Consider the following 55,823-nt stretch of genomic DNA (forward strand, 5'->3'; position numbering starts at 1 on the left):
GCGAACTGGTCGATCCTGATGTGCCGGGCAATCGACTTGTTCTGGGGCAGCTGCGGCGGATCTTCCGGGTCGATCTCCCCGCTGCGGGCAAGCTCTTCCGCGCGCCGTGTGATCGGATAAGCATCCGGCTTCCACGCCGTGAAATGCGGTGCCGCGGCGATCGTATCGGAGATCACCGCCTCGATGAGCCCGCCGTCGCGCTTCTGGATGGAGGCGCAGAAGGACACAAAGCTTGATACTTCCTCCGGCAGCACCGGGTCTCCCCCGAAGGCGGCTTCGCTCGCGCCGACGACGGCGCTATCTACCATCGCCATGATCTGCGGTGACAGCAGCGCATTGGCTGCGGGGGTAATGGCGGCTTTCCGCCTGGATCTGGTCTTCGTCATGCAAAATCTCCTGGCGATCCGCACGGGGTCCCGCAACGCTGACCAGGTGCACGGGTGAACCCGTGCGCGATAGGCGCAACGCTTTCGGGATCCGGCGGCCGGATCGCGACAAATCAGGTGTTCAGGGAAATGCTCGGCCCGTCAGGTGGCCGAATGCGCGCAAAGCTTCGAGCTCGCCGCGCGCCTGGCACGGCAAGAAACCTGCGGACAGATGACGAAGGGTGTTTCCGCGGCAACGCGCGGCAGTCTAGTCTTGGCAATAGCCATGGCCTGTATCCTCACTGATACGGGTTTGTGGTCAGGCTGTCGTTGGTGTTGGCGCACCGGCGGCAGCCGCTTAGCTCTCAGCCCGCGCAAATCTTAGGCTGAGACATTTAAGGTAAGACGATCGCGAAATCCTGCAATGGGGAAACAAGCCGTCAATAGGTTTGATTGACGGCTTGGTTAACAACCCACTTTCACAAATAGGCTAGGCCCTCTGGACAGCTATCGCGGATCATTGCTTGGGGCGAGTTGTTCTTTTAGTTCCGCGAGTTCGGCTTCAAGCTCTTCGATACGAGCGTCGCGAGCTCGCAGCCGTGATGCGCGGATCTCTTCCAAGGCCTCGAGTTTCTTTCTGATTTTATCAGCCCACAGCCGTTTTTCTTGAGCCAGAATTGCAATCGCTTCGTGATGGCGTTCATCGAGGGCACGTGATTTCTCGTGAAGGGCGCGCTCAACACGAAAGCGCTTTGGACCAAACCGCATGTGGTTGAAATGCTGGCTGACCGCTCCGTGGAAATTGTCTTGGCACGCAGACATCGCAAGGCGGTATGACTTTTCGCCAGCATTGTGAATTTTTGAACGGATTTGCTTCCGCTCCTCCGAGTTCGAGACTTGCTCGGGGCGGAGCCTTGCGCGCATTTCCTGTCGGGTCTGTTCCCGAGCGTTATAGCCGGGATGGCAGGTCAGATCCAACTGGGATCCGACCTTGTGCGGGAGGACATAGAAGTGAAGATGCGGGTATTTTTCGTCTACATGCAGCACCACACTCGCAAGGGTTGAGCTGAAAGTGGACTGTAGCCAAGCTAGCGTTGCGTTGGTCCAGTTTCTCAAGGTGTCTGAGCACGTTGACGTCTGAACGTCCGACCAAGCAATCGGATATGAGACAACGCCTCCAAAGAGCACAATGCCATCGCTCCGAACTTTTCGACCAATCGGATCGGTGGCTGTGTCCGCCTGTGCTGTGGCCACCTCGCCGACTCTGATCGGATTGTCACCAAATAAGATCCTTGGATTTGCAGGTGTCGGGACATGGTTGGAAGCCCAGGGGAGCCGCATCCCTTCAGCAGTAATCCCGCTGACGTTCCGCCATGCAGGTTCGTTGCTCCTCGCCACACGTCGAAGGCCTTCGATGTGGATGAATTGACTGACGGACATTTGATCTTCCTCTCGTTTCGATGTGTCCGTCGACTAAAGATTCACACAAACAAGCAAGGAACAAACGAAATATCTCGCGGCCACATTCTAGTCGGTCTGTAGAATATGGCCGCAGTACAGTTGCTGCGGTGGAATATTTCTGGATACCGAGACAACGGCAGTCGTCGCAAGAGGCAGCTCATCTCGCTTTTGATGGAGCGTGGCAGGGCAAGCCACGAACCCGATTTCGGGGCACCTTGACAAGAAACGTATATGCATTTGTATTGTAAGCTCGTCGGGATGAGCGCTGTATTTTCAAGTGCTTGTTTAGGTGACGTTTTCGGGCGCTACGGGGGAGAATCCCTTCCTCTCCGCCACTCCCAGAATTTCCCATTACTCGATTGATGATATGACCTCTTTCGAGGGGGGGCTCCGCGTCTGTCCCATTTGGTCTTCCAGGTTCGCTTTGGAATTGGCTTGGGACAACTCCCATCTCACACATTTCAACTGCTTCGCCGCCTGGTGCCGTTCTTTGGTTGAAATGTCACGCAAAGGGAAAAGCGCACTGGATATTCGGAAAAGCACTGAAGGGGTAACGCTCTTCACCATCTCCCAGGCGACCGCTGCCACCTTTGATGACCTTTACATCGGGCAGACCTTCCTTTGCTTTATTCGCTCGGGGACAAAGAAGGTTCTTTGTCCTGTAAATGGCGAACTTCTGGCGAAAGAAGGAGACCTTATCCTCTTTCCGCCCGAGTCCTTTGTCAGCCTTGAAAACCGGCCGCTGCGCAATGCCGCCTATCAGGCCGACGGGGTCTATTTTGCGGATGAGCTGGTGGCCGAGGTCTTTCCCGAACCCGCTCGGAGCGCAAGGCCGACGGGCATTCACATTCTTGCTGCCGAGCAACAGGACAGCCGCCAGATACTGGCGCAGATCAGAGAGACGGTCCTGTGCGAGGATTTGCCCTCGCCAATCCGCCACCATCGCCTGCTGGAGCCACTGATCTGGCTGCGTCATCACGGCATGACGCTCGCCCTGCCGCAGGACAGCCTGCCCGTCAGCCAGGTGCGGCGGCTGTTGGAAACCGATCTCAGCCGCTCCTGGCGGATATCCGAGGTGGCTCGTCATTTTGCGATGAGTGAGGCGACCTTGCGCCGCTGGCTGGCCGGCTCTGGCCATGGGTTCGCGAAGATCCTGCACAATGCGCGTCTTGAACGCGGGCTGGGCCTGCTTCAGACGACGGATCTTTCCATCTCCCGGATAGCGCTTGAATGCGGCTTTGGAACGCCTTCGCATTTCAGCGATTCTTTCAGGAAACGTTTTGGAGTGGCGCCCAAATATATCCGCTCTGCGGAAGGGTGAGCGATTTTCGATAGTCTTTGAGCGTTCGTTGAAGGCATGAGGCGTGGGCCGTCTGTATCTCGGGGGCCTCCCGGAACAGAAGGAAAGGACCGGACATGCGTTTCATGATTGCTCTTGCCTGCGTGGGCGCGACCTTGTCGGCAGCGCCTGCCATGGCTCAGGATTTCACTCTTACCAGTACGTCGATCAGCGAAGGGGGGCCGCTTTCCAGCGATCAGGTGTTCAAGGGCTTTGGCTGCGATGGAGGGAACATGTCTCCTCAGTTGGCCTGGACCAACCCGCCTGAAGAGACAAAAAGTTTCGCGATCACGGCCTATGACCCGGATGCGCCGACCGGATCGGGATGGTGGCACTGGACCGTTGTGAACATTCCGGCGACCGTCAGCGAACTGCCCGCCGGCATCAGCGGTTCATTCGGAAATGACGCTCTCGAGTTGACGAATGATTTTGGGGCGCAGGGCTTTGGCGGCGCCTGTCCGCCGCCAGGTGAGGTGCATCGCTACATCTTCACGGTTCATGCCCTTGGCGTCGCGTCCCTGGATCTGCCTGCTCAGGCAAGCAATGCCCTGACGGGCTTCATGATCAACGCCAACGCCCTCGGGAAAGCGCATATCACCGCAGTGTATACGCGCTGACCAAAGAGGCGGCACCGGCAGCAGGCGGTGAGGCCTGAAGGGTGTGTTCATCCCAACTGAAAACCCGAAGGTGGTTGCGGCCAGGCAGCCACCGAGAGGCTTCAGGGATGAACACACCGCACACGATGGTCTGATCGCCCGCGCTCGAGCCGAGTCGGCACGGGGATCAGCGTGGATCGTGGGAGTGGACCTCCAGCGCCTCCAGAAAGCGGGAGACCATGTTGTAGGCGCCGATGGTTGCCGTCAGTTCCACCAGGGCGCGATCGTCGAAAGCGGCGCGGACTTCTGCGAACACCTCTGCGGGGACCTGAACATGCCGTGTCATGGCTTCGGCATAGGCCAGGGCCGCGCGTTGTTCGGCGGTAAACAGCGGGCTGTCCTGCCAGTTGGCAAGGGCGTCGATCTGCGCCTGACTTGCCCCTTCCGCAAGGGCGATGGGGATGTGTTGATCCGCCTCGTAGGGGGCCTTGTTGATCTGTGCGATACGCACGATCAGCAACTCGCGCAAACAGCCGTCCAGCCCGCTTTTCTGCCGGATCGCGGTCAGAAAGGCGAGCCACCCTTCGGCGACGGGAGGGCTGTGAATCAGCATCTGGTAAAGATGCAAAAGGCTGCCGCGCTCAGTGACGATGCGCTCCACCAGAGCGCGGGCTTCGGGCGCTTCCGGGTCGCCATAGGGGATACGGGCCATTGGGGTCTCCTGAGGAAACTTGCGAGCGAAAAGCGCGGTTTCAGCGGGTGGCGGCGGTCAGGCCACCGTCCACCACAAGTTCGGTGCCGGTGACATAGCGACTTTCGTCCGCAGCGAGGAAAAGCGCCGCGTGGGCAACATCCCAGGCGCTGCCCATGCGCGCCATGGGCACCTGCTGGTTCCGCGTGGCGACAAAGGCGTCATACTGTCCGGCGGCATATTTGTCGGCGAGCTGCGTCACCAGAGGCGTATGCATCAGCCCCGGCACCACGCAGTTCAGGCGCACCCCCTTGGAGGCATAGAGAACGGCCGTGGTCTTGGTCATCTGCATCAGGCCGGCCTTGCTTGCCGCATAGGCAACCTGCGGCTTGCCGATATAGCGCAGACCCGCGACAGAGGAGATGTTGACGATGGAGCCGCTGCCCTGCTTCTCCATCACCGGCAGGGCCGACTTGCAGGTCAGGTAGGCGCTCTTCAGGTTGACATCCAACTGGGCGTCCCAGGTCTCTTCATCCATGGTGGCGGGATCGCCGGGCTCGGAGCGGCCGACATTGTTGACCAGAACGTCGATCCAGCCGAACCGCGCCAGGCACGCCTCGATCAGGGCGGCGGTTTCCTCCGCGCGGGTCACATCGCAGGTGCCCACATGCATGGTGCCGTTTTCCTCGGCAACAATGCGGGCCGTTTCGGCGGCCGCTTCCGCATTGAGATCCACGCCGTAGACCTTTGCGCCCTGCCGGGCAAACAGAACGGAGATGGCCTTGCCATTGCCCCAGCCTGGGCCGCTCGACCCACAACCGGTAACGAGGGCGACCTTGCCATCCAGGCGGAAGGGGGGAGTGGCGATGTCGGTTTCGGATTTGTCCATGTGTCGTTCCTCGTCTCACGGTTTTCCGTGAGAGATTGCGCATATGTGCGCGGGGTAGGCGGGAAGGGTGATCCGGCTGGCGGAGAGGAGCCCTGTTCAGGTTTCGGGCAACTCCAGGTCCAGCACGGCGGCGCCGATGCATTTGCCGTGGGCATCCAGTGCCAGCGACTGGGTGACGCCGCCGGCCAGCGCATCGTGCAGAACGAAGTTCAAGGCCCCCAGGGCGGGGAGCTCGTACCGCTCGATCTCGCCGATCGACATGCCGGGAAAGCAGGTGCGGATCCGCTCTGCACTGACGTGCCGGGCCAGGTGCGGATAGTCTTCCAGCTTGTAGGCAATGACCGAGATGTTGGAGGTGTTCCCCTTGTCGCCGGTGCGGCTGTGGGCAAGTTCGCGCAGGCGCATCTACACCTCCATCATGTGAATCCGGGGCGAAACAAGCTGCTCCGGAATGAGGGTGGACAGCACACCGATGACCCGACGTGTCGAGCGCCACGCTCCTCCGCCACCGGAGGGGCCGTTGAGATAGAGAGCCTCGACCTCCCGACCGATGCGCTCGGCATCCGCCCGGCTGTCCGTGCGGGCCGCGAAGCGCATGCGCACCTCGCGCGGGGCGGGCGTATCGGGCTCCGGGCCGAGAATGGCATTGACGCCAATCAGTTCGCCGCGTGTCTCCCGGCACGGGATTCCAAGCAGGCGGACCCGTTCGGCGACGATATCGGCGGCAAGCTGTCCGCGCTCTCGGGCGCCGGGACCTGCGTAGGAAATCTGCCCCTCGCCAATCCATCCTTCCTGCACGCCAAGGGAGACCTTCAGCAGTCCTGTGCGGGGGTGGCCGGAGCCACCTGCAAGGCGGATGCGGTCGGGCCCATCCTCCATCATGGTCACGCCGGAAAAGTCGGCCACCACATCCGGCTGAAGGTAGCGGGCCGGGTCGTGCACCTCGTAGAGCAGCTGTTCGGTGCAGGTCGCGCGGGAGACCTCACCGCCGGTGTCCGGCAGCTTGGTGACGGCGAGGGTGCCGTCCTCGTCGATTTCGCCGATGGGCATGCCCAGGCGGGCCAGGTGGGGCGGGTCCTTGTAGCCGGGATCGGCGAAGTAGCCGCCGGTGACCTGAGCGCCGCATTCCAGCAGATGCCCGGCAACAATGCCCCGGCCAAGGCGCGGCCAGTCGTCCATTTGCCAGCCAAAGGCGTGAAGCGCTGGCCCCAGAAACAGGGCCGGGTCCGACGCGCGCCCGACAATGACGATGTCGGCTCCTTGCGCCAGGGCCTCGGCAATCGGGGCGGCTCCCATGTACGCGTTCGCCGAGACCAGCTTGTCCCGCACGCTGGCCACAGGCGCGCCGGTTTCCTCTATGAGGAAGTCACCGCTACAAACGGCCTCAAACACATCATCGCCGGTGACGGCTGCAATCCTGAGATCGGAGATGCCGCAGGACCGGGCCACGCGAGCCGTGGCTTTGGCCGCCGCCAGGGGATTGGCGGCGCCCATGTTGGTGACGATCTTCACTCCGTTCCGTTTGCAGGCCGGCAACACCGCCTGCATGCGCGCTTCCAGCAAGGGCTCGTAGCCGTGGTCCGGATTGTCGAGACGGGCGAGTTGGGCCAGCGCAATGGTGCGCTCGCCAAGGCACTCGAAGACCAGATAGTCCAGTTGGCCGCGTTCGGCGAGATCAACGGCAGGGTCGATCCGGTCACCGGAATAGCCGGCGCCCGTGCCTATCCGAATGCTCTTCATGGCTGGCGCTCCAGTGCCGGGCCGGCAGCGTCTTTCGAGGGCGGTTGCTTGCGCAGGAACGCCCAGGCAAGGATGGCAATGGCGATCAGCGGCGTGAGGGTGAAGGGCAGGACCGCCAGCACGATCACCGCGAGATAAATCACGCCGTCCAGCAGGCGCTTTCCGAACAGGGGCAGGCCGCTCAGCAGGGCCGGGATGGCCAGCACCAGAGCGCCGCCGGTCAGAACGGCATCCAGCACCGCCAGAGTTCCCCCGTTTCCGGTCATGCCCGGATAGATGAGGAACAGGAAGGGGACCAGATAGACCACGGCGGCAAGCCGCACGGCCTCCAGAGCCGCGGGCAGCCAGTTGGTCTGCGCAATGCCGGCCCCGACGAACACCGCGATGCAGACGGGCGGCGTCACCACCGAAAGGGTGGCGAAGTAGAACACGAACATCTGCGCGGAGAGCGGGTCCACCCCCACGGTCGTCATGGCTGGCGCCAGAACGGCCGCGACCAGAACATAGGCGGCGGTGGTGGGCAGCCCCATGCCCATGATGAGGCAGACCACGGCCACGATGATGGCAATGATGCCGACATTGTCTCCGGCAAGCTGCACGATGAGCGAGGAGATCACGACGCCCACGCCCGTGAGATTGATCATCGACACGAGGATCTGGGCGCCGGCCAGCAGCACGCCAATGATGACGAGGCCGCGTCCGGCATCGGCAAGCCCGGCGACAACATGGCTGGCCATCTCGCGCGGCGAGGTGCGGCCGATATTGGTGGCCACATAGGCCAGCAACAGCCCGAGAACGCCCCAGAAGGCGGCGGTGGTGACGGAGCGGCCGGTCAGAATGGCCAGCAGAAGTGCGCCGAGGGCCGCCACCACGGGCAGCGCGCGGCGCGGGGCAAAGATGGCGTTCCACGCCGGCAAGTCTTCTTCCGGTGCGGCCCGGAGGCCGCGTCGCAGCGAGACGATATGCACGGTGATGAAGACGGACAGGTAGAAGAGCAGGGCGGGAATGACCGCAGCGGCCATGACCGTGAAATAGGAGACCCCGAGGATTTCCGCCATCACGAAGGCGGCCGCGCCCATGATGGGCGGGGCAAGCTGGCCGCCGGTGGAGGCCACGGCTTCCACTGCCGCGGCGAAGGGCGCGGGGTAGCCAAGGCGGCGCATCATGGGAATGGTGAAATTGCCCGTGGTCGCGACATTGGCCACGGCGCTTCCGGAAATCATGCCGAACAGACCGGAGGCGATGGTCGCGACCTTGGCCGCGCCGCCGGGGCTACGCCCGCCAAGCCGCATGGCCAGATCCATGAAGGCCTGGCCGCCGCCGGTATGCAGCAGAAGGGCGCCAAACAGCACGAAGGCCGCGATCACCGTGGCCGCAACGCCGGTCAGCATCCCCCAGATGCCAAGGTCGCCAAGGAAAAGTGTTTCAGTGACAAAGGCGACGTCGAAGCCGCGATGGTTGAACGGTGCCGGCAGCAGGTGGCCGAACAGGGCATAGGCCAGTCCCATCGCCACCATGGCCGGAAAGATGATGCCGACGGCGCGGCGGCTGAGCTCCAGAACGGACAGGGTCAGCCCGGCGGTGAGGGCCATGTCGAGCGAACTGGCCCATGGCAGTTCGGTCATGATGCGATCGTAGTTCACCACGACATAGGTGCAGGCGGCCAGTGTGGCGGCGGCCAGCGCCAGATCGATCACCAGCCCCAGTGGACGCCAGCGGGTGCCGGCGCCCAGGGGGTAGAGGGTGAGGCCAAGACAGGTGACCAGCGCGAGAAAGATCGCGCGCTGGATCAGGCTTTCAAAGGGCCCCGCGCCCGCGGTCCAGAATACGAACACGCCAACGAGGACCGCGAGCGCGGCTGAAAGTTTCTTGAACATTGGCGGTCCCCATCACTTCTTCGGCTGAAGCTTCTGGGGCAGTTCGATGCCGTTTTCGCTGAACCAGCGTGCGGCGCCGGGGTGCAGCGAAACCGTGCCGTAGGTGGTGGTCAGCTCGGCGAGGTTCTCGCCCTTCAGGGAGGCGAGGGCGGCGACCTGGACGGTCTTGTCGGCCATTGCGGCCTTCACGATCTGATAGGCGGTTTCCTCGTTCAGGTTGGGGCTGGCGGCGACGGCCAGGCCAAAGCTCCAGGTCGAATATTCGGGAATATCCTGATCGGCGTTGGCCGGCACCTTCACCACGGAAATGTCCGGCATTTCCTGTTCCAGCTTGCTCGCCTGTTCGTCGGTGAGGGAGAGCACATTGATCGGGGTCATGGTGGAGATGTCGAGCGACGAGCTGTCGAGTTTCTTGCCGGCGCCGGATTTGACATAGCCGGTTACCCGGTTGTCCTTCACCATGTTGACGACGTCGGTGGTGGAGCCGCGTACATAGTCGGGCTGGATGCCAAGGGTCTTGAGGACCGCTTCGGCCGTTGCCTCGGTCGCGGAGCCTTTCAGGCCCGGGTTGAACCGGCGACCGTTCAGCTTGTCCATCGTGTCGATGCCGCTGTCCTTGCGCACGACAACGTTCTGGGGCGCCGGAGCATAGACCCACAGAAGCTGAATGTCGGTCGGGCGGCCCTTGAAGCCCTGCGTGCCACTCACGGCATGCTGGACGACATTGGTGGTGACAAGGCCGAAGTCGATCTGATTCCGCTCCATGCGGCGGATGTTGTCGAGCGTAGCGCCCGTTTCCACCACCGAGGCTTCGACGCCGTCAATCTGGTCGTTGATGATCTTTGCCAGGGCGACAAAGTATCCGTACTGGCTGGACGATGCAGACGTTGAGCCAATCAGGAGCTTCTCATTGGCGTGAGCTGCTGGAGCGGCAAGCAATATTGCGCCAGCCGCGAACAATGCGCGGATATTCATTCCGTTTCCTCCCGGGGGGCGAAGCGTGAGCTTCAGTCACCGCTTCGCGACTTTCGTTTCCTTCCTGCGGGCCGATCTTTGCCGACCCGGAGAAACTGTTGCACAAGGCGGCTGGTGTTTTAATTGAAAAGAAGTCATTTTTCATTGCATGAAACGCATCAATCCAGACCTTAAAGAGCTGCGCCTGTTCGTGACGTTGGCCGAAGCCGGAGGGTTTCGGGCCGCGAGCGAGATTATCGGCCTCAGTAGCCCGGCGCTCAGCCGTCAGATTGCCCAGCTCGAAGGGCGCCTGAAGACACGCCTGTTCGACAGGGACACGCGCAACGTCGAACTCACGCCGTCCGGCCGGGAACTGCTTGGGCTGGCCCGCCGGGTTCTCAATGAAGCGGCGAAGGCGCGGGACGAGTTCGATACGTTTCTCGCCGCGCGCCGGGGTAGTATTTCTCTCGCCTGTCTGCCGTCCGTTACGGCCGGGCTCATGCCGCCGATCCTGTCCCGCTTCGTCATCGACCGGCCTGATATCGATGTCCGGTTTCTGGATGCAGTGTGGGACGGCGGTGCCAGCGCGGTGCTCGACGGGCGGGCGGACCTTGGCTTGACCACGAATACGGCGGATGGCTCCGGTCGGCTGACCTTTCGCAAGCTGATCGAAGATCCCGTCTATGCGGTCGCGGCCCCGGGCGGGCCGCTGGATGAGCCGCGCGCCTTTCTCTGGGAAGAGATTCTGGCCATGCCGTTTGTGACCATGGCGCCGGGCACGACGGTGCGAGATCACATCCGGGCGGCGGTGACCCAGATCGGAGCCGTGTTTCGCCCGCGCTTTGAAGTGTCACATCTGGCGTCGGTGGGGGCGCTGGTGCGGCAGGGGCTGGGGGTGACGGCCCTGCCACGGCTGACCTTGCCGGTGATTGGCGGGTCGTCGCTGGTCGTGCGTCCTCTCAAGGCGCCGACCATCGTGCGGCAGATCGGCCTTCTGCATCTGCCGGGACGCAGCCTGTCGCCCGCGGCGCAGGCGCTGACCGATGCGATCGTCGAGTATTGCAGCCGGCACACCCAGGAGGACCTTCTGGAGCTTCCTGATCCGACTTAAGGGCCGGAGCCAACCGGATGATTGGGGGCAGGCGCAGGAGGCAGCACGAGGCTTCCTGCCTGCGTCGCCTCCCTGTTTCCGGGGCCTTCGTCCGAGTTCACGCGGGCTGTCTTGAAAGGTGGGCGAATGTCTCGTTACAACGTGCGGCGAATAGGTGGATGTCCTCGTCGGTGACGATCAGCGGCGGCAGGACGCGGGTCACATTGTCGCTCGCCGCGATGGTCAGGATCCGGGCGTGGGTACGCAGGGCCTCGACGACCTCCGGCGCGGAGCGGGTGGTCTGGAGCCCGAGCATCAGGCCGTGCCCGCGCACCTGGACAATGAAATCCGGGTAGCGAGCGGCCATCTCTTCGAGCCGGCTCCGCAGCAAGGCTCCCTTGCTCCGAATGTCGGCGAGAAAGGGGGCCTCCATTACGATGTCAAGAACGGCATTGGCAACTGCTCCGGCCAGCGGATTGCCTCCAAAGGTCGACCCGTGCGCACCGGGCATCATGCCGCAGGCCGCGGCCCGGGTGGCAAGACAGGCGCTGATCGGGAAACCGCCGCCAAGACCTTTCGCCAGGCTCATGATGTCTGGGGCGATGCCGGCTTGCTGATGCGCGAAGAGGGTGCCGGTGCGGCCGATGCCACATTGGATTTCGTCGAAGATCAGCAAAAGGCCATGTGCGTCGCAGAGTTCGCGGAGTTGGCGCAGGAAGCGGTGGCTGACGGGCCGCAAGCCGCCTTCGCCCTGAATGGGCTCGATCATGATGGCGGCGGTCTGCGGCCCGACGCAGGCGCGCACGGCAGCGATGTCTTCAAGCGGACATTGATCGAAGCCGTCGACCGTGGGGCCGAAGCCATTGAGATACTTGCGGTTGCCGCCGGCTGCCATCGTAGCGAGCGTCCGTCCATGGAAGGCGCCCTGAAAGGTAAGAATGCGCCAGCGTTCAGGACGGTCATGGGCATCGTGATGACGGCGCGCGATCTTGATCGCGCATTCGTTTGCCTCGGCGCCAGAGTTTGCGAAAAAGGCAAGATCGGCAAAGCTGGCAGCCGTCAGGCGTTCGGCCAGCCGTTCTGTTTCGGCGATCCGATAGGCATTGGACAAGTGCCACAGCTTGCGGCTCTGGCGCTCCAGGGCGTCGAGCAGATGCGGATGCGAATACCCGAGCGCATTGACGGCAATCCCTGCGCCAAAATCGAGATACCGTTCACCATTGGCGGTAAAGAGCCAGACGCCTTCGCCATGCTCGAACACCATGGGGGCCGGCTGGAACACCGGAAGAAGAGCGCTGGTCATACCGTGTTGTCCTGATGGTGCGGCAGCGGGGAACGTGTTGCGAGACATGGGGCGAGTTGCCTGTCCCGGATGTTGTTCGTTCTGGTGTGACGTGTCACTTGGTGGCTCCTTCGCTGAGGTTTCCAGTGCTGGACTCGCGCTGCGGCCAAGTGCCATTCAGCGCAAGATGGGCGACAAAGCCGATGACCAACCCCCAGAAGGCTCCGCCGATCCCGAACAGGGTGATGTTCGCAGCCGACGCAAGGAAGGTGATCAGCGCCGCCTCACGGGAGGCCGGATCCGCCATGGCGCCGGCGAGGCTTCCGCCGATGGTTCCAAGCAGCGCCAGGCCGGCCAGCGTTGTGATGAAAGTTGCCGGAAACGCCATGAAGACGGCGGCGAGCGTCACGCCGAAAACACCGACCAACACGTAGAAGACGCCCGCCGCAATGCCAGCGATCCAACGTTTTGACGGGTCTTCGTGGGCTTCGGGCCCCGTGGCAATGGCGGCTGTGATCGCCGCGAGGTTGAAGGCATGGGAGCCGAATGGCGCCATGAGGAGGGAGCCAAGCGCGGTTACGGTGACGATCGGGTTGGCGCTCGTCCGGAAGCCGTCGTTCCGAAGGACGAGCATTCCGGGCATGTATTGGCCTGTCAGGGTGATGAGAAACAGAGGGAGGGCGACTGAAAGCAGCGCATTCAGCGAGAATTCCGGCATGGTGAAAACCGGGGTGGCGAATTCCAGCCGCAGTTCCGACAGGTCGACCTGCCCTTGCAGGAACAGAAACGCAAGCCCGAGAACGAGGATGCCGACAACGGCATACCGGGCGGAGAAACGCTTCAGACCGACATAGGCGGCGATCAGAAATCCGACCAGAAGGGGATCGGCGTTGGCCCCGCCAAAGGCTCCGATGCCGAATTGCAGCAGGATACCGGCGAGCAGGCCCGAGGCGATGCCGAATGGAATGAGCCGGATGACCCGCTCGAAATATCCCGAGAGGCCGAGGATCACGAAGGCCACAGCCGAAACCATGTAGGCTCCGATGGCCTGCGCATAGGACGTCGTGGCCAGGGCGGTGACAAGAAAGGCGGCTGCCGGCGTCGACCAGGCGGTGATGATCGGCTCGCGGAAATGCCAGCTCAGGATAAGCCCCGTCAAGCCAACGCCAATCGAGATTGACCAGACCCAGGAGGCTGTCAGCCTTGGATCAAGGCCCGCAACCTGCGCTGCCTGGAAAACCAGGATGAAGGTACCGCCATAGTTGACGATGACGGAGATCAGACCCGCGATGATCGGGGGCGGGAGGTCGGTCAGGCGAAGGGGAGAAGAGGGGGCACGGGGCGAGGTCATCCTGAAGGGCTCCTGAAGTCCGGGCGTGGGGTAACGGGGGGAGGCGACACGGGGACAATGAGGGCCCGCAAGCGACGTTGACTTTTAGGCGCTCAATGGCCTGATATGCCCATCCAATTTTCCTCTTGGGGGCAGACCATTTGTTCAGACATTCCCAACTTGAGACTGTCCAGGCATGGCTTGCGCATCCCGCTCATGCGGCGATGCCGCTTCACGCGCGGATCCAGCGGGCGGTTCGACAATTGATCCTCGATGGCGTGCTGGGGCCGGGGAAGTCGCTGCCTGCCTCGCGCGCGCTCGCCAAATCGCTCGGCGTTTCGCGCGATACGGTGGAGGCGGCCTACGCCCAGCTTCACGCCGAAGGCTTTATTGTCCGGCGTGTCGGTAGTGGCAGTTTCGTCGCCGAGATGACCGAGTTCTTGTCCGGCCACCGGCGCTCCAAGCGCGATGCTCTCCTGCGCAACCAGGCTCCGAACCTTAGCAAACGCGGCAGCGCCGTGTTCCAAAGCGGCGGTGTGCGCGAGATGTCGCTGCCGCGCCCCTTCGCGCATGGGGTGCCGGACACGCGCAGTTTTCCGCTACCGCTATGGGAGCGATTGGAGCGACAGGTGCTGAAAGAGACCGGCACGCAGGCGTTGCTACATGGCGATCCGCAGGGAGCCGAGCCGTTGCGCCGCGCCATCGCAGATTATGTGAACCTCGAACGCGGCGCGCGTGCCACTGCTGATCGCGTGCTGGTGCTGACCAGTTCGCAACAGGCCATGACGCTATGCGCGAACATGCTTCTCGATTCTGGCGAGCGGATATTCATCGAAGACCCAGCCTACTACGGTGCGCGCAAAGCGTTCGATGCGGCCGGTCTTGAATGTATTCCAATTCATGTCGACGATCAGGGGATCATCGTCGACCCGATCCTGGATGAACCGCGCCGTGCCAAAGCCATCTTCCTCACGCCTTCGCACCAGTTCCCGACGGGTGCGACTCTGGCGCTGGATCGCCGGTTGGCGCTGATCGAATGGGCGGCCCGGCATCAGGCGTGGATCATCGAGGATGATTATGACAGCGAGTTTCATTATGCGGGCAAACCCACCGCCTGCGTGCAGGGCCTCGATCCCCATGACCGGACCATCTACATTGGCACGTTCACCAAATCCCTCTTTCCGGGGTTGCGGATCGGTTACGTTGTGTTGCCGCCGCAGTTGGTGAAACCGATGACGGTCGCCCGCACACTGCTCGACGGACATACGGCTGCCATGGCACAGTTGACGCTCGCCCGTTTCATGGAGGGCGGGCACTTCGGAGCGCATGTTCGTACCATGCGCGGCATCTATGCGCAGCGGCTCGATGTGCTGTCCGGGCTGGTCCGCAAGCACCTTTCCGATTTTGTCGAGCCCCGTGTCCCTATCGGCGGCTTGCAAATGCCGTGCGTGCTGACCTGTGAAATCTCCGAGCGTGTGGCTATCGATGCCGCGCGACGTGTCGGCGTCGAACTGTTGGGCCTGTCGGCGCTTCATGCCGCCGGTGACGGCAAGGCCGGTTTTCTGATGGGGTTTGCCGCCTACACGCCGGCGGAGCTTGAGAGTGCTGTTCGGAAGCTGGCGAACGCGCTCCAGACGGTGAAAAGAACGTAGTTTATGGATGTTGCCAGACGGGTGCCAGCTTTGCGGGACGAAGCGGGCACCCAGCGCCATGACACAGATCTTGCCCTAGAATTCGATCACTACTGACGCAGCGCTACGCCGTCCCTCGCCTTGGTAGACAGCCTCGATATTGTTGCCATCCGGATCGAGCACGAAGGCCGCGTAGTATCCTGGGTGATAGGTTCTCACTCCGGGCGCGCCATTATCGCGACCGCCGTGTGCCAACGCCGCACTGTAGAAAGCGTCCACCGTGGCACGATCCTTGGCCTGAAAAGCTAGGTGGTGTCGGCCGGTTAACTCACCCAAAGCTGTCGGGCTTTCCGCCGAGGACACGACGAGTTCGTCGGCCAGGAAGTAGCCATTGTCCGTGCTGACAACTGGTATATCCAGCACGGACATGACTGCCGTGTAAAAGTCTTGGCTCGCCTTGAGATCGCGCACCACAAGCTGGATGTGGTCAATAAGGCGTCCTCGATGCAGGCGGTTGGTTTCCATGGTCACTCCTGGTGAAAGGGGGATTGAGGGGGGCCTAGGGCCGGATAACCTGTAAGGGGCCTTTCTGAGGTTTGCCATGCATGAGAAATGGTCTGGATGCATCCCCTGAAATGGATGGAAATATCAGGCCAATCTCATGCTAGGGACCGGCAGGTCGCGCACCGCATCATGCTCATGTGGTGAGCCAATCCCTGTCGGAACCTGAAGGAGACCCGCGATGGTAGCATCGACAGCAGTAGTCCTGAACCAGCCCCTTGCAGAAGGACGCGTCGGAAGCGTCAACCTGTCGGGCGGTGACAGCGCGGTGTTTGCGGCCATTGCCGAGGAGCGGGACCGCCAGCGCCATTGCATCGAACTGATTGCCTCGGAGAATTTCGTCAGCCCCGCGGTTCTCGAAGCGCAGGGTTCGATTCTCACCAACAAATATGCCGAAGGCTATCCGCATCGGCGCTATTATGGCGGCTGCGCCAGTGTCGATGTGGTTGAAGACCTCGCCATCGAGCGGCTGAACCAGCTGTTCGGCAGTGCCTTTGCCAATGTGCAGCCGCATTCGGGCAGTCAGGCCAATCAGGCGGCGTTCCTTGCGCTGCTGACGCCGGGCGATACGATCCTCGGTCTCGACCTCAAGGCTGGCGGCCATCTGACGCACGGGGCTGCCGTCAACCTGTCAGGCCGATGGTTCAACATCGCCAGCTATGGCGTGGACCCTGACAGCCATCTGATTGACATGGACCAGGTGGCCGAACTTGCGCGAACGCATCGCCCCAGACTGTTGATCGCAGGCGGATCGGCCTATCCTCGCACGCTGGATTTTGCCCGCTTCCGCCAGATCGCCGACGAGGTGGGGGCGATCCTGATGGTCGATATGGCGCATTTCGCAGGGCTGGTCGCCGGCGATGTGTATCCATCGCCAGTCCCCTTTGCCGATGTCGTCACCTCGACCACGCACAAGACGTTGCGCGGGCCGCGCGGCGGGTTCGTCCTCACCAATGACGCCGGAATTGCGAAGAAGATCAACTCGGCCGTCTTTCCCGGCCTGCAAGGTGGCCCGCTCATGCACGTTATCGCGGCAAAGGCCGTGGCGTTCGGTGAGGCGCTGGACCCCTCATTCAAGACCTACTCGCGGCGTGTCATCGAGAACTGCAGCATTCTGGCGCAAACGCTCGCCAATGGAGGATTGGCGATTACCAGCGGTGGCACCGACTGCCATCTGGCGGTTGTCGATCTGCGTCCGCTGGGCATCACTGGCAACATCGCCGAAAAGGCGCTGGAATCGGTAGGCATCACCCTCAACAAGAATGCGATCCCGAACGATCCCGAAAAGCCCATGGTGACATCGGGCATCCGGGTCGGAAGTGCGGCAGGAACGTCGCGTGGCTTTGGTGTGCAAGAGTATCGGCAAATCGCCGCGCTGATCCTCGATACGCTGCACGCTGTGCGTGGCGGAACACTCGATGCCGAGCGCGACCGGATCAACGGGCTTGTGCGTGACCTCGTCGGCCGCTTTCCGCTGCCCTACTGAGCGCGCCATGATGCGGGAGCTTGCTCTGACATGACAGCATCGTTGAACGTCGATCTTTCTTCGGAAGACGTAGCGCGCTTCGGGAACGATCCTGCCCGCACCTTTTCCGCCAACCTGCAAAATGTGCAGGAACGCATCGCGGCGACCTGTCGCCGATGTGGCCGCCAGCCTGAGGATATACGGCTTCTACCCGTCACCAAGACGGTTCCTGCTCATATCCTGCGTTTCGCTTTCGCAGCCGGCCTCTCGGAGTTCGGGGAAAATAAGCTACAGGAGGCGCGCGACAAGCAGGCAGCGCTTGCCGATCTTGCGATCCATTGGAACATCATCGGCCATCTCCAGACCAACAAGGTGAAATACCTTGTCCGCTTCGCATCGGAGTTCCACGCGCTTGACAGCTTCCGGCTGGCAGAGGAACTGAACCATCGTCTCGATGCGCAAGGGCGCGATCTTGATGTGTTCGTGCAAGTGAATACTTCTGGCGAGGCCAGCAAATACGGCTTGCACCCTGGCGAGCTGATGTCTTTCGTGGAACGCTTGCCGGAATATCCGCGTCTGAAACCTCGTGGCCTGATGACGCTGGCGATCTTTAGCGCGGATACCGAACGTGTACGGACCTGCTTCAGCCTGCTGCGCGCTCTGCGGGATCGGGCCGTCGCCGTTCATCCTGGTTTAATGCTGCTATCCATGGGCATGTCGGGGGATTATGAGACGGCCATTGAAGAGGGGGCGGATGTCGTTCGTGTCGGCCAGGCCATATTCGGCCCACGTCCGACTGATGATGCCTCCTACTGGCCCGGCTTCGTTTCATAGCGAATGACCGCATGATCGCCCCACCTGCCACGATACCGATCCGTCCTGAACGATGCCCATGACCTCGTGGTCGAGCTGGTGGTCCCCGAAGTATGAATGCATCTACCTGTGCGCTTGGGGAACCGGCTCGCAGGCCAAGGCCGGGCGTTGGTCAATGGAGCGCCTTCTACAATCACCAGCGGCGAGCATGTTTGCGCGATGACGGCGCTCTGGTTGCAGGCGAGGGGGCAGCCGGCGGCATCGTCCAGCTGCAGGGCCGTTTTCGTGCTGCAGCTGGATATTTCGTGGCGGAGCGCATGTTGTTTTTGGGTGCGAAGGTTGTAGCGAATAGAGCTTGGCCTGGTTGGGCATTTCTCGAGAACCCGGTGGAGCCGATGGAGAGTTTCCAAAGTCCTTCGCACGGTTTTTCCGATGGCATTGATGGTCGCCAATCAGCGATGTTTGAAGTTCGGCTTTCTTTTCTCGCTGAATGCGTTCATGCCTTCCTGCCGGTCCTCGGTCGCGAAGGTGGCATAGAGCAAACGGCGCTCCAGATGGATACCTTCGGCCAGGTGAGTCTCGTAGGCCTTGTTGATGGCTTCCTTGGCGATCATGACGATTGGCCGGGAGCTGCGGGCGATGCGCGCGGCCATGTCAAGCGCCGTATCGACCTGCGCCCCATCGGCAACAACGCGTGCGACCAGCCCTGCCTCCCGGGCTTCGTTGGCGGTCAGCGCCCGGCCGGTCAGGATCATGTCCATGGCAAGCGCCTTGCCGACCACCCGGGTCAGCCGCTGGGTGCCTCCGGCGCCGGGGATGATGCCGATCATCGTTTCCGGCAGGGCAAAGCGCGCGGATTCGGCGGCAACGATGATGTCGCACATCATGGCCAGTTCGCAGCCGCCGCCAACGGCGTGGCCCGATACCGCGGCAATCGTGGGTTTTCTGGCCGAGGCGATACGCTCCCAATTGGCGGTAATGAATTGCTCGGAAAAGACGTCGATGAAGGTCTTGTCCTTGATTTCCTTGATGTCTGCGCCTGCAGCGAAGGCCTTGTCCGATCCGGTCAACACGATCGCGCCAACGTTGGTATCCGCTTCCATCGTCTCGACGGCGTGCGAAAGCTCTCGTGTCAGTTGGTCGCTCAAGGCATTCAGAGCCTCGGGGCGGTTCAGGGCGATGAGCCCAACGCCGTCTTCGACCTGGGTGAGGAGGGTGTGGTAGGTCATGTGGCCGGCCTCGCGATGTCGATGATGATCTTGCCCAGGCGATCCGGAGCTTCGAGCCGGTCGAAGGCTGCGGGTACCTCGGTGAGCGGAAACACGGAATCGATCGGTGGAACAAAGGCGCCAGAGGCAAAGGCTTTGATCAATCGTCGGAACTCCTCGAAACTGCCCATCGTCGAGCCGTGAACCGACAACTGCCGGACGAAGAGACGTTGGATGTCTGCGGACGGATGCGCGCCAGTGGTCGCTCCGCAGGTCACAAGATGCCCCCCGCGCGCCGCCGATCTGAGCGAGGCGGCCCAGGTTCTCTCGCCGACATTGTCGATCACGAGATCGGCGCCGTCGCCGCCGGTCAGCCTCAGTACCGTTTTCGCGACATCCTCGGTGCCGTAGTCGATAACCTCGCCCCCGAGCTGACGGAAGTGATCCAGCTTTTCCCGGCCTGATGTGGACACGATCACCCGCGCACCAGCCATCCGGGCCAGTTGCATCGCCGCATAGGACACGCCGCCGCCGGCCCCTTGCACCAGCACGACTTGCCCAGGGCCAACGGGGGCCTTCCCGAATACCATGCGCCAGGCTGTAAGATACGCGACCCCGAGCGCGGCGGCGCCGTGAATATCGGCGTCTTGCGGCAAGGCCATGAGCGACGTCATCGGAGCCACTATTTCTTCTGCGAAGGTGCCGTCGCGGTGTTCGCCGAAAATGCGGGCGGAGGTGCACAGCGGCTGGTCGCCGTCCAGGCAATGCCGGCATCTCCCGCAAAACTCGTAAGGGTAGAAAATGACCCGGTCGCCGGTCGACATCCCGCATCCATCGGGGGCGTCGAGAATCTCTCCGACACCGTCGACGCCCATGGTCTGCGGTAGCGTGTGCGTGATCCCCGCGCCGGACTCTCGCATGTAGAGGTCGACGCGATTCACCGATGCCGCCAGCATCCGGACCCGCGCCATGCCGGGCAAGAGCGGCGGCGGTGCGATCTGCGCGAGGACAACGCCGGTTTTTCCGCGCGCGTTCAGGCGAATTGCTTGCATGTGATCCCCTCCCAGTCATCGCCCTCAAAGGCAACATATTGACGTTTATGGCGTCGCTGGCCTGACAAGATCAGCTCAAGACAGGCATTTTTTCCGCTTGGTATAGCCAGGAAGGCTATTGCTCAAAAAAATAAACGTCAATATGTTGTCTTAAAAAGGAGGATACTATGCCACTCGATCCAGATACCCGAGACCAGTTGATTGAAACCGTTGCCCGCTTTGTGGATGAGCGTCTGATCCCGCGCGAGTCAGAGGTTGCCGACAGCGACGCAATGCCGTCCGATGTTGTGCAGGAGATGCGCGAGATGGGGCTGTTCGGCCTCTCGATTCCGGAAGAGTACGGGGGGCTCGGCTTGTCGACCGAGGAGGAAGTGCTGGTCATGCTGGAGACCAGCCGTGCCGCACCGGCTTTCCGATCGTATTTTGCAACCAATGTGGGAATCGGCAGCCAGGGTATTGCGATTGACGGGACGCCCGAGCAGAGGGCGAAGTACCTGCCACGGCTTGCGACGGGCGAGTTGATCGGCTCCTTCGCCCTGACCGAACCGGATGTCGGGTCTGATGCCAGCAACGTCAAGACAACCGCGCGGCGCGAGGGGGACGTCTATGTCCTGAATGGCACCAAGCGCTACATTACCAATGCGCCGCATGCCGGGCTGTTTACGGTCATGGCGCGCACTGATCCCGAGACACGGGGTGCGCGCGGCGTGAGCGCATTCGCGGTCGAGGCGGGGGTGCCGGGTCTGTCTCTGGGGAAGCCTGAGCGCAAGATGGGTCAGCAAGGGGCACATGTCTGCGATGTCGTCTTTGACAACTGCCAGGTTCCGGCGGATGCGGTGATCGGCGGGATTGAAGGGCAGGGGTTCAAGACGGCGATGAAGGTGCTGGACAAGGGGCGTCTCAGCATCGCGGCGGCCTGCACTGGTCTTGGCGATCGAATCCTGGGCGACATGGTCGCCTATGCTGTCGAGCGAAGGCAGTTCGGACAGGCGATTGCCGAATTTCAGCTGTTGCAGGGGATGTTCGCCGACAGCAAGGCGGATATCGAGGCGGCGCGAGCGCTGGTTCTGGATGCCGCCCGCCGCCGGGATGCCGGCGAGAATGTCTCGATGGCGGCCGCCTGCGCCAAAATGTTCGCCTCCGAAATGGTTGGGCGTGTGGCTGACCGCAACGTGCAGGTGCATGGCGGTGCGGGCTATATCAAGGATTACCAGGCCGAGCAGCTTTTCCGCGATGCCCGGTTGTATCGGATCTACGAAGGCACGACCCAGATTCAGCAGACAATCATTGCAAGGCAGTTGGTTTCCGAGGCCCGCGAGAAGCTGGGGCTCTGAGGAAGCCGTACCCGGGGCGGCTCAGCCGCCCTGGGTGTTGTCCACGTCGTGCATGTTCTCTCGCATTCGATCAAGATAATGCAGGGCGTGTATGAGGTCGTTGTTGGACAGGTCTTTCATCGCGCCATCATAGAATCCGGCGATATCGGCCTGCATCTCTTCCCAGCGTTTCCACCCATCTGGCGTGAGCCGGATCAGGCGTGACCGGCTGTCTACCTTGCTCTTCTTTCGCTCGATCAGTCCCCGGTCCTCCATCCTTGAGAGGACGCCCGTCAGATTCTGCCGACTGACCATCAGCAGCGATGCGAGCTGGTGGACGGCAATGCCCTCAGCCCAACGCTCGCGCACGAGTGCGCCGATGATGGCCCATTGCTGAGTGGTGACGTCGTGGGCTTCGAGTGCCTTGGTGCCCGTCTTGTTGAGCAGGTTGGCGCACTGATAGAGCCGGAATGCGAGGCGGTTCATCAGCTGCGCCCGCAAGGCGGCACTTGTGTCAATATCTTGTTTCATATGTTTACCTTCGCGATTTTTAGGAGAAGCGTCAAGCTTGCGCGGGTCGTTGCCGAGAAAATTATAGCAATATATTGACAGATATTTGAGCCCTGCCATACGCTTTGGGAAATTGTGGTGCGAATCGAACGGAGCAGGTTGCGGTGGGAACCCTTGGGCGAGCCGCGGAGACTGCTGTTCGAGGCAGAGTTCAGGAGGATGGGGTGAGGAACCTTAAAGGCAAAGTAGTTGTCGTAACTGGCGGGGGTGGCGGCATAGGCTCCGCGACTTGCTTCAGGTTCGCGGAAGAGGGTGCGCGCGTCGTGGTCTGCGATATCAATGCGGAGGCCGCGCAGGCGGTCGTGGACCGTATTGTGGCAGATGGGGGGGAGGCCGCGTCGGTTTCAGCCGACCTGACCGATTTCGAGGCGACGCAAGCCGCGGTCACGACCATCGAGGAGGAATTCGGCCCGATCGACGTTCTGGTGAACAACGCGGGCTGGGACCTGTTTACACCGTTCCTCAAGTCAGGTCCGGACTTCTGGTCGAAGATCATCGACATCAACCTGCGGTCTGTCCTGAACATCACGCATCCGGTCCTGGAACGCATGAGCGAACGTGGCGCAGGCCGCGTGGTTTCGATCGCGTCCGATGCCGCCCGCGTCGGCTCCTCCGGCGAAAGTGTCTATGCCGCCTGCAAAGCCGGGGTGATCGCGCTCTCCAAGACCTTGGCGCGTGAGCATGCTCGCAAGGGGATTACCTTCAACTGCGTGTGTCCCGGCGTGACCGAGACCGTCATGCTGGATAATTTCATGGAAGCCGCGGGCGACAAGGAGAAGCTGCGCGAGGCTTTTCGCCGGGCGGTTCCGCTGGGCCGCCTTGGCCAGCCGGACGACCTTCCCGGTGCAATCCTTTTCTTTGCCTCCGACGATGCCGCCTTCATCACCGGCCAGGTGATTTCGGTGTCCGGCGGCCTGACCATGCATGGGTGAGACAATGGCCTACGAGGACATCCTTTACGACGTCAGGGACGGTGTGGCGCACATCACCATCAACCGCGCGGACAGGTACAACGCCTTTCGCGGTCAGACCTGCGAAGAGTTGATCGACGCGTTCAACCGTGCAGGGTGGGACAAGTCCATTGGTGTGATCGTCCTCTCGGGGGCGGGCGAAAAAGCGTTCTGCACAGGCGGCGACCAGTCGGCCCACGAAGGGCAGTATGACGGACGCGGCACCATTGGCCTGCCCATGGAAGATCTGCATTCGATCATGCGCGATGTGCCCAAGCCGGTCATTGCCAAGGTGCAGGGCTTTGCCATCGGTGGCGGAAACGTGCTGGCCACGGTCTGCGATCTGACCATCGCGGGGGACCGCGCTCAGTTCGGCCAGGTCGGCCCGAAGGTCGGCTCGGTCGACCCTGGATACGGTACGGCGTTTCTTGCCCGCGTCGTGGGGGAGAAGAAAGCCCGAGAGATCTGGTACATGTGCCGTCGTTACTCGGCGCAGGAAGCGCTGGCGATGGGGCTCGTAAACAAGGTCGTCCCGCACGAAGAGCTGGACGCCGAAGTGGACCGCTGGTGCGCCGAGATCATGGAAAAGTCGCCCACGGCCATCGCGCTCGCCAAGCGCAGCTTCAACATGGACACCGAGCACCAGCGCGGTATCGCCGGTCTCGGGATGCTGGGGCTCTCACTCTACTACGACACCGACGAAAGCAAGGAGGGCGGGGTCGCGTTCAAGGAAAAGCGCAAGCCCGATTTCCGCAAGTTTTCCTAAGTCCGGCCAAAGATCAAACCCTGGGGAGGAGAATGATATGGCTACCAAGACGAGAACTGGTGTTTCTGCGCTTGCTCTGGCAGCGGTGCTTACAAGTGCGGCTGCCGCCGAAGGCAATACGGTCAAGATCGGCTATGTGACCGGTCTGAGCGGCGCCTGCTCGAGCATCTCGGAAGACGGCTTGAATGGCACCAAGCTTGCGGTCGAAGAACTGAACGCCAAGGGGGGGATTCTCGGTCGCCAGATCGAGTTGATCGTGCGTGACAGTCAGACCAAGCCCGACGAAGGCGGCAAGCAGGCACGAGAACTGGTCGCTTCCGAAGGCGTGGATGTGCTCACGGGTGTCTGCTCGTCGTCGGTCCTTCTGGCCGTCGAGGCCGTGGCCGCCGAAGCGGGCGTTCCGCACTACGCGATCATCGGCTCGACCCAGAAGGCGAACATCGAGGCGTTCCAGCCGAACTTCTGGCAGATCCAGCCGAACGCGACCATGGAGGCTTTTGCGGCTGCGGCCTACGTTGCCAAGAAGGCCGAATGGAAGCGTATCCAGCCGATGGGCTACGACTACGAGTGGGGCCATACCTCGGTTGAAGCCTTCACCGAGCACCTGAAGGAACTGCGTCCGGACATCGAAATCACCGATCCGATTTTCGTCAAGCTGGGCGACAACAACATGGGCCCTTACATCGCGCCCGCGCTGTCGACCAAACCTGACGCAATCTATGCGGCGATCTTTGGCGGCGGCCTGGTGAACCTGATCAAGCAGGGGCAAGGGTTCGGCCTGTTCGAGCGTTCAAACCTTGTGACATTGACGACGGTCGATGCATTGCAGTCCATGGGCAGTACGATGCCCAAGACCGGTGTGTATGGGATCGCCCGTGCGCCCTTCTTCGCATTGCCGCCATCCGAGGAGCTTCCCGGCTTCATCGAGAGCTACCGCGCTGCCTACAACGAATATCCGACCGATTGGGCAGTGAATGGCTACGACGGCATCATGATCTACGCAGCCGCAGTCGAGGCCGCCGGTTCGACGGGCATGGATGCGCTGATGCCCAAGATCTATGGCGGCACCTTTGATGGCTTGCGGGGTGCGGGGCTGACCGTGCGCGCCTTCGATGGCCAGATGAGCGCGCCTGCCTATGTCGGCGCCATTGCGTTCGGTTCGGAATTCCCGTTCCCCACCCTGACGGATGTCGACATCGTTCCTGGTGAAACCCTGATGTGGAGCGAGGACAAGATCCAGGCGCTCCGCGGCGCAGCCAACTAGGGAGCGGCGCCCCCGCCACCCTCCAAGGTTGGCGGGGGCGCAATCAGATATGATCTGGGTCCAACTTGTGAACGGGCTGATGGAGGGCATGATGCTCTTCCTCATCGCCTCCGGTCTGACGCTGATCTTCGGCGTCTCGAGAATCGTGAACTTCGCCCATGGATCGCTTTACATGTTGGGCGCGTTCTTCACCTATGCGCTGGTGCCGTTGATCGCGCCAGGCACTGTCGGCGGTTTCTTCGCCTCTGTTCTGCTGGCCGGTCTTGGAGTTGCAGCGATCGGCTTGATCTTTGAGGTCATCGCACTGCGCCGTGTCTACGGCGCGCCGGAACTCATGCAACTGATCATCACCGTCGCGCTGGTTCTGATCATCCGCGACGTGGTGCGCTGGATCTGGGGGCCGAACAGCTTGTCGGTTCCCATGCCCGACGCATTCATGGGGGCCCTGCTGATCGGCGACAATTACTTCCCGATCTTTCCCTTTGTGATCTTTGGTGCCGGGCTGGCGGTCATGCTGGTGATGGTTGGGGTGATACGTTTTACCCGTGCGGGCATCCTGCTACGCGCAGGGACGGACGATCGCGGCATGGCCGCTCTTCTCGGCGTCAACGAAAAGCTGATCTTCTCCTCGGTCTTCGCAGTTGGTGCGCTGCTGGCGGGCATCGCCGGCGGATTGGCGGCCCCTTATGGCGACGTCAATTATCTGCTGGATACGACGGTGATCGTGACGGCCTTCATCGTGGTCGTGATCGGGGGGCTGGGGAACCTGTATGGGGCCTTTGCCGCGGCAATGCTCGTGGGCATCACGAAGGCCCTGGGCATCCTCTATTTCCCGCGCCTGTCCATGGTTCTGATCTTTCTCATCATGGCTGCTGTGCTTCTGGCCCGGTCGCTCGGACGCCAGGGAGGGCCTTCGCGATGAACGTTCTGCCGAAAATGACACCGCTGCGCTGGGGCATCGCAGGTGCGCTCATCGTCCTGCTGGAGCTGGTCAACCGGCTTGCGGGAGTGGGGATGTCTCTGGTGCTGACCGAGATGCTGATCCTGGCGCTCTTCGCCTCGTCGCTGAACCTTCTGATGAGCTACGGCCATATGGTCAGCTTTGGGCATGCCGCCTATTTCGGATTGGGCGCATATGGCTTCACCCTGGCGGTGGCGCGGTTCGATGTACCGGTGGAGCTGGCCGTTTTCATCGGCCCAATCGTCGCCGGGCTTGGAGGTCTTGTGTTCGGCGCACTTTGCGTGCGCCTGACCGAGATCTACTTTGCCATGCTGACGCTGGCCTGCGCACAGATCACCTTTACCGTTCTGTTTCAATGGTATGACTTCACCGGCGGAGATACCGGGATCACCGGTTTCATGAATCCGCGCTTCGGTCTCACCGAGCAGAACTTCATGACACTGGTTCTGGTGGTTCTGGTCCTGTGTCTTTTTGCAATGGCCTGGATCGTGAAATCTCCGCTGGGCCTGTCGATCCGCTCGGTCGGCCAGGACCGCTGGCGAGCCGAGGCGCTCGGCCTTGCCCCGCGCCGGGTGCAATTGACGGTCTTCGTGATTGCGTCGGTCTTTGCCGGGATCGCGGGGACCCTGTTCGCGGTTTTTCAAGGCAGCGCCTTTCCCGACTACGCGGGGCTGGGCTTTACGCTCGACGCCCTGATCATGGTCGTTCTGGGGGGGCTCAACAGTTTTTGGGGCGGCCTGGTGGGGGCGGTGATCCTGGTGCAGCTTGAGCACTGGGTGCTCATGGTCACCTCTCATTGGGAATTGATGCTGGGCCTGGCCGTTCTGGTGTTGGTGCTGGTCCTGCCGCAAGGCGTGGTGTCGGTTGCCGGTCGTCTTTCAAACATGCTTGGTCTTGGGAGGAAGAAATGAAGGAGCACTCCCTTCTGAGCGTGCGCGGTGTCCGCAAGACTTTCGGTCAGTTTGTTGCCCTGAACAACGTCGATTTCGACCTGCCTGCGGGCGAAAAGCACGCGCTGATCGGGCCAAATGGCGCGGGCAAGTCCACTTTCATTGCGTGCATCGCCGGTCAGCTCCCCGGCGTTGAAGGCACGGTCCTGTTCAAAGGCGAGGAGGTTACCGCAGCGGCACCCGTGGACCTTGCGCGGCGGGGCATCGGCCGGACGTTCCAGATTTCCCGTGCTTTTCTTGACATGAGCGCGATGGAAAACATGACCTCCGCCTTTGTCATCGCAAATGGCGCTTGGGCCAGTCTCCGGCGCTCGGTTCTTGCCAATGCTGAGGACAGTGCGCGCTCAATGCTGGAAACCGTCGGTCTCGGCGATCATGCGGGAAGCCGAGTTGCCGATCTCAGCCTTGGCGACCGCAAGCGGCTGGAATTCGGCATGGCGCTGGCGAACGATCCGGACCTGCTGCTGCTCGATGAACCGACAGCCGGGATGTCGATCAAGGAGCGCCATCACCTGATGGACCTCGTCGCCGCACGCATTGATGAAACCGGCAAGACGCTTCTGTTCGTCGAGCATGACATCGATGTGGTGCTCAAGATCGCGACGCGCGTGACCGTGATGGTGCGCGGCGCGGTTCTGGCCGCCGGGACGCCCGCCGAAATCGCCGAGAATGAAGAGGTTCAGGCGGTTTACCTGGGGGGGCACCACTGATGCTGAGTTTGAAAGATGTCCATGCGTCTTATGGCAAGGCCGAAGCGCTGCATGGAATCGACCTTGCGATCACCCCCGGCGAGGTGGTCTGCCTGATCGGTCGCAACGGCGTCGGCAAGTCATCGACGATGAGGTCCATTGTCCAGGACCAGATCTCTGTGCGCGGTGGTGCGGTGGAGTTCGAGGGGCAGTCGCTTGTCGGGATGCGCCCGCATGACGTCATCCGTCTGGGGGTCGGGTATGTCCCGGAAGACCGGCGTGTGTTTGCATCGCTGTCGGTTCTGGAAAACCTGAAAGTGCCGCGCCCTGTCAGGGATGTCTCCCGGCGGACCTGGTCGCTGGACCAGGTCTTTGAGCTGTTCCCTCAGCTTTATGACTATCGCCATCGGACCGCCGGGGTGATGTCGGGTGGGGAACAGCAGATGCTCTCCATTGCCCGCTCCCTTTTGACCCAGCCCAAGTTGCTGCTGCTTGACGAGCCGCATGAAGGCCTTGCCCCCAAGGTGGCGGAGGAAGTGGTCGACGCCATCGTCGCCCTGAAAGCCGAAGGTGTGTCGATGATGATTTCGGAGCAGGCGTTGCACACGATCCGGCGCTGCGCCGACCGCGTCTACGTCGTCGATCGCGGGGTGACGGTCTGGAACGGGACCGTGGATGATTTCTACGCCAATCCGGAAATTACCCGGAAATACCTGATGGTTCAGTAAGAGGAGGCCTCCCGTGAAGCGCACGATTTTTGACTCCGAGGAACTGGACTTGATCCGGGATCTGACCCGAAGGTTTGCGCAGGATCGCGTGGCCACCGGATATCAGCGGCGGGAAAATGCGGGCCGGATGGATATGGCGCTGGTCCGCGAAATGGGCGAACTCGGGCTCATTGCGCCTGAATTGCCCGAGGCGTTCGGCGGCATGGGAGCGGACTTTCTCTATTCCGGCGTCATCATCGAGGAAATTGCCAGGGCAGATTTTACTTTCGCCTATGTCTCGCTTCTGGCCTCGCTCACTGGCCAGATCCTGAATGCGTTTGCCCGGCCAGAGGTGGCTCGCGCCTGGCTGCCGGGGCTGACGGCGGGCGAGCATATGCTGGCCATTGCCCTGACCGAACCCAAGGGCGGGTCGGACGCGGCCAATTTGGGCCTGCGGATGGAGCGGGATGGAGACCACTACGTCATCAACGGTGAAAAGACCTCGATCTCCGCCAATCAATGCGCCAAGGGCGTCGTTACTTTCGCCCGGACGGGAAAGCCAGAGGACGGGGCGCGGGGTGTGTCCGCCATCCTGATCCCGCTCGACCTGCCGGGGATCACGACGTCGAAATTCGCGAACATGGGCCAGAACCAGATCGGACATGGCTCCATCTGGTTCGACAACGTCCGCGTCCCGGCCGACTACCTGTTGGGCGAAGAGGGCAAGGGCTTCATCCAGGTGATGCAGGGGTTCGATTTCTCGCGCTCGCTGATCGGGCTGCAATGCCTTGGGACCGCCCGGCAGTCGTTGGACGAGACCTGGGCTTATATCGGTGAACGGCGTGCTTTCAGCAAACCGCTGGCTGCGTTTCAGGGGGTGACCCATCAGCTTGCCGATTTCGACACCAGGGTCGAGGCGGCACGGCTTATGTCGATGAACGCGCTCTGGCTCAAGGATCGTGACCTGCCGCACACCGCTGAGGCGGCGATGACCAAATGGTGGCCGCCGCTTCTGGCCTATGAAGCGATCCACGCCTGCCTGCTGATCCATGGCCATGCCGGCTATGCCGAGGATCTGCCGTTCCAGCAGCGCCTGCGCGATGTGCTTGGCCTCCAGATCGGCGACGGCACGGCGCACATCATGAAAAACATCATCGCCCGAGAACGGGTCGGGAAGGACGCAGTGCGCGCCTGAGGCGTCTGCTGCAGCTGGGAGGAGGAACCACCATGGAATTCGATGCTGTTCTGATCGAGCCCCGCCGTGTTCAGTTGGAAGCGGATGGCTTTTGGCCAGGCAAGACGGTGGAGGGCTGTTTCGATGCGTGCCTCGCAAGGTCTCCCGATGACCTGGCGGTGACGTCCGTCAGTGTGACAGAGGGAACTCGGCGGGACCTGACTTGGGCAGAGCTCGATCTGGCCGCGGATCGGGTTGCGGTTGGCCTGCGCAAGTTGGGCGTGGGGCGCAAGGACGTCGTCACCTGCCAACTGCCCAACGGCTGGCAATTCGTTGCCCTCTACCTGGGGTGCTCGCGCATTGGCGCCGTGTTCAACCCGGTGATGCATATCTTCCGCGAGCGCGAATTGTCCTTCATGCTGGCGCATGGCGAAGCCAAGGTCTTCGTCGTCCCGAAGCTGTTCAACAAGTTCGACCATGAGAGGATGGCCGAAGGCTTGAAACCCGATCTGCCGCATCTGGAGCATATCGTGGTTCTGGGCGGCGGAGGCAGCAACAGCTTCGAGGCGCTTCTGGGAAACCCCGATTTCGATTCGGAACGGGACAGCATCGGGCGAGAGGCCTGCCTGGGGCCGAACGAGGTCGTCGAATTGATCTATACCTCCGGAACGACGGGCGAACCCAAGGGGGTCATGCATACGCCCAACACGATCCTGTCCAATCTCGTGCCCTTGTCCGAACGCCTGAGAATGGGACGTGCTGATGTGCTTCTGATGGCCTCGCCGATGGCGCATCAGACCGGCTTTGCCTATGGCCTGATCCTGCCGGTCATGCTTGGCGCTCGCATGGTTCTGATGGACAAGTGGGACAAGGGTGTCGCTGCCAATCTGGTCGAAAAGGAGGGTGTCACCTGGACCATGGCCTCGACGCCGTTCCTGATCGACCTGACCAATGCGGTGGAGGAGGGCGGTGCCGATTCAGCGTCGCTGCGCATCTTCTTGTGCGCGGGCACGGTGATCCCCGGGCCGGTGGTGGAGCGTGCGCAAAACGTGTTGGGCGCGCGTGTGATTTCTGCCTGGGGCATGACAGAGAACGGGGCCGTCACGACGGTCAGGCTCGAGGATCCCGACGATCAGTCGGCCATCTCCGATGGTTGCCCGTTGCCGGGGGTCGAAATTCAGATTCGCGATGCGGAGGGCAAACCTGTGGGAGCGGATGTGGAAGGGGACATCTTTCTCCGCGCCTGCTCCATCTTTGGCGGCTATCTCAAGCGGCCGCATCTGAACGCCATGGATGAAGACCATTGGTTCGAAACAGGCGATCGGGGCCGTGTCGATGCAAAGGGCTATGTCAGGATCACCGGCCGCTCAAAGGACATCATCATTCGGGGCGCCGAGAATATCCCGGTCGTCGAGGTCGAGGCGGAGCTTTATAAACACCCGGCTGTCGCGACCGTTGCAGTCGTCGGTGCTCCGGACGAACGGCTCGGCGAACGCGCCTGCGCCTTTGTCATCCCGAAGTCGGGACAATCGCTCGGCTTCGAAGAGATGCAGGAATTTCTGCAGGATCGCGGTCTGACCAAGCTCTACTGGCCCGAACGGCTGGAACTGCGCGACGCGCTGCCGATGACGGCGTCGGGCAAGATCCAGAAATTCGCGCTGCGCGGTGAACTCCGCAAGGAAGCGGGGCTGGAATGAGCTTCAGAGGGTAGGTTGCAGCTGTAGGCGGCGCAGCCGGGCCCATGGGGTTGTGCGGTCATCGACCGATTGGTTCCGGGTGGCATGTCGGGACTGGCGTTGATGGATATGTCCAGTCGTCGCCTGGACGGGTCGATCTTCCGGCTTGCCGGTGCAGGCTGGTTGGTGACCTGTTTCAGGCCGCTCCGAATCTCATCGAGAAGCGCGAAGGGGAGTGACGGCTTGCGAACCATCGTGGGGCCGGCTGCCACTTCCACATCAGGCTTTGGCAGGGGAGGCGATCATGGGGATCTTCAACCGCGCGAGCGAGGGGCAGCGGACAAAACCGGTGTCGGTCGATGTCGAGCGAGGGGCGCTGGTCTTCTTCGCAAGAACAATCCAGGAGACGAACCCGGTTCACTTCGACCCGCAGGCCGCACGGGCTGCCGGATACGCGGATGTCATTGCGCCCGCCACATATGGTGCCGTTCTGCTCATGGCGGCAGCACAGGAAGACGGCAGGGACGCCCACGCGCTGATCGGGGCGGACCTGCGCTATCTGCTGCATGGAACGGAAAGCTATGAATACCACGCGCCGATCATTGCCGGAGAGACGGTGCACGTGTCGACCAAGGTTGAAAGGTTCTGGGAGGCCCGCAATGGAAGGCTCGAATTTGCAAGTCTGAGGACTGCAATATCCCATGTGGATCGCGGTGATCTGGTCACGGCACAGCGCGTGCTGATCCATCAATTGCGATGAGGAAAGTTGCCGGGACGATCATGTTGAAACACATCACTGCGCAGATCGGGGATGAATTGCCACAAGTGGTTTTCGGGCCTGTCGATCGCACGATGCTCGCGCTCTATGCCGGGGCTTCCCGGGATCACAATCCAATCCACATCGATATTGACTACGCCAGGAATGCCGGCCGGCCAGACGTTTTCGCGCATGGGATGCTATCCATGGCGCAGATCGGCCGCGTGGTGACGAACTGGGCTGGCTTGGGCAACCTGCGAGAGTTCTCCACCCGCTTCACCGCCGTGACGCCGGTCGGAGCGCTCGTGACATGCCGGGGCAGGGTCGTGGCCCGGCTGGAGCAGAAAGGCGAGCCGCTCCTCAAGATTGAATTGTCGGCAACCATCGACGACGGCACGGTCACGCTGATCGGAGACGCGCTGGTTTCCATCGGCGAAGCTTGTGGTCGATAGAGATGCGCACGCCCAGGCGCGGCAGACCTTGCCGCGTAGGCGTTGGGGGCTCGCCTCCCTGACCGGTGTGCGCCATTCCTGCTGACGCCGAACCGGCGGCGCGTTTCGGCTACTCGGAGCGAGGGGCCAGAGGCAGGGGGCCGGCGGTGCGCACACAGGCCGCGACGAGCGCGCGTACGAGTGCGTCTTCCTCTTCGGAGCCCTGTTCGCAGCCGGAGGGCTCGCTCAGGGGGCCCAGCAGGGTTTCGACAATCGCGCCGACGATGCAGATGGAGGTGATGCGCGGATCCTGGCCGACCAGCTCTCCGGCGGCGATGCCTTCGCTGAGAACCTCTTCGATCAGCGCCTGATACGGCGCGCGAAACCGGCGCCGGTCGGCGTCAAGCTCCGGTCCGACAGGCTCGACCAGCAGAGCGCGCGCCAGTGTGCGGCCCTGCAGAGCGCGCCGGGCAAAGGTTTCCACCATGCCGGCCAGCCGCTCCGGGGCGGTGCCCGGAACCTGTGCCGCTTGCGCGAAGGCGGCGATTTCATGCCGGGATGCCTTTTGAAAGACCTCCTGGAACAGGACGGCCTTTGAGGGGAAGTGCCGGTAGATGCTGCCGGTCGAAATCCCGGCGGCCCGGGCAATGTCGGGAACGCCGGTGCCGGCATAACCGGCGGCGGCGACAAGGCGCCGGGCGGCATCGGCGATCTGGGCGCGTGTCGCGTCGATGCGTTGCTGCATCCTGGGCGTGCGTCGGTAGGCCATAACAATTGAACCGTGTTTCATTTCTTTGTAGCATCCCCCTTATAGCAGGCCCTGCCCGGGGGAGGGCACCGGGCCGATGCTTGCGGCGGGAGGTGGACATGCGACACGAAACGCAGGTGGAGACCCTGAGGCAGCTGCTCGCTCTGCGGGGGGAGGATCGCTATCAGGACATGCTGGGGCAGGTGGCGCGGATGCCGGTGAGCAACTACACGGATGAAGCGATCTTCGAGGCGGAGATGGCGACCGTCTTCCGGGACTGTCCGACCGTGGCCGGCCATGCCAGCCATGTGCGCGAGCCGGGGGCCTGCCTGGTCAGTGACTGGGACCGGTTTCCCTTTGTCGTCGTGCGCGACGGAGAGGGCCGCCTGCGGGCTTTCCTCAACCGCTGTCGCCATCGCGGCGCACGGCTGGTGACCCAAGATGCAGGGGCACGGAAGATAAAGGCCTTTGTCTGTCCGTTCCATGGCTGGGTCTATGGCCTCGATGGCGCCCTGCGCGGCATCACCCGGGAGCACAATTTTCCCTGCCTCGACAAAAGCCGGTACGGGCTTGTCGAGCTTCCGGTGGCCGAAGCGGGCGGGTTGATCTGGGTGCATCCGACCCCGGGCGCGGCGATCGATCTTGCGGATTATCTCGGGCCGCTCGCGGCCGACTTCGAGCATTTCGACGTCGACGGGCATGTCAGCTACCGCAAGAGCATTCTTGTGAAGAATGCCAACTGGAAGCTGCTGCTGAAGACTTATCTGGAAGGCTATCACGTTCCCTTCCTGCACCGCACGACGATTGCTCCCGCCTTCCGCAAGGGGGTGCTGGCGCATGCGCTGCACGGTCCGCATATCCGGATCGCGGCGGCACGCAGCAATATTCTCGATGTACAGGAGAAGGACCCGGAGAGGTGGCGGGTGCTGGACTACGCGTCGGTCTACTACACCTTGTTTCCCAACACGTTTTTCATCATGCACCCGGACTACGTGTCCTTGAACAAGTTCTATCCGGAAGGGCCGGACCGCACCATCTGGACCCATGAACTGCTCTACCGCAAGGAGTTGTTTCAGGGGGAAAAGGGGCAGGAGGCGCTCGCCAAACGGTTCGCTTACACCAATGACGTGGTGTTCGATCGCGAGGACTTCGCCGTTGCCGAAGATGTGCAGAAGGGGTTCGGCGTCTCCGGCGACCCCTGGCACACCATCGGACTGGAAGAGGGGTTGCTGGCGATCTTCCAGCAAAGCGTCGACCGGGGCATCGGACGGGACACGGTGGAGTTTCTGGCCGGCGATACCTGGCGCCAGGCTGTATGATGCAGGGAGGGGGAATGAGATGAACAAGGCCATGGATGCGGACGCTCTCAAGGCTTTCGCGCAGCAGGTGTTCGATGCGCAGCCTTTCAGCCGCTACATCGGCGCGCGCCTGACCGGGGCGGCGCCGGGATATGCCGAACTGAGCCTCGTGGTGTCCGACAATCTGAAACAGCAGCACGGGTTCGTGCATGGCGGTGTCATCAGCTACCTGGCGGACAATGCGATCACCTTCGCCGGCGGGCTGGCGATGGGCGGCAACGCGCTGACCTCGGAATTCAAGATCAACTATCTGAAGCCGGGGCGCGGCCATGAACTGGTCGCGCGGGCGCGTGCCCGGAGCACGGGCCGGCGGCAGGCGGTCTGCCAATGCGAGGTCTTCTCAATTGTCGAGGGAGAGGAAATCCTCTGTGCCCTGGCCCAGGGCACGATCGTCGCGGCCGCGGACTGAGCCTCAGGCAGGAGCGGGAGGCGTGCGCCGTTGGGCCCGCCTTGGCGTGTCCGTCACTCTGGCACGGGGGCGGTCTGCTCGGGGCGCAGATTGCGCAAGCTGGCGAACTCGCTCTCCGTTTGGGGCAGATAGCGCGCGACGTCGGTCACCGAGGCCTCGATGTGCTGTTCGATCAGCGCCGCGCAGCGGTCGATGTCGCCCTTGATGGCGCTGTCGAAAATCTCGGCGTGTTCCTTGCGCACGTCGCGTTGCTTGAGGTTCTTCATCAGGGCCAGCCGCAGGTAGCGGTTGCTGTGTTCGTGCAGCTGGTGACGGAAACCGGTGAGCCAGGCGTTGTCGCAGTTGCGCACCAGGCAGTCGTGGAAGTCCGAATTGCGGCGATGCCACTCGGCGGCCAGCGTCATGTCGCCTTGGGTGAAGATCCGGTCCTCGACCAGTTTCAGCTTGTGATAGGCGGCGAAGAGGTCCCCCTCCCAATCGTCGTCGCGGTTGGCCAGCGAGACGCGCAAGGCGCCGGTCTCGACGATCTTGCGCGCCTGGCTGATGTTGCGGAAATCCTCATGACTGAGTTCGCGGACCTGAAAGCCGCGCTGGCGCTCGGATGTGACGAGCGTGTCGGTCATGAGGCGTGACAGGGCCTCGCGCATGGTCGCGGTGGACACGTCAAACTCGCGGCGCAGGTTGTCCACGTGCAGGCGGTCGCCGGGCATCAGCTCGAAATTCAGGATCCGCCGCTTCAGTTCTTCCTGAACCGACTCGATTGCGGTGCGTTTTTTCGTCGTTGGCGTGTCCGCGCTCGCTTCGCTCATCGTCCGCCCCTTTGCATCCTGTGATGGTTTTTACCGGGTTTCCAGCGTTGTATCAACGGCTTGTGTGATATGTAAACGACTATCAAAACGAAAAACGTTTTTAAATTTGACAAAACGGTTTTGCGGCGGCAGCGTTTGGGCAAGCGGGCGAGGGATGCCTGCGCATGGGAGAAAACAATGCTGCAAGCTACGGCTCTGGCGGAGCATCGTCTGTTCATCGACGGTGCCTATGTCCCCGCCACGACAGGCCGCATGTTCGACAAGAGGTCGCCGGTCACGGGTGAGGTGATCGGCCGGGTCCATGAGGCCGGGCGCGAGGACGTGGACCGCGCGGTCCACGCCGCGAAGGCGGCCCTGAACGGCCCGTGGGGCACGATGACCGTGCAGGAACGGGCCACATTGCTTCAGGACCTGTCGCGGGCGATCGCCGAACGATCCGACGAGTTTCTGGAAGCGGAGGTTGCCGACACCGGCAAGCCGAAAAGCCTGGCGCGGGTGATCGACATTCCACGCGGCGCGGCGAATTTCGCGACCTTCGCCGATATGATCAAGAACCTTGGCGGCGAGTTCTTCCGCACCGATACGCCGGATGGATCGCACGCCGTCAACTACGGGCACTATCGCCCGAAAGGGGTGATCGGCGTCATCTCCCCGTGGAACCTGCCGCTCTTGCTGATGACCTGGAAGGTCGGGCCGGCGCTTGCCTGCGGCAACACGGTGGTGGTCAAGCCGTCGGAGGAAACCCCGCACACCACGACGCTGCTCGGCGAGGTGATGAACTCCGTCGGCATTCCGCACGGGGTCTACAATGTGGTGCACGGCTTTGGTCCGGATAGCGCCGGCGAATTCCTGACCCAGCATCCGCTGGTGGATGGCATCACCTTCACCGGCGAGACCCGCACGGGCGAGGCGATCATGCGCCAGGCCGCCAAGGGTCTGCGCGATGTCTCCTTCGAGCTGGGCGGCAAGAACGCCGGCATCGTCTTTGCCGATGCGGATCTCGACAAGGCGGTCGAAGGGACGATGCGGTCGGTCTTCGCCAATTGCGGCCAGGTCTGCCTTGGCACCGAGCGGGTCTATGTGGAGCGGCCGGTGTTCGAGGAGTTCGTCGCACGGCTGAAGGCGGGGGCGGAAAGCCTCGTTCTCGGCGGGCCGGACGATGCCAATGTGGGCATGGGACCGCTGATCTCCGCTGAGCATCGCGACAAGGTGCTGTCCTATTACAAGCTGGCGGAGGAGGAAGGCGCAACGGTGGTCACCGGTGGCGGCGTGCCGACCTTCGGCGACGCGCGGGACAACGGATGTTTCGTGCAGCCGACGATCTGGACCGGCTTGCCGGAAACCAGCCGCGTGGTGCGCGAGGAGGTGTTCGGCCCCTGCTGCCACATCGCCCCGTTCGACACGGAAGACGAGGCCATCGCGCTCGCCAATGACACGGACTACGGGCTTGCCTCGGCGATCTGGACGGAAAACGTCTCGCGCACGCATCGCGTCGCGCCACGGATCGAGGTCGGTCTGGTCTGGGTGAATTCCTGGTTCCTGCGCGACCTGCGAACCGCCTTCGGTGGCTCCAAGCAGTCGGGTATTGGCCGGGAGGGCGGCGAGCACTCGCTCGAGTTCTACACCGAGCGCTCCAACATCTGCGTGAAAATCTGACGGGATCCCCATGCTGACGGAAACACAAGAAACCGTGGCCAGCGCTCTGCTGGCCGCCGCGCGGGACTGCGCGCCCATCGACCCCGTTGCTCCGGCGCTTGGGCCGGATGCCACGCTCGATGACGCCTATGCGGTACAGAACCGCATCACCGAAAAAGGACTGGCTGCAGGCCGCCGGCTCGTGGGGCGCAAGATCGGTCTCACCTCGACGGCGGTGCAGGCGCAACTGGGTGTCGATCAGCCGGATTACGGAATGCTGTTCGCCGACATGGAATATGTCGACGGCCAGGACATTCCGATGGCCGGGCTGATCCAGCCGAAGGTCGAAGCGGAAATCGCCTTCGTTCTCGATCGCGATCTTGCCGCGCCTGACACGACGCTCAGCGAGCTGACGCGGGCGATCGACCACGCGGTGCCCGCGCTGGAGATCGTCGACAGCCGCATCTGCGACTGGAAGATCGGCATTCTCGATACGGTGGCGGACAACGCCTCTTCCGGGCTTTTTGTTCTGGGCACGCGCCCGGTGCGGCTTGCCGATCTCGACCTTGAGCTGTGCGGCATGGTGCTGGAACAGACCGGCCAACCGGTGAGCTTCGGCGCGGGCGCCGCCTGCATGGGCAATCCACTGGTCGCCGCGCTCTGGCTGGTGCGCAAGATGGCGGCGGTCGGCCGTCCGCTGAAGGCGGGCGAGGTCATCCTGTCTGGCGCCCTCGGGCCGATGGTTCCCGCGCGTGCGGGCGAGGCCTTCCGCGCCTCCATCGCCGGCCTTGGCAGCGTGGCAACCCGTTTCACCCATCCGGAGACAGTCTGATGAAGCACAAGGTTGCGATCATCGGCTCGGGCAATATCGGCACCGACCTGATGATGAAGATCCTCAAGGGATCGGATGAGTTGGAAATGGCGGCGATGGTCGGCATCGATCCGGACAGCGACGGGCTGAAGCGCGCGCGCGATCTGGGTGTCGCCACCACCCATGAGGGGCTTGAGGGCCTGCGGGCCTTGCCGGGCTACGCCGATATCTCAGTGGTCATGGATGCCACCTCGGCCAAGGCGCATCAGGCGCATCACCCGGTGCTCGTCGCCGACGGCAAGCAGGTGATCGACCTCACGCCGGCAGCCATCGGCCCCTTTGTGGTGCCGCCGGTGAACCTTGAGGATCACCGCGAGGCAACGGCCCTCAACATGGTGACCTGCGGCGGGCAGGCGACCATTCCGATGGTCCATGCCGTCGCGCGGGCCTGCGACCGGCTGATCTATGCCGAAATCGTGGCTTCGGTCTCCTCGCGTTCGGCGGGACCGGGCACCCGGGCGAACATCGACGAGTTCACCCAGACCACGGCGCGGGCCATCGAGAAGGTCGGCGGTGCGGAGCGCGGCAAGGCGATCATCATTCTCAATCCGGCCGAGCCGCCGATGCTGATGCGCGACAGCGTCTTCACCCTGAGCGAAGGCGGCGACGAAGCGGCGATCCGCGACAGCGTGCAGCGCATGGCCGAGGCGGTTCGCAGCTACGTGCCCGGCTATCGGTTGAAACAGGATGTGCAGTTCGAGCGCATCTCCGACGCCGCACCGCTCAACGTGCCGGGCATCGGCAAGGTCTCCGGGCTCAAGACGTCGATCTTCATCGAGGTCGAAGGCGCGGCAGACTATTTCCCTGCCTATGCCGGCAATCTCGACATCATGACCTCGGCGGCCAAGGCGGCGGCCGAAAGCTGGGCACGCGCCCGGCAGGGGGAGGCTGCCTGACATGGCCATTACCAACAAGGACCGGCTTTACATCCAGGATGTGAGCTTGCGCGACGGAATGCACGCGCTGCGCCATCAGGCAAGCCTGGAGGATGTTCAGAAGATCGCGGGCGCGCTCGATGCCGCCGGGGTGGATGCGCTGGAAGTGACCCACGGGGACGGGCTGTCCGGCTCCTCCTTCACCTACGGGTTCGGCAGTCATTCCGACCTCGACTGGATCTCTGCGGCGGCGGATGTGGTGAAAAATGCCCGGATCACCGTTCTTCTGGTTCCGGGCATTGGCCTTGCCGACGATCTGAAGGCCGCCTACGGGGCGGGGGCACGCTCGGTGCGGGTCGCGACCCATTGCACCGAGGCGGATGTGTCGCGCCAGCATATCCGGGTCGCGCGCGATCTTGGCTATGACACGGCCTGCTTCCTGATGATGGCGCATATGACCGATCCCGCGTCGCTGCTGGAGCAGGCGAAGCTGATGGAAAGCTACGGCGCGGAATGCGTCTATGTGGTCGACAGTTCCGGCGCGATGCTGCCGGAGGATGTGACCGCGCGGGTGACGGCGCTGCGCGAGGGCCTGCGCCCGGAGACGGAAGTCGGCATTCACACCCATGAGAACCTGCATCACGGCGTCGCCAATGCCGTGGCCGGCATCCGCGCGGGCGCGGTGCGGGTGGATGGCTCGCTCGCCGGCCTTGGCGCCGGCGCCGGCAATGCCCCGATCGAAGCGCTGGTCGCGGTGCTCGACCGGCTGGGCTTTGCAACCGGGTGCGATTTCGCCCGCCTGTCGGCCGCAGCGGACGATCTCGTCCGGCCTCTGATGGACCGTCCGGTGCGCGTCGACCGGGAGAGCCTGATGCTCGGCTATGCCGGCGTCTACTCCTCCTTCCTGCGCCATGCGGAGAAGACCTCGGCGGATTACGGCATTCCGACCTCGGACATTCTCGTCGAACTGGGCAAACGCAAGATGATTGGCGGGCAGGAGGACATGATCGTCGATGTGGCGCTCGACCTTGCCGCCGGAAAGGTCACCCAATGAGCAACGATCTCGTTTCCATCGCCGAACGGCTGGATCAGGCCATTCTGACAGCCACGGCAACCCCGCAACTGCCGAAGGGCTCGGAAATCGACGCGCCCACGGGCTACGCGGTCCAGGCCCATGGCATCGAATTGCGCAAGGCGCGGGGCGAACGTGTCATCGGCGTGAAGATGGGCCTGACCAGCCGCGCCAAGATGGAGCAGGTCGGCGTCGATGAGGTGACCTGGGGACGGCTGACCGACGCCATGCGCCGGGAGGAGGGTGGCACGCTTGCCCGCACCGACTTCATCCATCCGCGGGCCGAACCCGAGGTGGCCTTCATCCTGGGGCGCCGGTTGACGGGCGAGGTCAGCCTGGCCGAGGCCGCGCTGGCGGTGGAAGCCCTTGCGCCGGCGGTCGAGATCATCGACTCGCGTTACGAGAACTTCCGCTTCGCGCTCGGGGATGTCGTTGCCGACAATTCCTCATCGGCGGCCTTCTTCCTTGGTCCCCGCGCCAAGCCGGACACCGACATCGCCAATCTGGGGATCGTGTTGAGCATCGACGGCGCTCCGCGCGAAATCGGCTCCTCCGCCGCCATTCTCGGCCACCCGCTGCGGGCGCTCGTTGCCGCTGCGCGGATGACGGCGCGGGCCGGTCATGTGCTGGAGCCCGGCGACATCGTGCTCGCCGGGGCGGCGACGGCGGCGGTGCCGTTGCAGGTCGGAATGCAGGTCGAGGCGCGCATCCAGCATCTGGGGCGCGTCGGCTTCTCAGTCGTCTGACGCAACAGAGGGAGGAAGATCGTGCCACTTGTCGAAGTCACGATGATCGAGGGGCGTACACCGGAGCAGAAATCCGCGCTCATCACCGAAGTCACGGATGCGGTGGAGCGGACGGTGTCGGCACCGCGCCACACAATCCGCGTCGCAATCCGGGAGTTGCCGGCCGAGAACTGGGCGATTGGCGGGCGTTCCATCGCCGAAATCCGCGCTGAAAGCCAGGACACGGACCGGGGTTGACCTTATCCAAGGGAGGAAAGTCACAATGAAACGCATTCTGTTGGGCGCGCTTGGCGCCATGGCCCTCATGGGCGGCACGGTTGCCGGGGCGCAGGAGAAGGCCGAGTTCAACTTCTCGCACGATCTGCCGATGCAGCATCCGCTGCATTCCAAGGGCTTCAAGGTCTGGGGAGACTCCATCACCGCGGCGACGGATGGGGCGCTGACCTTCAACTTCTATCCCGCCGGCCAGCTCGGCAAAGCGAAGGACGAGTATGACATCGCCCGCTTCGGGATTGCCGATTTCGTCTGGGCCAATCCCGGCCATACGCCGGGCCGCTTCCCCATCGCGGCGCTGGGCGAGCTGCCCTTCTTCATCAGCGATGGCGCCGGTGGCACCCGGGCCATCAACGAGTGGTACCAGGCCTATGCCGACAAGGAGATGCGCGACGTCAAGCTGTGCATGATCCATCTGCACGATCCCGGCACGCTGCACACCACGCGGGAAGTGCGTCAGCCCTCGGATCTGGAGGGGCTGGCCATTCGTCCGCCCAACGGCACCATCGGCCGGCTGATGCAGGCCAACGGAGCGTCCTCGATCCAGGTCGGCCCGTCGGAGGCCCGCGAGGTTCTGGAGCGTGGCGCCGCCGATGGCATCGCCTTCCCCTGGCGCTCGATCTACATCTTCGGCATGGATGACGTGACCACGTATCACGCGGACATGCCGCTTTACGTCACCAACTTCATCATCGCGATGAACAAGGACCGGTACGAGAACCTGTCGGAGGCGCATCGTGCGGTCATCGACGCGCATTGCACCCCGGAATGGGCGGAAAAGCTGGCCACCGGCTGGTTCGAATTCGACCGCGAGGGACGTCAGATGTTCGTGGACGATCCCAAGCACACGGTGACCGAACTGAGTGAGGCGGATGTGCAGCAGTGGCGCGAGGCGTCGGCCTTCCTGCTGGACGAGTGGCGTGCGGCCGTGACCAAGGCCGGTCACGACGCCGATGAGATCTACAACGCGCTCGTCGAACGGCTTGATGCATATGACGCCCGTTTCTAAGCGCGACACCCCCTTGAGCGGAGCCTTCGGGCTCCGCTTGTTCGCCGCGCGCATCGAGGCGGCGGCCGCCATCATCATGGGGCTGGTGACGTTGCTGATCTTCGTCTCCGCCTTCATGCGCTACATCGCCGGCGCACCGATCCCCGATGCCCATGACTTCGGGCGGCTGGCGCTCGGCATTGCCATCTTCTGGGGCGCGTCCATCGTCAACTTCAGCGGGGCGCATATCAGCGTCGACCTGCTGCACGCGGCGGTCGGTCCCAGGGTGCGCCGGGCCATGGACATCTTCGCGACCGCGATTGTTCTCATCGCCTTCGGCACGCTGACGGTGATGATGGGAACCAATGCCGCCGATGTCTTTGCCACCGGTGAACACAGCTACGACCTGCGCCTGCCGATCTGGCCGGCCTACTGGCTGATGGTCGCCGGTTGTGCCCTCGCCACGCTGGTGACCGCGCTTCGCCTCATCATGCTGTCGACCGGCACCGAGGCCGAGAGGCTGGAAACCAGCCCGCAGCTTCCCGATGCCGAGGTCTGAAGATGGATAGAGAATTCGTTACGATTGCGGGCTTTTCCGCGCTGTTCCTGATGATGGCGCTGCGTGTTCCGGTCGGCATCGCCATGGCGGTCGTCGGCATCGGCGGCTTCGGTGCCGTCGTCGGGATGGAGCAGGCGCTGCGTCTGGTGGCGCTGTCGCCGCTGTCCACCGCGACCACCTATCACCTGGCGATGATCCCGATGTTCATCCTGATGGGCGCTTTCGCCACCCGATCCGGCATGAGCAGGGAGCTGTTCCGCGCGGCGGAGACCTGGCTGGGGCATCGCCGGGGCGGGCTGGCCTTGTCCACCATTGCCTCCTGCGCCGGTTTTGCCGCCATTTCAGGTTCCTCCATCGCCACGGCCGCGACGCTGACCAAGGTGGCCTTGCCGGAAATGCGGCGCGTCGGCTATTGCGATTCCGTCTCCTCCGGGGTGATCGCGGCGGGCGGAACCGTCGGCATCCTGATCCCGCCCTCCATCGTGCTCGCCGTCTACGGCATCATCACCGAGCAGAACATCGGCACGCTGTTCATTGCCGGTCTCGTTCCGGGCCTGCTGGCGGTCGCGCTCTACATGCTGACCGTGTCGCTGATCGCGCATCTGCGCCCGGCGTCGATGCCGGTCGGAACGCGCCATGGTTGGGGCGAAGCCTTCGCGGCGCTACGCAGCGTCTGGGCCATCGGTCTGTTGTTCGTGCTGGTGGTGGGGGGTATCTATCTCGGTGTGGTGACGCCGACGGAAGCCGCCGCGCTCGGCGCGTGCGGCGCGCTGGCCATCGGCCTTGCCCGGCGCCGGCTCGACCGCAAGGCGATCATGGAGTGCCTGGTCGACAGCTTGCGGGTGTCGGTGTCGATCTTCGTCGTCTTCATGGGCGCGCTGCTGTTCAGCTACTTCCTGGCGATCACTCAGACGCCGCAGAACGTCGCCGACTACCTGACGTCGCTGCCGGTGAACCGCTATGTGATCATGCTCCTGATCCTGCTGCTCTACCTGGTGCTGGGCTGCGTGCTCGACAGCATGGCGATGGTGGTGCTGACCGTGCCGATCCTGTTTCCGGTGGTGACCCAACTGGGGTTCGATCCGATCTGGTTCGGCGTCATGGTGGTCGTCGCCATCGAGCTCGGTTTGATCACGCCGCCGATCGGAATGAACGTCTTTGTGATCAATTCTGCGCAAAAGGACATCAAACTCACGACAATTTATCGCGGAGTGATGCCTTTCATCGCCATCGACGTGGTGCGCATGGGGCTGCTGCTGGCCTTCCCCGCGATCACCCTGTTCCTGCCAAGTCTGATGTAGGGGAAAGCCGACATGATCACACTTTACAGCCACCCCATGTCGCCCTGTGCCCAGAAGGTGCGGATCACGCTGGCGGAGAAGGGGCTCTCCCATGAGATCCGGCAGGTCGACCTGCCGGGCAAGGAGAACCTTCAGCCCTGGTATCTGAAGCTCAATCCGGCGGGGGTCGTGCCGACCCTCACCGATGGCGATCACGTGATCCGCGAAAGCTCGCTGATCTGCGAGTATCTCGATGAAGCCTATCCGGAGGCCGGGCGGGCATTGCGGTCGCCAGCGGCGCATCTGCGCGCCGAGATGCGGCTCTGGATGAAGCATGTGGATACCGCGCTGCATCCCTCTTGCGGGGCGCTGCAATGGCCGCTGGTGATGCGTCCGCGCCTGCTTGCCATGCCGGAGGAGAAGGCGCGGGCCCTGATCGAGCAGGTGGTGGAGGCTCCCCGGCGGGAGCGCCAGAAACGCCTGTACGCACAAGGGCTCGACGCGCCGGACGTTGCGGCGGCGGTCGCGACCTATCGGGCCACCATCTTGCGCATGGAGGCGACGCTTGCCGCCGGTGACTGGCTTCAGGGCGATGAGTTCGGGTTGTCCGATATCGTTGTCGCGCCGTATTTCCAGACACTTGTCCAGTTCTGCTGGACCGACCTTTTCAGCCGGGACTGCCCGCGTGTGACCGATTGGCTGGAGCGCGTACGGGCACGGGAAAGCTGGCAGCAGGGAATTGACGCGGAAATCGACGGCGAGAAACGTACCGAGCTTGCGCGGATCGGCACCGAAGCCTGGCCTTCGCTCACCCGCCATCTGGCGCGGTGATCTCAAGCATGCGGCGGGCGGCGGCAGGGTGTCATGTCCGCGCTGCCCGCCGGCACGGTCTTGGCCGCGTGGCTAGCGGCCGAGGGCGAGCACATCCATCGCCAGAATCCCGTAATTCGTGCTGGCATGCCAGCGCGTGCCGGTGAGCGGAGTTCCGGCGGCACCAAGCGCAAACGGCAGGGGCAGGATGTGGTCGTCGGTCGGATGGTTCTCGCGCCCGAGCGGCCACTCCTCGGGCGGGGCCAGCAGCGTCTCCAGATCGCCCGCAGCGATCCGCTCGGCAACCCAGTCGGCGAATTGCCGGGCGAAGGGCTCCTCCGGACTGGTCAGACCGTAATTTCCGCCGAAGAAGCGGCGCAGATTGTGGGTCATGCTGCCCGAACCGATCAGCAGAACGCCCTCATCGCGCAAGGGCGCCAGGGCCGCGCCGATGCGGTAATGGGTGCGTCCATCCTCTCGCGGCAGGATCGAGAGGGGCACCACCGGGATATCCGCTCGGGGGTAAACGAGCGTGAGCGGATTCCAGATGCCATGGTCGAGGCCGCGCCCGGGCTCTTCGCTCGCCTTGATCCCGGCATCGCGCAGCAGGGCGGCGATGCGGGCGGCCAGGGCCGGATCGCCGGGCGCGGGGTAGGTCATCTCATAGAGCTGCGCGGGAAAGCCGCGAAAATCGTGCACCGTTTCCGGGTGCGCGGACGCGCCGACGCGCACGCTGGCCGCCTCGTAATGGGCCGACATGACGACAATGGCGCGCGGACGGGGAAGTCGGCTCGCAAGCGTCGACAGGAAGTTGCGGGCCGGGCAATCCTCAAGTGGCAGGCTCGGGGCGCCGTGGGAAATGAACAGGGCGGGCAGGCGGTCGGTCATCCTCATGTCTCTGTCATCTTGAGGCTTCGGGCGTGTCGACCCCCAGCCGGCGGGAGACCCGCAGGGCGATGTCGACGAAATTCTTGATGTGCACGGAGGGGTCGTCGATGCGGGTGTTGACGGACACCGCCGTTGTCGCCTCCGGATGAGCGAGCGGCACGAAGCGTACGCCCTTGCGGCGCGCCTCGCCGACGGAGGAAGGGACAATGGCGCAACCGACCTCGACCGAAACAAGCGAGATCGCCGTCTGGAAATCCATGGTGAACACCCGCGAGGTCGGTTCCAGACCCTCGGCATGGAACAGCCCGAGCACATGATCGGCAAAGCTGGGGCGTGGCTTTTCCGGATAGAGGATCAGCGTTTCACTCGCGATGTCCTCCAGCGACACCGCGCGCTGGTCGACCAGCGGATGGGAGTCCGGGGTGGCCAGAACCAGCGGTTCCACAATCAACTGGCGTGACAGGATTTCCGGGTCGTCGAGACGCGGGCGGGCGATGGCGATGTCAATCTCCCGGCGCACAAGGGCTGTTCGCAATCCGGCGTTGTTCATCGGGAACAGGCCAAGGGCTACGGCGGGATAGTGGCGGCGGAAGGATTTCAGCACATTGGGCACGACGCCATAGGTGGAGGAGCCGACGAAGCCGATGCGCAGCCGGCCCTCCGCGCCCTGTCCGATGCGGCGGGCCTCCAGCTTGGCCTCTTCCAGATTGGCGAGGATTTCCTGCGCTCGTTCATAAAGCTTGGCGCCGGCCTGGGTGAGGGTGACCTGACTGCGGCCCCGGTTGAACAGAAGCGCGCCAAGGTCTTCCTCGATCTGCTTGATCTGGCGGCTGAGCGGCGGCTGGGCGATGCCGAGCCGTTCGGCGGCGCGGCCGAAATGCAGCTCCTCCGCCACGGCGACGAAATATTCCAGCCACCTGATCTTCACTCCGGGTCCTCACGCTGCAGGGCGACAGGTCGCCGGCCGGTGCGTCAGGCGGTGGCCGCGCGCCAGTCCCCGTCCGCCAGCTCCTCAATGTAAGCTTCGTCGACGGTCACGCCAAGGCCGGGGCCGGTCGGGCACTCAATGTGGAAATCGGCGAAGCGGATCCCGGCGCAGGTCAGGTCACGGGTGAGGATTTTCGCTCCGAAATGCTCCGTGCCCCAGTGCAGTTTCGGCAGGGTCGAGAACACCGCCAGATGCGCCGCCGTGCCGATGCCGCTTTCCAGCAGGCAGCCGCCGTAAAGCTCCATGCCATGCGCGGTGGCAATGCCGGCGGCGCGCTTCAGCTCCTGCAGGCCGCCGCTCTTGACCAGCTTCAGCGACAGGACGGTGCCGGCGGCACGGGCGCCGGCTTCCGCCACTTCGGCAAGGGAAAAGGCACCCTCGTCAATCATCACCGGAATGCGGCTGCGGGCGGTGACGCGGGCAAGATTGGCGCGCTCCTGTGCCGGGACCGGTTGTTCGACCAGAGCAATGCCAAGCTCTTCCAGCGCGGGCATCCAGCGGTTGCAGCGGGCCGCCGTCCAGCCCTGGTTCACGTCCACGATAAGATCGCAATCGGGCAGCGCCTCCGTGAGGCGGCGCAGGCGGGCGAGGTCGTTTTCGGGCGGGGCAAAGCCGATCTTCACCTTGAAGCGGCGGTGTTCGCGCGCGGAAAATTTGGCGCGGGCCTCGTCGATCTCCTGATCGGCGTCGCCGGAGGCCAGCGCCCAAATCACCTCGAAGCGGTCATGCAACCGGCCGCCGAGCAACTGTGCCGCCGGCAGGCCCAGAGAATGGCCGACCGCATCGTAGAGCGCGCTTTCAACGGCGGCCTTGGCGGCGGTGTTGCGAACTGCGGCGCGGGCCATGGCGTGTGCCGCCGCCTCGAAGCGGTTGGCCGGTCGGCAAAGGATCGCCGGGGCAAGGTAGCGGTCGATAGAGGCGCGGATCGATTCCGGCGATTCCTCCGCCCATCGCGGTCCGCCAAGCGTGGACCCCTCGCCATAGCCGATGCTGCCATCGGACAGGATCACCCGCACCAGGATGATCGCCTTGTGGCTGATTTCCGTGTTCGACAGCTTGTGCGCGCGAATTGTCGGGGCATTCACGGCCCGGGTCTCGACCCGGACGATCGTCAGGCCGGTCTCGTCGAAAAGAGGGGCGCGCGGGGCCTTGACGGGATTGACGAGGTTCATGGGTCTCTCTCTTCCGGGCGCTGGTGGCAGCGCGTGGGCGTTTGATGCGTTGCAGGAGCGCGCCTTGCGAGCAAGGGGCCGGGCCGGCACAGGGCCGGCCCGGAACGCGTGCGGTTTACTCGGCCGCCATGCGGGCATCCGCGGCATCGCGCAAGACGAAGTCGAAGCGCAGGGTCAGGTCGGTGTCGGCGCCGTCAGGGGCCTTTTCGAACCTGCCGATCAGGCTTTCCTTGACGGCGAAGACGCTGTCGGTATCGAGCCAGGCACTGTCGGCGTCGTAGATCTGCGTGATCAGCGGGCGGTACCCCTCCCGCGAGAGGATGAAATGCAGGTGCCCCGGCCGGTTGGGGTGATGGCCCATGTAGCGGATCAGCTCACCGGCGGTTTCGTCCTCGGGGATTGGATAGGGAACGGGCCGCACCGCGATGAGGGCGTAGTGGCCGTTCGCGTCGGTCTCGAACCGGCCACGCAGATTGTAGTCCGGCTGGTTCGGGTCGTGGTTTTCGTAGAGCCCGTTTGGGGCGTCTTCCCAGATGTCGAGCGTGACACCGGCAAGCGGGTTGCCGGCGGCATCGCGCACATAGCCTTCGACCCAGACCGTTTCCTGGCCCTCGAAGTTCTTCTGGATGGTGGAGGCCCCCTTCGGCAGAACCGGCGGGTTCTCGCGGTAGAACGGCCCGAGCACGGTGGATTCGCTTTCGCCATCCGCCACCGGGTTGGACAGCATGTCGACCAGCACCTCGACGCCGAGAATATCGCCGAGGAGAATGAACTCCTGGCGCTTGTCGTCGGTGATCTGGCCGGCACGGGCGAGGAAATCGCAGGCCGCCAGGAACTCGCCGTGCGACAGCTTCACATCCTTGACGAAGCCGTGCAGGTGCTTGAGCAGCGACGTCATGATCTCACGCTGGCGTTCGTCGATCTCTCCAAACTTGCCGAGCGAGCCGATCACGGCATCGGTAACATTATTGATGGTGACATTGCGCATTTTCAAAGTCCTCCCTTGGGTGGGTCGCGTCTTGATCGCCCTCCCGCGATCCGGTTTTCTGAATGACACTTGAAGGTTAGTGCAGCGGCGGGATCCTCCCAATGCCGCGAAGGGTATCGACCGATACTTCGGCCGCAGCGCGCGGGGTCACAGGCTGCCCGCCCGAGGCGCGAGTGCGCCGAAGCGGCCCTTGTGAAAGGTGAGGGGGTGTCCCTCCGGCGCGATGTCGAGCGCCGTGACCCGGCCGATGAAAATGACGTGATCGCCGGCTTCCACGCTCTGGTGAACATGGGCGGCGAACACGGCGAGGGCGTCACGTGCCACCGGCAGGCCGTCAAGCTCGCGCAAGGGGCTGCCGATATCGTCCCTGGGCCGGCCGGCGAAATGCATCGCCACGTCTTCGGTTCCCGCAGCCAGGATGGACACGGCAAAGCGTCCGGACTGCTCGATCAGCGGTAACATGCGTGCGGTGTCGGCGATGGAGACCGCGACCAGCGGCGGATCCAGCGAGATCGACATGAAGGCATTTGCCGTCATGCCATGATCGCGGCCGTCGGCGCGGGTGGTGATGATGGTGACGCCGGTGGCAAACGCCCCGCAGGCGCTGCGAAAGGCGAGCGGGTCGATGGGGGCGGCATGCGGTGTCATGCGCGGTACTGCGTTCATGGGGGCTCCTCCTGTTGGGGGCAACATCAGTCGACGGTGCCGGGCAGGCAGCCGAGCGAGGGCCAGCCGTGCAGGCGGCGGGCTTCCTCGCGGCGTCCCTCGCCGAAAAGGGCACGTAGTCTGGAACTGGAAATCCGCTCGCCGGTGGCGCAGCCGACATCCTCCAGAACCCGGACGTCGAAGTAGCGCGACAGCAGGGCCTCGTCGCCCTTTCGGCCCCGGCCAAAGCGAAAGTCCCGGCCGAGCCAAAGCTCTTGCGGATTGAGCCGGCCAAGCTCGGCGATGAAGGCCTCGGCCGGGCGGGCGGCGTAGTCGGCATCGAAACGGGCGACCACGATGTGATCCACGCCGAAATGGGACAGGCGGCGCAGCTTTTCCTCCAGCGGGGTCAGTTGCAGCACGTTGGCGAACACCGTCTTGGGCGGTGGATCGAAGGTGTAGACGAGCGACGGCACGCCGCGGCGGCGGGCGCGCGTCACCAGATTGGACAGAAGCGCCTGATGGCCGCGATGCACGCCGTCGAAGGTGCCGACGGTGACGAGCGAGGAAGACAGCGCCAGCGCGGCGTGCGGATGCACCTCGGCCGTGCCGCCTGTCGACATGAGGGTTTCCCGATCGGCGATCATGCGTGCTCCTCCCCGAGCAGTGCGGATGTGTCCTCCGTGACCGCCAGAATTCAGCAAAACTGCGGAGGGATCACGGTATCGGTCGATACCTTTCGGCCTCCGGAAAATCGCGGCAGCTTCTTTGCATCTTGCTGGCGGGAGGCCGGCGGGACCGGTGATCGTGCCGAGCGGATTGGGAGGAAAAGACCATGGACGGGATGCGGCCCACCAACACGCCCTACACGGGCAAGAGCTATCTTGAAAGCATTCGGGATGACCGCGAGATCTATCTGCACGGCGAGCGGGTGAAGGATGTCACCACCCATCCCGCCTTCCGCAATTCCACGCGCATGGTGGCGCGCTGGTACGATCGCTTTCACGAAAAGGCCGGCCAGATCGGCGTGCCCTGCGACAATGGCAGCGGCGGCATCACGCATCCGTTCTTTCTCGGGCCGAAATCGGCCGGGGATCTGGTGAAGTCACGCGATGCGATCGCGGAGCTGCAACGGGTCTCTTTCGGCTGGATGGGGCGCTCGCCCGACTACAAGGCGTCCTTCCTGGGCACGCTCGGCGCCAACTCAGGCTTCTATGGCGAATATGCGGAGAACGCGAAGGCCTGGTACGCCAAGACCCAGGAGCGGCTGGACTACTGGAACCACGCCATCGTCAACCCGCCGATCGACCGGGACAAGGCCATCGAGGAGGTGCGCGACGTCTTCATCCATGTGGAGAAGGAAACGGACGCGGGCCTGGTGGTTTCCGGCGCCAAGGTGGTGGCGACCGGTTCGGCGCTGACCCACTACAATTTCATCGCCCACTACGGCATCCCGATCAAGGACAAGTCCTTCGCGGTGCTCTTCACCGTGCCGATGTCGGCGCAAGGGGTGAAGCTGATCTCGCGCACCTCCTATGAGCTGAACGCGGCGGTGGCGGGCACGCCGTTCGACTATCCGCTGTCCTCGCGCTTTGACGAAAACGATTCCATCCTCGTCTTCGACAAGGTTCTGGTCCCCTGGGAAAATGTCTTCGTCTATGGCGATGTGGCCAAGATCAATACCTTCTTTCCCGCCTCCGGCTTCGTGCCGCGCTTCACGCTGCATGGCTGCACGCGGCTGGCGGTCAAGCTGGAGTTCATCTCCGGTCTGTTCGCCAAGGCGGTGGAGGCGACGGGATCGAAGGACTTCCGGGGCGTGCAAACCGCCGTTGGCGAAGTGCTGGCCTGGGCCAACCTGTTCAAGGGCATGACCGATGCGATGGTGCACAACCCGCTGCCCTGGGATGGCACGGATGGCTATGTCCTGCCCAACACCTACACCGGGCTTGCCTACCGGGTGTTCGCGCCGATGGCCTATGGCCGCATCAAGGAGCTGATCGAGCGTCATGTCGCCTCCGGCCTGATCTACCTGCCGGGCTCCGCGCTCGATTTCGAAAGCCCGGCGGTGCGCCCTTACATCGACCGCTTCGTGCGCGGCTCGAACGGCTATGCGGCCATCGACCGGGTGAAGCTGCTCAAGCTTCTGTGGGATGCCATCGGTTCCGAATTCGGCGGGCGGCATGAGCTTTATGAGCGCAACTACGCCGGCAATTACGAAAACATCCGCATCGAAACGCTGCTGACGGCACAGGCCACCGGCCAGCTCGATGCGATGAAGGCCTTCGCCGAGGAGTGCATGAGCGAATACGACCTCAACGGCTGGACCGCCTCCGATCTGGTCAACCCGGCGGATGTCAATGTTCTGAAACAGGTCGCGGCCCTGTGACCCTTGCGCGGGCGGCGGCGCGCGCTGCCGCCCGCGTCCCCAGCGGCCGGATCACCAACAAGGAGACGCCATGCGCGATACGCTGGAAACCATGCGGGGGCGCCTTGCCGAGACGCCCCATCTTCTGCGGCTGGGCCGGCTCTTTACCGAGACGGTGCAGCTTCGCGTCGATGACGCGGAATATTATCTCGACTTCGAGAAGGGCGCGCTTGTCACCATCACCGAAGGCCCGAGCCGCAAGACGCCCTATCGCTTCGCGCTGGTCACCGATGGCGAGGCGCTCGCCCGCTTCTGGGAGCCGGTCCCCGCACCGGGCTTTCACGACATCTTCGGGCTGGTGAAGCTCGGGCGCGCACGGATCGAGGGCGACATCCTCACCCTCGTCAAGAACCTGCGGTTCTTCAAGGAATTCATGGCGCTGGCGCGCCGGGAGGCCGTTCAATGACTGCCATCGAGCCGATCACCGGGCGCTATCTCACCGTCACCGTGGAGGGCGCGCCGCGCCGCATCTATTTCGAAGAAGCGGGCGAGGGGCGCCCGGTGCTGTGCCTGCACACCGCCGGCGCCGACACGCGCCAGTGGCGGCATCTGATGAACGATGCCGAGGTGACCGCCACCCACCGGCTGATTGCCTTCGACATGCCCTGGCATGGCAAATCGCTGCCGCCGGAAGGTTTCGAGATACAGGAATATCTGCTGACCACCGACGCCTACATCGAGACGATCCTGGCCGTCATTGACGGGCTCGGTCTGGAGCGTCCGATCCTGGCCGGCTGTTCGATGGGCGGGCGGATCGCGCTGCAACTGGCGGCTCTTCACCCGGAGCGGTTTTCCGGCTTCATCGCCATCGCGGCGTCGGACTTCCAGCCGGCCTGGTACGACATCGACTGGTTCCACCGACCGGATGCCCATGGCGGCGAGATGGGGGCGGCGCTTGTCTCCGCCAATATTTCCCCCCACGCGCCAGAGGAAGAGCGCTGGAACACGTTGTGGATGTTCATGCAGTCGGGCCCGGGCGTCTTTCGCGGCGATCTGAGTTTCTATACCCGCGATGACAGCCTGATCGCCCGGCTCGGCCAGATCGACTGCGCCCGCACGCCGGTGCATATCCTCGTCGGCGCCTATGATCTCACCTGCACGCCGGAAGACGCGGAGCGAACCGCCCGGGCGATTCCCGGAGCGACCCTGACGGTGATGGACGAGCTGGGCCATTTCCCGATGAGCGAACACCCGCACGGGTTCCGGCCGTTCTTCCTCGATGCGCTGGCGCGCATGCGCCAACCGGCGGAGGTCGCCTGACCCCATCCCGCCAGCCCACCGGTCGTCGGTGGGCAAAGGCTTGATATCAAACGGCGGATGCCAGGCTCGACACGGCCTGGTATCCGCCGTTTGCGTTTGACCTGCGCTCCCACCGCCGCAAGCCCGTCGCCCGCAAGGCACAGGGTCCGCGCTCTGTCGATCCGAAAACATACTCATAGGTATTGACACGAAGAAGGGGAGGTGGTTTCTGAGCGCAGGAAGAGGAGGGACGCGGATGACCGTGGCGAGTTTTCTGCCCTGGCGCCGGGAGGCGCATATCGGCAATCTCATTGATGTCCTGGAACAGGCGGAACGGGAAAATCCCGGTCGTCTCTTTGCCAAAGACCCGACCATCAGTCTGACCTATGCCGAAGCGCTGGCGGCCGTGCGTGGCTTTCGTGCCCTGTATGGTGATGTGGTCGAGCGGCGGGATGTCGCCTTGTCGATGGCCAATGGCGTCAATTTCCTCGTAACATACCTTGGGGTCTTGTATGCGGGTGGGGTTCCGGCGCTGCTGAATGCAGGGTTGCCACCGAAGACCGGTGAGGCGCTGATTGGCGAGCTGTCGCCCGCTGCCGTTTTCACCGATGCGCCGCTGTCGTTCTGCGCGGATGCGGTGACCGTCGATGCGGCGCGCCTGAACGCCTGGCGCGCGGCTGATGACGGGGCGGCCAGCGCTTGTGGCCGGGGCGACGACACGGCGACCTATTTCTACTCCGGTGGCACCACCGGTGTGCCGAAGCGGGTGTGCTACACCCATCGCAAGGTGCTGGCGGCCGGCGAGCGGATGCAGTGGGGCTGGCCGGTTGGCGACGGCGAGGTCTTCCTGCCGATCGCGCCCTTCAGCCACATCTATGGCTACCTCATGGGGGTCTGCGTGGCGCTGCAATGTGCCGGCTCATCGATCATGCTTGAGCGGTTCCGGCCGGGCGACGCGCTGGATGCCATCGAGCGGGAAGGGGTGACGGTGCTCGGCGGTGGTCCGCCGGCGATCTACCAGGCCCTGATGTCGGATCCGGCGCTGGCATCGCGCAACCTGTCGACGCTCCGGTTGTGTCCGGGCGGCGGGGCGCCGTTTCCGCTGCATGTCCACGAGACCTGGAAGGCTCTGACCGGCCTGACGATCTTCGAGGGCTACGGCATGACCGAGATGGCGCCGATCACCGTGAACACGATTGAGGCGGGGCACCGCGCCGGCGCGGCGGGAAAACCCGTGCCCGATGTCGAGGTGAGCATCGTCGATCTGGAAACCGGCAAGCGGGAGATGCCCGTTGGCGAAGCCGGCGAGATCCGGGCGCGCGGGCCGCATCTGATGGGCGGGTATTGCAACAATCCGGACGAGACCGCGCTCGCGTTGCGCGATGGCTGGCTGCACACCGGCGATGTTGGCGTGGTCGACGGAGAGGGGTTCCTCACGATCACGGACAGGAAAAAGAACGTCATCCTTCACAAGGGGTTCAACGTTTTCCCCCGCGAAGTGGAAGAGGCGATCCTGACCCATCCCGACATTTCCGGGGCCTGTGTGGTCGGCGCGCCGGACGCGCGCAGCGGCGAGGCGGTGGTGGCCTTTGTCGCGCCGCGCGGTGACGCGCCCCTCGACGTGGACGGGCTCCTCACCCACTGCCGCGACTATCTGCTCGCTTACCGGATGCCGACCCGCATCGAGTGCCTGGAGGAACTGCCGCTGACGCCGGCCGGCAAGCTCGACCGGATCGCGCTGCGCCAGCGCGCTTGCCAGGGCGCGTCCGAAGACAGCGTCTGAAGAAAACACAATCGAGGGAGGAAACGGGATGGTCGACTGGACAGGTGTGTGCATGCGGGGCCGTGCGACGCTGCTCGCCGGCACGGTGGCGGTTCTTGGGATGGGGCTGTTCTCCGCTGGGGGGGCTGCGGCCGAAAGTGTGACGCTGCGTTACAATCAATGGTTCCCGAGCGGGCACTGGAGTCAGGCCCAGGGCCTTTATCCCTGGTTCGAGGAGATCGCCCGGGTCACGGAAGGGCGGGTGACGGTGGAGCCTTCGGCCAAGCCGCTGGCGCCGCCGAACCGCAACTATCAGGCCGTGGTCGATGGCGTGGCGGATATCGCCTGGGGGCCGCATGGCTATACGCCGGGCGTCTTCCCGCTGACGGAGATGGTCGAATTCCCGTTCATCACCGAGGATGCGGGGCTTTCCTCGCGCGCCTATTGGCGGTTGTGGAAGGCGCATTTCGAGCCGACCGGCATGCAGAACGACGTCGTGACGCTCGGAATGCATGTGACGGCGGGCGGCAACATTTCCATGCGCGAGGCGCAGGTGACACGGCTCGCCGACCTCAAGGGCAGGAAGCTGCGCGTGCCGACACCGGTTGTTGGCCGGGTTCTGGGCAAGATCGGCGCGGTGCCGGTCTCCGGATCGCTTGGCGAACTGCGCGAGATGCTGTCGCGCGGCATCATCGACGGCACGGTGATTTCCGACGAGCTGGTCACCGGCT

57 protein-coding genes (1 of these 57 running past the window's edge) are annotated in these 55,823 nt (G+C 63.4%); 35 read left to right on the forward strand and 22 right to left on the reverse strand.

What is annotated here, in order from left to right; all coding sequences use genetic code 11:
* Together LC062_RS18940 and LC062_RS18945 are read right to left on the reverse strand one after the other, a co-directional pair.
* A partial coding sequence (locus LC062_RS18940) for a hypothetical protein (RefSeq protein WP_224912574.1) occupies positions 1-386 on the reverse strand: 386 nt, incomplete at its 3' end.
* Positions 387-872: 486 nt separating this feature from the next.
* On the reverse strand, positions 873-1,805 hold the full coding sequence (locus LC062_RS18945) for a plasmid recombination protein (RefSeq protein ID WP_224912575.1): 933 nt from the start codon (positions 1,803-1,805) through the stop codon (positions 873-875).
* A gap of 451 nt (positions 1,806-2,256) precedes the next feature.
* Between LC062_RS18945 and LC062_RS18950 the strand changes: the two genes are divergently transcribed.
* The gene (locus LC062_RS18950; protein ID WP_224912576.1) at positions 2,257-3,147 is read left to right on the forward strand and encodes a helix-turn-helix transcriptional regulator; all 891 of its coding nucleotides are present in this window, start codon (positions 2,257-2,259) and stop codon (positions 3,145-3,147) included.
* Positions 3,148-3,242: 95 nt separating this feature from the next.
* Positions 3,243-3,782 carry a YbhB/YbcL family Raf kinase inhibitor-like protein gene (locus LC062_RS18955; RefSeq protein WP_224912577.1) on the forward strand — a complete coding sequence of 180 codons (540 nt, stop codon included), beginning with the start codon at positions 3,243-3,245 and terminating at the stop codon, positions 3,780-3,782.
* A 166-nt stretch (positions 3,783-3,948) separates the two neighbouring features.
* Here the strand turns inward: LC062_RS18955 and LC062_RS18960 are convergent, their stop codons facing one another.
* From LC062_RS18960 to LC062_RS18985, 6 genes are all read right to left on the reverse strand, one after another.
* On the reverse strand, positions 3,949-4,473 hold the full coding sequence (locus tag LC062_RS18960) for a carboxymuconolactone decarboxylase family protein (RefSeq protein ID WP_224912578.1): 525 nt from the start codon (positions 4,471-4,473) through the stop codon (positions 3,949-3,951).
* Between the two features lie 40 nt (positions 4,474-4,513).
* Positions 4,514-5,341, reverse strand: a complete 828-nt coding sequence (locus LC062_RS18965; protein ID WP_224912579.1) for an SDR family NAD(P)-dependent oxidoreductase — start codon at positions 5,339-5,341, stop codon at positions 4,514-4,516.
* A gap of 96 nt (positions 5,342-5,437) precedes the next feature.
* Positions 5,438-5,746: an AtuA-related protein gene (locus LC062_RS18970; RefSeq protein WP_224912580.1), complete on the reverse strand. Its 309-nt coding sequence runs from the start codon at positions 5,744-5,746 to the stop codon at positions 5,438-5,440.
* On the reverse strand, positions 5,747-7,081 hold the full coding sequence (locus LC062_RS18975) for an acyclic terpene utilization AtuA family protein (RefSeq protein ID WP_224912581.1): 1,335 nt from the start codon (positions 7,079-7,081) through the stop codon (positions 5,747-5,749).
* A complete protein-coding gene (locus LC062_RS18980; RefSeq protein WP_224912582.1) occupies positions 7,078-8,958 on the reverse strand; it encodes a TRAP transporter permease in 1,881 nt (626 codons plus the stop codon). The genes LC062_RS18975 and LC062_RS18980 overlap by 4 nt, the downstream gene beginning before the upstream one ends.
* A 12-nt stretch (positions 8,959-8,970) precedes the next feature.
* A complete protein-coding gene (locus LC062_RS18985; protein ID WP_224912583.1) occupies positions 8,971-9,933 on the reverse strand; it encodes a TAXI family TRAP transporter solute-binding subunit in 963 nt (320 codons plus the stop codon).
* A gap of 148 nt (positions 9,934-10,081) precedes the next feature.
* Between LC062_RS18985 and LC062_RS18990 the strand changes: the two genes are divergently transcribed.
* Positions 10,082-11,023: a LysR family transcriptional regulator gene (locus LC062_RS18990; protein WP_224912584.1), complete on the forward strand. Its 942-nt coding sequence runs from the start codon at positions 10,082-10,084 to the stop codon at positions 11,021-11,023.
* 97 nt (positions 11,024-11,120) lie between these two features.
* Here LC062_RS18990 and LC062_RS18995 read toward each other — a convergent pair whose 3' ends face one another.
* Together LC062_RS18995 and LC062_RS19000 are read right to left on the reverse strand one after the other, a co-directional pair.
* A complete protein-coding gene (locus LC062_RS18995) occupies positions 11,121-12,305 on the reverse strand; it encodes an aspartate aminotransferase family protein (protein ID WP_224912637.1) in 1,185 nt (394 codons plus the stop codon).
* A gap of 94 nt (positions 12,306-12,399) precedes the next feature.
* Positions 12,400-13,635: a benzoate/H(+) symporter BenE family transporter gene (locus LC062_RS19000; protein ID WP_224912585.1), complete on the reverse strand. Its 1,236-nt coding sequence runs from the start codon at positions 13,633-13,635 to the stop codon at positions 12,400-12,402.
* Positions 13,636-13,775: 140 nt separating this feature from the next.
* Between LC062_RS19000 and pdxR the strand changes: the two genes are divergently transcribed.
* The gene (gene pdxR, locus LC062_RS19005) at positions 13,776-15,266 is read left to right on the forward strand and encodes a MocR-like pyridoxine biosynthesis transcription factor PdxR (RefSeq protein ID WP_224912586.1); all 1,491 of its coding nucleotides are present in this window, start codon (positions 13,776-13,778) and stop codon (positions 15,264-15,266) included.
* Between the two features lie 75 nt (positions 15,267-15,341).
* Here the strand turns inward: pdxR and LC062_RS19010 are convergent, their stop codons facing one another.
* On the reverse strand, positions 15,342-15,770 hold the full coding sequence (locus LC062_RS19010; protein ID WP_224912587.1) for a VOC family protein: 429 nt from the start codon (positions 15,768-15,770) through the stop codon (positions 15,342-15,344).
* 217 nt (positions 15,771-15,987) lie between these two features.
* Between LC062_RS19010 and glyA the strand changes: the two genes are divergently transcribed.
* On the forward strand, positions 15,988-17,292 hold the full coding sequence (glyA, locus tag LC062_RS19015) for a serine hydroxymethyltransferase (protein WP_224912588.1): 1,305 nt from the start codon (positions 15,988-15,990) through the stop codon (positions 17,290-17,292).
* A gap of 30 nt (positions 17,293-17,322) precedes the next feature.
* Entirely contained in the window at positions 17,323-18,105 is a 783-nt protein-coding gene (locus tag LC062_RS19020; protein WP_224912589.1) for a YggS family pyridoxal phosphate-dependent enzyme, read from the forward strand.
* 431 nt (positions 18,106-18,536) lie between these two features.
* Here the strand turns inward: LC062_RS19020 and LC062_RS19025 are convergent, their stop codons facing one another.
* Positions 18,537-19,313, reverse strand: a complete 777-nt coding sequence (locus tag LC062_RS19025) for an enoyl-CoA hydratase-related protein (RefSeq protein ID WP_224912590.1) — start codon at positions 19,311-19,313, stop codon at positions 18,537-18,539.
* The gene (locus LC062_RS19030; RefSeq protein WP_224912591.1) at positions 19,310-20,344 is read right to left on the reverse strand and encodes a zinc-binding dehydrogenase; all 1,035 of its coding nucleotides are present in this window, start codon (positions 20,342-20,344) and stop codon (positions 19,310-19,312) included. Before LC062_RS19030 ends, LC062_RS19025 begins: the two co-directional genes overlap by 4 nt.
* A gap of 167 nt (positions 20,345-20,511) precedes the next feature.
* On the opposite strand from LC062_RS19030, the gene LC062_RS19035 reads away from it, so the two are divergent.
* The gene (locus LC062_RS19035; protein WP_224912592.1) at positions 20,512-21,678 is read left to right on the forward strand and encodes an acyl-CoA dehydrogenase family protein; all 1,167 of its coding nucleotides are present in this window, start codon (positions 20,512-20,514) and stop codon (positions 21,676-21,678) included.
* Positions 21,679-21,699: 21 nt separating this feature from the next.
* Here the strand turns inward: LC062_RS19035 and LC062_RS19040 are convergent, their stop codons facing one another.
* A complete protein-coding gene (locus LC062_RS19040; RefSeq protein ID WP_224912593.1) occupies positions 21,700-22,188 on the reverse strand; it encodes a MarR family winged helix-turn-helix transcriptional regulator in 489 nt (162 codons plus the stop codon).
* A 203-nt stretch (positions 22,189-22,391) separates the two neighbouring features.
* Between LC062_RS19040 and LC062_RS19045 the strand changes: the two genes are divergently transcribed.
* The 11 genes from LC062_RS19045 to LC062_RS19095 all read left to right on the forward strand — a co-directional run bounded on the left by LC062_RS19045 (position 22,392) and on the right by LC062_RS19095 (position 32,573).
* Positions 22,392-23,159 carry an SDR family NAD(P)-dependent oxidoreductase gene (locus LC062_RS19045; protein WP_224912594.1) on the forward strand — a complete coding sequence of 256 codons (768 nt, stop codon included), beginning with the start codon at positions 22,392-22,394 and terminating at the stop codon, positions 23,157-23,159.
* A gap of 4 nt (positions 23,160-23,163) precedes the next feature.
* Entirely contained in the window at positions 23,164-23,943 is a 780-nt protein-coding gene (gene badI, locus LC062_RS19050; RefSeq protein WP_224912595.1) for a 2-ketocyclohexanecarboxyl-CoA hydrolase, read from the forward strand.
* Positions 23,944-23,980: 37 nt separating this feature from the next.
* Positions 23,981-25,207: an ABC transporter substrate-binding protein gene (locus LC062_RS19055; protein WP_224912596.1), complete on the forward strand. Its 1,227-nt coding sequence runs from the start codon at positions 23,981-23,983 to the stop codon at positions 25,205-25,207.
* A gap of 49 nt (positions 25,208-25,256) precedes the next feature.
* Complete coding sequence (locus LC062_RS19060; RefSeq protein ID WP_224912597.1) at positions 25,257-26,129, forward strand: branched-chain amino acid ABC transporter permease; 873 nt, start codon at positions 25,257-25,259, stop codon at positions 26,127-26,129.
* 14 nt (positions 26,130-26,143) lie between these two features.
* Complete coding sequence (locus tag LC062_RS19065) at positions 26,144-27,079, forward strand: branched-chain amino acid ABC transporter permease (RefSeq protein ID WP_224912598.1); 936 nt, start codon at positions 26,144-26,146, stop codon at positions 27,077-27,079.
* Complete coding sequence (locus LC062_RS19070; RefSeq protein ID WP_224912599.1) at positions 27,076-27,828, forward strand: ABC transporter ATP-binding protein; 753 nt, start codon at positions 27,076-27,078, stop codon at positions 27,826-27,828. The genes LC062_RS19065 and LC062_RS19070 overlap by 4 nt, the downstream gene beginning before the upstream one ends.
* Complete coding sequence (locus tag LC062_RS19075) at positions 27,828-28,535, forward strand: ABC transporter ATP-binding protein (RefSeq protein WP_224912600.1); 708 nt, start codon at positions 27,828-27,830, stop codon at positions 28,533-28,535. The genes LC062_RS19070 and LC062_RS19075 overlap by 1 nt, the downstream gene beginning before the upstream one ends.
* Positions 28,536-28,548: 13 nt before the next feature.
* Positions 28,549-29,709 carry a cyclohexanecarboxyl-CoA dehydrogenase gene (aliB, locus tag LC062_RS19080; RefSeq protein ID WP_224912601.1) on the forward strand — a complete coding sequence of 387 codons (1,161 nt, stop codon included), beginning with the start codon at positions 28,549-28,551 and terminating at the stop codon, positions 29,707-29,709.
* 32 nt (positions 29,710-29,741) lie between these two features.
* Entirely contained in the window at positions 29,742-31,385 is a 1,644-nt protein-coding gene (locus LC062_RS19085; RefSeq protein ID WP_224912602.1) for a cyclohexanecarboxylate-CoA ligase, read from the forward strand.
* Positions 31,386-31,668: 283 nt separating this feature from the next.
* Positions 31,669-32,124, forward strand: coding sequence for an FAS1-like dehydratase domain-containing protein (locus LC062_RS19090; protein ID WP_224912603.1), 456 nt, complete (start codon positions 31,669-31,671; stop codon positions 32,122-32,124).
* A gap of 20 nt (positions 32,125-32,144) precedes the next feature.
* The gene (locus tag LC062_RS19095; RefSeq protein WP_224912604.1) at positions 32,145-32,573 is read left to right on the forward strand and encodes a MaoC/PaaZ C-terminal domain-containing protein; all 429 of its coding nucleotides are present in this window, start codon (positions 32,145-32,147) and stop codon (positions 32,571-32,573) included.
* A gap of 109 nt (positions 32,574-32,682) precedes the next feature.
* Here LC062_RS19095 and LC062_RS19100 read toward each other — a convergent pair whose 3' ends face one another.
* The gene (locus LC062_RS19100) at positions 32,683-33,297 is read right to left on the reverse strand and encodes a TetR/AcrR family transcriptional regulator (RefSeq protein WP_224912605.1); all 615 of its coding nucleotides are present in this window, start codon (positions 33,295-33,297) and stop codon (positions 32,683-32,685) included.
* Between the two features lie 122 nt (positions 33,298-33,419).
* Between LC062_RS19100 and LC062_RS19105 the strand changes: the two genes are divergently transcribed.
* Both LC062_RS19105 and LC062_RS19110 read left to right on the forward strand, forming a co-directional pair.
* Positions 33,420-34,619 carry an aromatic ring-hydroxylating oxygenase subunit alpha gene (locus LC062_RS19105; protein ID WP_224912606.1) on the forward strand — a complete coding sequence of 400 codons (1,200 nt, stop codon included), beginning with the start codon at positions 33,420-33,422 and terminating at the stop codon, positions 34,617-34,619.
* A 19-nt stretch (positions 34,620-34,638) separates the two neighbouring features.
* Positions 34,639-35,067, forward strand: a complete 429-nt coding sequence (locus LC062_RS19110) for a PaaI family thioesterase (protein ID WP_224912607.1) — start codon at positions 34,639-34,641, stop codon at positions 35,065-35,067.
* A 53-nt stretch (positions 35,068-35,120) separates the two neighbouring features.
* On the opposite strand, the gene LC062_RS19115 is transcribed toward LC062_RS19110, so the two are convergent.
* The gene (locus tag LC062_RS19115) at positions 35,121-35,876 is read right to left on the reverse strand and encodes a GntR family transcriptional regulator (RefSeq protein ID WP_224912608.1); all 756 of its coding nucleotides are present in this window, start codon (positions 35,874-35,876) and stop codon (positions 35,121-35,123) included.
* 177 nt (positions 35,877-36,053) lie between these two features.
* Between LC062_RS19115 and LC062_RS19120 the strand changes: the two genes are divergently transcribed.
* From LC062_RS19120 to LC062_RS19165, 10 genes are read left to right on the forward strand one after another with little or no spacing between them, the layout of a single operon-like run.
* Positions 36,054-37,532 carry a 2-hydroxymuconic semialdehyde dehydrogenase gene (locus LC062_RS19120; protein WP_224912609.1) on the forward strand — a complete coding sequence of 493 codons (1,479 nt, stop codon included), beginning with the start codon at positions 36,054-36,056 and terminating at the stop codon, positions 37,530-37,532.
* Positions 37,533-37,542: 10 nt separating this feature from the next.
* Positions 37,543-38,343 carry a 2-keto-4-pentenoate hydratase gene (locus tag LC062_RS19125; RefSeq protein WP_263625804.1) on the forward strand — a complete coding sequence of 267 codons (801 nt, stop codon included), beginning with the start codon at positions 37,543-37,545 and terminating at the stop codon, positions 38,341-38,343.
* The gene (locus LC062_RS19130; protein ID WP_318246119.1) at positions 38,343-39,278 is read left to right on the forward strand and encodes an acetaldehyde dehydrogenase (acetylating); all 936 of its coding nucleotides are present in this window, start codon (positions 38,343-38,345) and stop codon (positions 39,276-39,278) included. Before LC062_RS19125 ends, LC062_RS19130 begins: the two co-directional genes overlap by 1 nt.
* A 1-nt stretch (position 39,279) precedes the next feature.
* On the forward strand, positions 39,280-40,311 hold the full coding sequence (gene dmpG / locus LC062_RS19135) for a 4-hydroxy-2-oxovalerate aldolase (RefSeq protein ID WP_224912610.1): 1,032 nt from the start codon (positions 39,280-39,282) through the stop codon (positions 40,309-40,311).
* Entirely contained in the window at positions 40,308-41,075 is a 768-nt protein-coding gene (locus tag LC062_RS19140; protein WP_224912611.1) for a 2-keto-4-pentenoate hydratase, read from the forward strand. The genes dmpG and LC062_RS19140 overlap by 4 nt, the downstream gene beginning before the upstream one ends.
* Positions 41,076-41,096: 21 nt before the next feature.
* A complete protein-coding gene (locus LC062_RS19145) occupies positions 41,097-41,312 on the forward strand; it encodes a 2-hydroxymuconate tautomerase (RefSeq protein WP_224912612.1) in 216 nt (71 codons plus the stop codon).
* Between the two features lie 25 nt (positions 41,313-41,337).
* Positions 41,338-42,357, forward strand: a complete 1,020-nt coding sequence (locus LC062_RS19150) for a TRAP transporter substrate-binding protein (protein ID WP_224912613.1) — start codon at positions 41,338-41,340, stop codon at positions 42,355-42,357.
* A gap of 13 nt (positions 42,358-42,370) precedes the next feature.
* Positions 42,371-42,895 (forward strand): TRAP transporter small permease, encoded by a 525-nt coding sequence (locus LC062_RS19155; protein WP_224912614.1) that lies wholly within the window; start codon positions 42,371-42,373, stop codon positions 42,893-42,895.
* Between the two features lie 2 nt (positions 42,896-42,897).
* Complete coding sequence (locus LC062_RS19160) at positions 42,898-44,196, forward strand: TRAP transporter large permease (protein WP_224912615.1); 1,299 nt, start codon at positions 42,898-42,900, stop codon at positions 44,194-44,196.
* 12 nt (positions 44,197-44,208) lie between these two features.
* On the forward strand, positions 44,209-45,006 hold the full coding sequence (locus tag LC062_RS19165) for a glutathione S-transferase family protein (protein WP_224912616.1): 798 nt from the start codon (positions 44,209-44,211) through the stop codon (positions 45,004-45,006).
* A gap of 72 nt (positions 45,007-45,078) precedes the next feature.
* Here the strand turns inward: LC062_RS19165 and LC062_RS19170 are convergent, their stop codons facing one another.
* The 6 genes from LC062_RS19170 to LC062_RS19195 all read right to left on the reverse strand — a co-directional run bounded on the left by LC062_RS19170 (position 45,079) and on the right by LC062_RS19195 (position 50,313).
* Positions 45,079-45,879, reverse strand: coding sequence for a DODA-type extradiol aromatic ring-opening family dioxygenase (locus LC062_RS19170; protein WP_318246120.1), 801 nt, complete (start codon positions 45,877-45,879; stop codon positions 45,079-45,081).
* 7 nt (positions 45,880-45,886) lie between these two features.
* Positions 45,887-46,801 (reverse strand): LysR family transcriptional regulator, encoded by a 915-nt coding sequence (locus LC062_RS19175; protein WP_224912617.1) that lies wholly within the window; start codon positions 46,799-46,801, stop codon positions 45,887-45,889.
* A gap of 44 nt (positions 46,802-46,845) precedes the next feature.
* A complete protein-coding gene (locus LC062_RS19180; RefSeq protein ID WP_224912618.1) occupies positions 46,846-48,033 on the reverse strand; it encodes a muconate/chloromuconate family cycloisomerase in 1,188 nt (395 codons plus the stop codon).
* 115 nt (positions 48,034-48,148) lie between these two features.
* Complete coding sequence (locus LC062_RS19185) at positions 48,149-49,021, reverse strand: dioxygenase family protein (protein ID WP_224912619.1); 873 nt, start codon at positions 49,019-49,021, stop codon at positions 48,149-48,151.
* Between the two features lie 147 nt (positions 49,022-49,168).
* Positions 49,169-49,687: a flavin reductase family protein gene (locus tag LC062_RS19190; protein ID WP_224912620.1), complete on the reverse strand. Its 519-nt coding sequence runs from the start codon at positions 49,685-49,687 to the stop codon at positions 49,169-49,171.
* A gap of 26 nt (positions 49,688-49,713) precedes the next feature.
* Positions 49,714-50,313 carry an FAD synthetase family protein gene (locus tag LC062_RS19195; RefSeq protein ID WP_224912621.1) on the reverse strand — a complete coding sequence of 200 codons (600 nt, stop codon included), beginning with the start codon at positions 50,311-50,313 and terminating at the stop codon, positions 49,714-49,716.
* Between the two features lie 188 nt (positions 50,314-50,501).
* On the opposite strand from LC062_RS19195, the gene LC062_RS19200 reads away from it, so the two are divergent.
* From LC062_RS19200 to LC062_RS19220, 5 genes are all read left to right on the forward strand, one after another.
* Complete coding sequence (locus tag LC062_RS19200; protein WP_224912622.1) at positions 50,502-52,052, forward strand: 4-hydroxyphenylacetate 3-hydroxylase family protein; 1,551 nt, start codon at positions 50,502-50,504, stop codon at positions 52,050-52,052.
* 70 nt (positions 52,053-52,122) lie between these two features.
* Positions 52,123-52,497 carry a hypothetical protein gene (locus LC062_RS19205; RefSeq protein ID WP_224912623.1) on the forward strand — a complete coding sequence of 125 codons (375 nt, stop codon included), beginning with the start codon at positions 52,123-52,125 and terminating at the stop codon, positions 52,495-52,497.
* Positions 52,494-53,351, forward strand: a complete 858-nt coding sequence (locus tag LC062_RS19210; protein ID WP_224912624.1) for an alpha/beta fold hydrolase — start codon at positions 52,494-52,496, stop codon at positions 53,349-53,351. Before LC062_RS19205 ends, LC062_RS19210 begins: the two co-directional genes overlap by 4 nt.
* A 235-nt stretch (positions 53,352-53,586) precedes the next feature.
* Positions 53,587-55,113, forward strand: a complete 1,527-nt coding sequence (locus LC062_RS19215; protein WP_224912625.1) for a class I adenylate-forming enzyme family protein — start codon at positions 53,587-53,589, stop codon at positions 55,111-55,113.
* Positions 55,114-55,141: 28 nt separating this feature from the next.
* Positions 55,142-55,823, forward strand: the 5' portion of a protein-coding gene (locus LC062_RS19220) for a TRAP transporter substrate-binding protein (protein WP_224912626.1). The gene runs 380 nt beyond the window's last position; only the first 682 of its 1,062 coding nucleotides appear in the window; the start codon lies at positions 55,142-55,144; its stop codon lies off the right edge, out of view.

The organism is Stappia indica, from assembly GCF_020177335.1.
GTDB classification, from domain to species: Bacteria; Pseudomonadota; Alphaproteobacteria; order Rhizobiales; family Stappiaceae; genus Stappia; species Stappia indica_B.

Excerpts from the sequence above, each read along its gene's own strand:
- LC062_RS19100 (WP_224912605.1), bottom strand. The coding sequence starts at position 33,297 with ATGCAGCAACGCATCGACGCGACACGCGCCCAGATCGCCGATGCCGCC.
- LC062_RS19075 (WP_224912600.1), top strand. The coding sequence starts at position 27,828 with ATGCTGAGTTTGAAAGATGTCCATGCGTCTTATGGCAAGGCCGAAGCG.
- LC062_RS19140 (WP_224912611.1), top strand. The coding sequence starts at position 40,308 with ATGAGCAACGATCTCGTTTCCATCGCCGAACGGCTGGATCAGGCCATT.
- LC062_RS19070 (WP_224912599.1), top strand. The coding sequence starts at position 27,076 with ATGAAGGAGCACTCCCTTCTGAGCGTGCGCGGTGTCCGCAAGACTTTC.
- LC062_RS19035 (WP_224912592.1), top strand. The coding sequence starts at position 20,512 with ATGCCACTCGATCCAGATACCCGAGACCAGTTGATTGAAACCGTTGCC.
- LC062_RS19150 (WP_224912613.1), top strand. The coding sequence starts at position 41,338 with ATGAAACGCATTCTGTTGGGCGCGCTTGGCGCCATGGCCCTCATGGGC.
- glyA (WP_224912588.1), top strand. The coding sequence starts at position 15,988 with ATGGTAGCATCGACAGCAGTAGTCCTGAACCAGCCCCTTGCAGAAGGA.
- LC062_RS19170 (WP_318246120.1), bottom strand. The coding sequence starts at position 45,879 with ATGAGGATGACCGACCGCCTGCCCGCCCTGTTCATTTCCCACGGCGCC.
- LC062_RS19085 (WP_224912602.1), top strand. The coding sequence starts at position 29,742 with ATGGAATTCGATGCTGTTCTGATCGAGCCCCGCCGTGTTCAGTTGGAA.
- LC062_RS19115 (WP_224912608.1), bottom strand. The coding sequence starts at position 35,876 with ATGAGCGAAGCGAGCGCGGACACGCCAACGACGAAAAAACGCACCGCA.
- LC062_RS19200 (WP_224912622.1), top strand. The coding sequence starts at position 50,502 with ATGGACGGGATGCGGCCCACCAACACGCCCTACACGGGCAAGAGCTAT.
- LC062_RS19130 (WP_318246119.1), top strand. The coding sequence starts at position 38,343 with ATGAAGCACAAGGTTGCGATCATCGGCTCGGGCAATATCGGCACCGAC.
- LC062_RS18965 (WP_224912579.1), bottom strand. The coding sequence starts at position 5,341 with ATGGACAAATCCGAAACCGACATCGCCACTCCCCCCTTCCGCCTGGAT.
- LC062_RS19180 (WP_224912618.1), bottom strand. The coding sequence starts at position 48,033 with ATGAACCTCGTCAATCCCGTCAAGGCCCCGCGCGCCCCTCTTTTCGAC.
- LC062_RS19065 (WP_224912598.1), top strand. The coding sequence starts at position 26,144 with ATGACACCGCTGCGCTGGGGCATCGCAGGTGCGCTCATCGTCCTGCTG.
- LC062_RS19025 (WP_224912590.1), bottom strand. The coding sequence starts at position 19,313 with ATGACCTACCACACCCTCCTCACCCAGGTCGAAGACGGCGTTGGGCTC.
- LC062_RS19055 (WP_224912596.1), top strand. The coding sequence starts at position 23,981 with ATGGCTACCAAGACGAGAACTGGTGTTTCTGCGCTTGCTCTGGCAGCG.
- LC062_RS19120 (WP_224912609.1), top strand. The coding sequence starts at position 36,054 with ATGCTGCAAGCTACGGCTCTGGCGGAGCATCGTCTGTTCATCGACGGT.
- LC062_RS18945 (WP_224912575.1), bottom strand. The coding sequence starts at position 1,805 with ATGTCCGTCAGTCAATTCATCCACATCGAAGGCCTTCGACGTGTGGCG.
- LC062_RS18990 (WP_224912584.1), top strand. The coding sequence starts at position 10,082 with ATGAAACGCATCAATCCAGACCTTAAAGAGCTGCGCCTGTTCGTGACG.
- LC062_RS19185 (WP_224912619.1), bottom strand. The coding sequence starts at position 49,021 with ATGCGCAATGTCACCATCAATAATGTTACCGATGCCGTGATCGGCTCG.
- LC062_RS19210 (WP_224912624.1), top strand. The coding sequence starts at position 52,494 with ATGACTGCCATCGAGCCGATCACCGGGCGCTATCTCACCGTCACCGTG.
- LC062_RS19105 (WP_224912606.1), top strand. The coding sequence starts at position 33,420 with ATGCGACACGAAACGCAGGTGGAGACCCTGAGGCAGCTGCTCGCTCTG.
- LC062_RS19110 (WP_224912607.1), top strand. The coding sequence starts at position 34,639 with ATGAACAAGGCCATGGATGCGGACGCTCTCAAGGCTTTCGCGCAGCAG.
- LC062_RS19090 (WP_224912603.1), top strand. The coding sequence starts at position 31,669 with ATGGGGATCTTCAACCGCGCGAGCGAGGGGCAGCGGACAAAACCGGTG.
- LC062_RS19040 (WP_224912593.1), bottom strand. The coding sequence starts at position 22,188 with ATGAAACAAGATATTGACACAAGTGCCGCCTTGCGGGCGCAGCTGATG.
- LC062_RS18985 (WP_224912583.1), bottom strand. The coding sequence starts at position 9,933 with ATGAATATCCGCGCATTGTTCGCGGCTGGCGCAATATTGCTTGCCGCT.
- LC062_RS18955 (WP_224912577.1), top strand. The coding sequence starts at position 3,243 with ATGCGTTTCATGATTGCTCTTGCCTGCGTGGGCGCGACCTTGTCGGCA.
- LC062_RS19010 (WP_224912587.1), bottom strand. The coding sequence starts at position 15,770 with ATGGAAACCAACCGCCTGCATCGAGGACGCCTTATTGACCACATCCAG.
- LC062_RS19215 (WP_224912625.1), top strand. The coding sequence starts at position 53,587 with ATGACCGTGGCGAGTTTTCTGCCCTGGCGCCGGGAGGCGCATATCGGC.
- LC062_RS19060 (WP_224912597.1), top strand. The coding sequence starts at position 25,257 with ATGATCTGGGTCCAACTTGTGAACGGGCTGATGGAGGGCATGATGCTC.
- LC062_RS18970 (WP_224912580.1), bottom strand. The coding sequence starts at position 5,746 with ATGCGCCTGCGCGAACTTGCCCACAGCCGCACCGGCGACAAGGGGAAC.
- LC062_RS18995 (WP_224912637.1), bottom strand. The coding sequence starts at position 12,305 with ATGACCAGCGCTCTTCTTCCGGTGTTCCAGCCGGCCCCCATGGTGTTC.
- LC062_RS19190 (WP_224912620.1), bottom strand. The coding sequence starts at position 49,687 with ATGAACGCAGTACCGCGCATGACACCGCATGCCGCCCCCATCGACCCG.
- LC062_RS19020 (WP_224912589.1), top strand. The coding sequence starts at position 17,323 with ATGACAGCATCGTTGAACGTCGATCTTTCTTCGGAAGACGTAGCGCGC.
- LC062_RS19195 (WP_224912621.1), bottom strand. The coding sequence starts at position 50,313 with ATGATCGCCGATCGGGAAACCCTCATGTCGACAGGCGGCACGGCCGAG.
- LC062_RS19160 (WP_224912615.1), top strand. The coding sequence starts at position 42,898 with ATGGATAGAGAATTCGTTACGATTGCGGGCTTTTCCGCGCTGTTCCTG.
- LC062_RS18960 (WP_224912578.1), bottom strand. The coding sequence starts at position 4,473 with ATGGCCCGTATCCCCTATGGCGACCCGGAAGCGCCCGAAGCCCGCGCT.
- LC062_RS19205 (WP_224912623.1), top strand. The coding sequence starts at position 52,123 with ATGCGCGATACGCTGGAAACCATGCGGGGGCGCCTTGCCGAGACGCCC.
- LC062_RS19125 (WP_263625804.1), top strand. The coding sequence starts at position 37,543 with ATGCTGACGGAAACACAAGAAACCGTGGCCAGCGCTCTGCTGGCCGCC.
- LC062_RS19095 (WP_224912604.1), top strand. The coding sequence starts at position 32,145 with ATGTTGAAACACATCACTGCGCAGATCGGGGATGAATTGCCACAAGTG.
- LC062_RS18980 (WP_224912582.1), bottom strand. The coding sequence starts at position 8,958 with ATGTTCAAGAAACTTTCAGCCGCGCTCGCGGTCCTCGTTGGCGTGTTC.
- dmpG (WP_224912610.1), top strand. The coding sequence starts at position 39,280 with ATGGCCATTACCAACAAGGACCGGCTTTACATCCAGGATGTGAGCTTG.
- badI (WP_224912595.1), top strand. The coding sequence starts at position 23,164 with ATGGCCTACGAGGACATCCTTTACGACGTCAGGGACGGTGTGGCGCAC.
- LC062_RS19165 (WP_224912616.1), top strand. The coding sequence starts at position 44,209 with ATGATCACACTTTACAGCCACCCCATGTCGCCCTGTGCCCAGAAGGTG.
- LC062_RS19030 (WP_224912591.1), bottom strand. The coding sequence starts at position 20,344 with ATGCAAGCAATTCGCCTGAACGCGCGCGGAAAAACCGGCGTTGTCCTC.
- LC062_RS19000 (WP_224912585.1), bottom strand. The coding sequence starts at position 13,635 with ATGACCTCGCCCCGTGCCCCCTCTTCTCCCCTTCGCCTGACCGACCTC.
- LC062_RS18975 (WP_224912581.1), bottom strand. The coding sequence starts at position 7,081 with ATGAAGAGCATTCGGATAGGCACGGGCGCCGGCTATTCCGGTGACCGG.